At 71.6% G+C, this 54,608-nt stretch carries 48 protein-coding genes; 15 read left to right on the top strand and 33 right to left on the bottom strand.

Annotation, left to right across the window (positions count from 1 at the left end):
- Together G6039_RS14725 and G6039_RS14720 are read right to left on the bottom strand one after the other, a co-directional pair.
- Positions 1–2,123, bottom strand: a 2,123-nt coding sequence (locus tag G6039_RS14725) for an acetyl-CoA carboxylase biotin carboxylase subunit (protein WP_241258795.1), incomplete at its 3' end; no start/stop codon positions are given.
- Positions 2,124–2,134: 11 nt separating this feature from the next.
- A complete protein-coding gene (locus tag G6039_RS14720) occupies positions 2,135–3,667 on the bottom strand; it encodes a carboxyl transferase domain-containing protein (RefSeq protein WP_230304576.1) in 1,533 nt (510 codons plus the stop codon).
- Positions 3,668–3,857: 190 nt separating this feature from the next.
- Here G6039_RS14720 and G6039_RS14715 point away from each other — a divergent pair, with 190 nt between their 5' ends.
- Entirely contained in the window at positions 3,858–4,496 is a 639-nt protein-coding gene (locus tag G6039_RS14715) for an SACE_7040 family transcriptional regulator (protein WP_006947096.1), read from the top strand.
- A 52-nt stretch (positions 4,497–4,548) separates the two neighbouring features.
- Here the strand turns inward: G6039_RS14715 and G6039_RS14710 are convergent, their stop codons facing one another.
- The 6 genes from G6039_RS14710 to G6039_RS14685 all read right to left on the bottom strand — a co-directional run bounded on the left by G6039_RS14710 (position 4,549) and on the right by G6039_RS14685 (position 12,549).
- Positions 4,549–4,815 carry a GlsB/YeaQ/YmgE family stress response membrane protein gene (locus tag G6039_RS14710; RefSeq protein WP_006947094.1) on the bottom strand — a complete coding sequence of 89 codons (267 nt, stop codon included), beginning with the start codon at positions 4,813–4,815 and terminating at the stop codon, positions 4,549–4,551.
- A 155-nt stretch (positions 4,816–4,970) separates the two neighbouring features.
- Positions 4,971–6,083, bottom strand: a complete 1,113-nt coding sequence (locus tag G6039_RS14705) for an NDMA-dependent alcohol dehydrogenase (protein WP_006947092.1) — start codon at positions 6,081–6,083, stop codon at positions 4,971–4,973.
- Between the two features lie 33 nt (positions 6,084–6,116).
- The gene (locus G6039_RS14700; RefSeq protein WP_006947089.1) at positions 6,117–7,616 is read right to left on the bottom strand and encodes an aldehyde dehydrogenase family protein; all 1,500 of its coding nucleotides are present in this window, start codon (positions 7,614–7,616) and stop codon (positions 6,117–6,119) included.
- A 100-nt stretch (positions 7,617–7,716) separates the two neighbouring features.
- Positions 7,717–9,360, bottom strand: a complete 1,644-nt coding sequence (locus tag G6039_RS14695) for a sigma-54-dependent Fis family transcriptional regulator (RefSeq protein ID WP_043800486.1) — start codon at positions 9,358–9,360, stop codon at positions 7,717–7,719.
- Positions 9,357–11,015 carry an AMP-binding protein gene (locus G6039_RS14690; protein WP_043800488.1) on the bottom strand — a complete coding sequence of 553 codons (1,659 nt, stop codon included), beginning with the start codon at positions 11,013–11,015 and terminating at the stop codon, positions 9,357–9,359. The genes G6039_RS14695 and G6039_RS14690 overlap by 4 nt, the downstream gene beginning before the upstream one ends.
- Positions 11,016–11,181: 166 nt before the next feature.
- A complete protein-coding gene (locus G6039_RS14685) occupies positions 11,182–12,549 on the bottom strand; it encodes an MFS transporter (protein ID WP_373867436.1) in 1,368 nt (455 codons plus the stop codon).
- A gap of 245 nt (positions 12,550–12,794) precedes the next feature.
- Here G6039_RS14685 and G6039_RS14680 point away from each other — a divergent pair, with 245 nt between their 5' ends.
- Positions 12,795–13,226, top strand: a complete 432-nt coding sequence (locus tag G6039_RS14680) for a protein-tyrosine phosphatase family protein (RefSeq protein WP_043800613.1) — start codon at positions 12,795–12,797, stop codon at positions 13,224–13,226.
- A 13-nt stretch (positions 13,227–13,239) separates the two neighbouring features.
- On the opposite strand, the gene G6039_RS14675 is transcribed toward G6039_RS14680, so the two are convergent.
- The 12 genes from G6039_RS14675 to G6039_RS14620 all read right to left on the bottom strand — a co-directional run bounded on the left by G6039_RS14675 (position 13,240) and on the right by G6039_RS14620 (position 25,929).
- Complete coding sequence (locus G6039_RS14675; protein WP_043800493.1) at positions 13,240–13,788, bottom strand: hypothetical protein; 549 nt, start codon at positions 13,786–13,788, stop codon at positions 13,240–13,242.
- A gap of 121 nt (positions 13,789–13,909) precedes the next feature.
- The gene (gene eutC / locus G6039_RS14670; RefSeq protein ID WP_043800498.1) at positions 13,910–14,674 is read right to left on the bottom strand and encodes an ethanolamine ammonia-lyase subunit EutC; all 765 of its coding nucleotides are present in this window, start codon (positions 14,672–14,674) and stop codon (positions 13,910–13,912) included.
- The gene (locus G6039_RS14665; RefSeq protein WP_043800501.1) at positions 14,671–16,086 is read right to left on the bottom strand and encodes an ethanolamine ammonia-lyase subunit EutB; all 1,416 of its coding nucleotides are present in this window, start codon (positions 16,084–16,086) and stop codon (positions 14,671–14,673) included. The genes eutC and G6039_RS14665 overlap by 4 nt, the downstream gene beginning before the upstream one ends.
- The gene (eat, locus tag G6039_RS14660; RefSeq protein ID WP_029544952.1) at positions 16,083–17,543 is read right to left on the bottom strand and encodes an ethanolamine permease; all 1,461 of its coding nucleotides are present in this window, start codon (positions 17,541–17,543) and stop codon (positions 16,083–16,085) included. Before eat ends, G6039_RS14665 begins: the two co-directional genes overlap by 4 nt.
- Before the next feature lie 116 nt (positions 17,544–17,659).
- Positions 17,660–18,196 carry a DUF779 domain-containing protein gene (locus G6039_RS14655; RefSeq protein ID WP_006930895.1) on the bottom strand — a complete coding sequence of 179 codons (537 nt, stop codon included), beginning with the start codon at positions 18,194–18,196 and terminating at the stop codon, positions 17,660–17,662.
- Between the two features lie 164 nt (positions 18,197–18,360).
- Positions 18,361–19,884, bottom strand: coding sequence for an acetaldehyde dehydrogenase ExaC (gene exaC / locus G6039_RS14650; protein WP_006930896.1), 1,524 nt, complete (start codon positions 19,882–19,884; stop codon positions 18,361–18,363).
- A gap of 101 nt (positions 19,885–19,985) precedes the next feature.
- Positions 19,986–21,287, bottom strand: a complete 1,302-nt coding sequence (locus G6039_RS14645; RefSeq protein ID WP_006930898.1) for a helix-turn-helix domain-containing protein — start codon at positions 21,285–21,287, stop codon at positions 19,986–19,988.
- A gap of 49 nt (positions 21,288–21,336) precedes the next feature.
- Positions 21,337–22,824, bottom strand: coding sequence for a mycofactocin dehydrogenase MftG (gene mftG / locus G6039_RS14640; RefSeq protein ID WP_006930900.1), 1,488 nt, complete (start codon positions 22,822–22,824; stop codon positions 21,337–21,339).
- Between the two features lie 18 nt (positions 22,825–22,842).
- Positions 22,843–24,231: a mycofactocin biosynthesis glycosyltransferase MftF gene (gene mftF / locus G6039_RS14635; protein ID WP_043800507.1), complete on the bottom strand. Its 1,389-nt coding sequence runs from the start codon at positions 24,229–24,231 to the stop codon at positions 22,843–22,845.
- Entirely contained in the window at positions 24,228–24,914 is a 687-nt protein-coding gene (gene mftE / locus G6039_RS14630) for a mycofactocin biosynthesis peptidyl-dipeptidase MftE (RefSeq protein WP_006930905.1), read from the bottom strand. The genes mftF and mftE overlap by 4 nt, the downstream gene beginning before the upstream one ends.
- Positions 24,911–25,351 carry an SRPBCC family protein gene (locus tag G6039_RS14625; RefSeq protein ID WP_029544963.1) on the bottom strand — a complete coding sequence of 147 codons (441 nt, stop codon included), beginning with the start codon at positions 25,349–25,351 and terminating at the stop codon, positions 24,911–24,913. Before G6039_RS14625 ends, mftE begins: the two co-directional genes overlap by 4 nt.
- Positions 25,351–25,929, bottom strand: coding sequence for a CGNR zinc finger domain-containing protein (locus G6039_RS14620; RefSeq protein WP_200868118.1), 579 nt, complete (start codon positions 25,927–25,929; stop codon positions 25,351–25,353). Before G6039_RS14620 ends, G6039_RS14625 begins: the two co-directional genes overlap by 1 nt.
- A gap of 100 nt (positions 25,930–26,029) precedes the next feature.
- On the opposite strand from G6039_RS14620, the gene G6039_RS14615 reads away from it, so the two are divergent.
- On the top strand, positions 26,030–26,572 hold the full coding sequence (locus G6039_RS14615; protein ID WP_043800512.1) for a dihydrofolate reductase family protein: 543 nt from the start codon (positions 26,030–26,032) through the stop codon (positions 26,570–26,572).
- A 5-nt stretch (positions 26,573–26,577) separates the two neighbouring features.
- Here the strand turns inward: G6039_RS14615 and G6039_RS14610 are convergent, their stop codons facing one another.
- The 3 genes from G6039_RS14610 to G6039_RS14600 all read right to left on the bottom strand — a co-directional run bounded on the left by G6039_RS14610 (position 26,578) and on the right by G6039_RS14600 (position 28,706).
- Positions 26,578–27,588 carry an endonuclease/exonuclease/phosphatase family protein gene (locus tag G6039_RS14610; RefSeq protein WP_043800515.1) on the bottom strand — a complete coding sequence of 337 codons (1,011 nt, stop codon included), beginning with the start codon at positions 27,586–27,588 and terminating at the stop codon, positions 26,578–26,580.
- A 484-nt stretch (positions 27,589–28,072) separates the two neighbouring features.
- Positions 28,073–28,420: a YtxH domain-containing protein gene (locus tag G6039_RS14605; protein WP_043800517.1), complete on the bottom strand. Its 348-nt coding sequence runs from the start codon at positions 28,418–28,420 to the stop codon at positions 28,073–28,075.
- Between the two features lie 58 nt (positions 28,421–28,478).
- Positions 28,479–28,706, bottom strand: coding sequence for a hypothetical protein (locus G6039_RS14600; protein ID WP_051446102.1), 228 nt, complete (start codon positions 28,704–28,706; stop codon positions 28,479–28,481).
- A 583-nt stretch (positions 28,707–29,289) separates the two neighbouring features.
- Here G6039_RS14600 and G6039_RS14595 point away from each other — a divergent pair.
- The 4 genes from G6039_RS14595 (at position 29,290) to mgtA (ending at position 35,038) form a co-directional block, all read left to right on the top strand.
- Complete coding sequence (locus G6039_RS14595; protein WP_043800519.1) at positions 29,290–30,396, top strand: DNA glycosylase AlkZ-like family protein; 1,107 nt, start codon at positions 29,290–29,292, stop codon at positions 30,394–30,396.
- Positions 30,397–30,550: 154 nt separating this feature from the next.
- Complete coding sequence (locus tag G6039_RS14590; protein ID WP_043800623.1) at positions 30,551–30,895, top strand: YciI family protein; 345 nt, start codon at positions 30,551–30,553, stop codon at positions 30,893–30,895.
- The gene (locus G6039_RS14585; protein WP_043800523.1) at positions 30,892–32,163 is read left to right on the top strand and encodes an RNA polymerase sigma factor; all 1,272 of its coding nucleotides are present in this window, start codon (positions 30,892–30,894) and stop codon (positions 32,161–32,163) included. The genes G6039_RS14590 and G6039_RS14585 overlap by 4 nt, the downstream gene beginning before the upstream one ends.
- A gap of 217 nt (positions 32,164–32,380) precedes the next feature.
- Positions 32,381–35,038 (top strand): magnesium-translocating P-type ATPase, encoded by a 2,658-nt coding sequence (gene mgtA, locus G6039_RS14580; protein WP_043800526.1) that lies wholly within the window; start codon positions 32,381–32,383, stop codon positions 35,036–35,038.
- 98 nt (positions 35,039–35,136) lie between these two features.
- Here mgtA and G6039_RS14575 read toward each other — a convergent pair whose 3' ends face one another.
- Positions 35,137–35,565, bottom strand: a complete 429-nt coding sequence (locus G6039_RS14575) for a hypothetical protein (RefSeq protein WP_043800627.1) — start codon at positions 35,563–35,565, stop codon at positions 35,137–35,139.
- Between the two features lie 96 nt (positions 35,566–35,661).
- The gene (locus G6039_RS14570) at positions 35,662–36,459 is read right to left on the bottom strand and encodes a hypothetical protein (RefSeq protein ID WP_043800529.1); all 798 of its coding nucleotides are present in this window, start codon (positions 36,457–36,459) and stop codon (positions 35,662–35,664) included.
- A 41-nt stretch (positions 36,460–36,500) separates the two neighbouring features.
- On the opposite strand from G6039_RS14570, the gene G6039_RS14565 reads away from it, so the two are divergent.
- A complete protein-coding gene (locus G6039_RS14565; protein WP_006930941.1) occupies positions 36,501–37,499 on the top strand; it encodes a GNAT family N-acetyltransferase in 999 nt (332 codons plus the stop codon).
- A gap of 16 nt (positions 37,500–37,515) precedes the next feature.
- Here the strand turns inward: G6039_RS14565 and G6039_RS14560 are convergent, their stop codons facing one another.
- Entirely contained in the window at positions 37,516–38,340 is an 825-nt protein-coding gene (locus tag G6039_RS14560) for an alpha/beta fold hydrolase (RefSeq protein ID WP_043800631.1), read from the bottom strand.
- A 115-nt stretch (positions 38,341–38,455) separates the two neighbouring features.
- Between G6039_RS14560 and G6039_RS14555 the strand changes: the two genes are divergently transcribed.
- The 3 genes from G6039_RS14555 (at position 38,456) to G6039_RS14545 (ending at position 40,515) form a co-directional block, all read left to right on the top strand.
- Positions 38,456–39,094: a TetR-like C-terminal domain-containing protein gene (locus G6039_RS14555; RefSeq protein ID WP_006930946.1), complete on the top strand. Its 639-nt coding sequence runs from the start codon at positions 38,456–38,458 to the stop codon at positions 39,092–39,094.
- A 66-nt stretch (positions 39,095–39,160) separates the two neighbouring features.
- A complete protein-coding gene (locus G6039_RS14550; RefSeq protein ID WP_006930948.1) occupies positions 39,161–39,514 on the top strand; it encodes a GntR family transcriptional regulator in 354 nt (117 codons plus the stop codon).
- Positions 39,511–40,515 carry a DUF1648 domain-containing protein gene (locus G6039_RS14545; RefSeq protein WP_043800532.1) on the top strand — a complete coding sequence of 335 codons (1,005 nt, stop codon included), beginning with the start codon at positions 39,511–39,513 and terminating at the stop codon, positions 40,513–40,515. Before G6039_RS14550 ends, G6039_RS14545 begins: the two co-directional genes overlap by 4 nt.
- A gap of 153 nt (positions 40,516–40,668) precedes the next feature.
- Here G6039_RS14545 and G6039_RS14540 read toward each other — a convergent pair whose 3' ends face one another.
- On the bottom strand, positions 40,669–42,051 hold the full coding sequence (locus G6039_RS14540; protein ID WP_051446103.1) for an aminotransferase-like domain-containing protein: 1,383 nt from the start codon (positions 42,049–42,051) through the stop codon (positions 40,669–40,671).
- Between the two features lie 87 nt (positions 42,052–42,138).
- Between G6039_RS14540 and G6039_RS14535 the strand changes: the two genes are divergently transcribed.
- Both G6039_RS14535 and G6039_RS14530 read left to right on the top strand, forming a co-directional pair.
- On the top strand, positions 42,139–43,365 hold the full coding sequence (locus tag G6039_RS14535) for a benzoate/H(+) symporter BenE family transporter (RefSeq protein WP_051446104.1): 1,227 nt from the start codon (positions 42,139–42,141) through the stop codon (positions 43,363–43,365).
- A gap of 120 nt (positions 43,366–43,485) precedes the next feature.
- Positions 43,486–43,950: a GNAT family N-acetyltransferase gene (locus tag G6039_RS14530; RefSeq protein WP_006930966.1), complete on the top strand. Its 465-nt coding sequence runs from the start codon at positions 43,486–43,488 to the stop codon at positions 43,948–43,950.
- Positions 43,951–44,419: 469 nt separating this feature from the next.
- Here the strand turns inward: G6039_RS14530 and G6039_RS14525 are convergent, their stop codons facing one another.
- Positions 44,420–45,988, bottom strand: a complete 1,569-nt coding sequence (locus G6039_RS14525) for an HD domain-containing phosphohydrolase (RefSeq protein ID WP_043800537.1) — start codon at positions 45,986–45,988, stop codon at positions 44,420–44,422.
- Between the two features lie 137 nt (positions 45,989–46,125).
- Between G6039_RS14525 and G6039_RS14520 the strand changes: the two genes are divergently transcribed.
- Positions 46,126–46,857 carry a hypothetical protein gene (locus G6039_RS14520; RefSeq protein ID WP_043800540.1) on the top strand — a complete coding sequence of 244 codons (732 nt, stop codon included), beginning with the start codon at positions 46,126–46,128 and terminating at the stop codon, positions 46,855–46,857.
- A gap of 75 nt (positions 46,858–46,932) precedes the next feature.
- Positions 46,933–47,340 (top strand): hypothetical protein, encoded by a 408-nt coding sequence (locus G6039_RS14515; protein ID WP_230304501.1) that lies wholly within the window; start codon positions 46,933–46,935, stop codon positions 47,338–47,340.
- Between the two features lie 59 nt (positions 47,341–47,399).
- Here G6039_RS14515 and G6039_RS14510 read toward each other — a convergent pair whose 3' ends face one another.
- From G6039_RS14510 to mftC, 5 genes are read right to left on the bottom strand one after another with little or no spacing between them, the layout of a single operon-like run.
- Positions 47,400–49,370: a mycofactocin system FadH/OYE family oxidoreductase 2 gene (locus G6039_RS14510; RefSeq protein ID WP_043800543.1), complete on the bottom strand. Its 1,971-nt coding sequence runs from the start codon at positions 49,368–49,370 to the stop codon at positions 47,400–47,402.
- Positions 49,367–50,179, bottom strand: coding sequence for a mycofactocin-coupled SDR family oxidoreductase (locus tag G6039_RS14505; protein WP_043800546.1), 813 nt, complete (start codon positions 50,177–50,179; stop codon positions 49,367–49,369). The genes G6039_RS14510 and G6039_RS14505 overlap by 4 nt, the downstream gene beginning before the upstream one ends.
- A 37-nt stretch (positions 50,180–50,216) precedes the next feature.
- The gene (locus tag G6039_RS14500) at positions 50,217–52,115 is read right to left on the bottom strand and encodes a mycofactocin system FadH/OYE family oxidoreductase 1 (protein WP_043800549.1); all 1,899 of its coding nucleotides are present in this window, start codon (positions 52,113–52,115) and stop codon (positions 50,217–50,219) included.
- A gap of 15 nt (positions 52,116–52,130) precedes the next feature.
- Complete coding sequence (gene mftD, locus G6039_RS14495) at positions 52,131–53,306, bottom strand: pre-mycofactocin synthase MftD (RefSeq protein WP_006930976.1); 1,176 nt, start codon at positions 53,304–53,306, stop codon at positions 52,131–52,133.
- A gap of 35 nt (positions 53,307–53,341) precedes the next feature.
- A complete protein-coding gene (mftC, locus tag G6039_RS14490) occupies positions 53,342–54,589 on the bottom strand; it encodes a mycofactocin radical SAM maturase (protein WP_006930977.1) in 1,248 nt (415 codons plus the stop codon).
- Between the last annotated feature and the right edge of the window lie 19 nt (positions 54,590–54,608).

Raw genomic sequence — 54,608 nt, 5'->3', positions numbered from 1 at the left:
CTGCGGAACACCGGCCCGGTGCGGTGCGACGGGGAGGGTATCGACGATGTCCTTCCCGCGGAGGGTGGCACGGGCTTGCTTGCCGGCGGTTTCGGCGCCCGGGTGCCGGGGACGACGCGGGCGAGGAGCTGGTCGACCTTGACCTGGTCGCCGGGGGCGACGAGGAGTTCGACGGTGCCGTCGACGGGCGTGGTCAGGGCGTGTTCCATCTTCATCGCCTCGACGACGACGACGGTGCTGCCGGCGGTGACGGTGGCACCGTTCTCGACGGGGACGGCGATGACGGTGCCGGGCATCGGGCTGGTCAGCTCGGCCTCGCCGGCGTGGGCGTCGGCGTCGCGGATGTTCGGTTCGCGGGCCTCGCGCACCGGCCAGGTGCCGCCGTCACCGGCGAGCCACAGCTGCCCGTCGCCCTCGGCGACGAGGAACTCCGAGCGCACCCCGTCGAGGGTGACGGCGAGGCGGCCGGCGTCGAGCCGGGCGGTGAGTGCCCGCTCGGGGCCGTCCTCGATCCGGGCGGTGGCGGCCTCCGGGGTGCCGGTGAGGTGCACGTGATCGGTGCGGGTGGGGGTCTGCAGCCGCACGGTGGTCGGCGCGGGTCCTCCGACCCGCCAGCCGGTGGGCCGGTCCCACGGGTCCACTGCCGACGTCGTGGACGTCGCGGGCCAGCGGCGCAGCCAGCGGTGCGCGGCCGCGGCGACGAGCACCGCGTCGGGGGTGTCCGGGGCGGTGTAGTCGTCGAGGCGGCGATCGAGCAGCCCGGTGTCGAGGTTGCCGGCCTGCACGTCGGGATCGGCGAGCAGGAAGCGGGCGAAGTCGATGTTGGTGACCACCCCGAGGACCGCGGTCTCGGCCAGGGCCCGGTCGAGCCGGCGCAGCGCGGCGGCGCGGTCGGGTCCGTGCGCGATCACCTTCGACAGCATCGGGTCGTAGTCGCTGCCGACGACCGTGCCCACCTCGAGCCCGGAGTCGACGCGGATGCCCACCCCGGTGCCGGCCTGGTTGGCGGGTTCGTCGAGCCCGACGACGGTGCCGCCGGTGGGCAGGAATCCGCGGGCGGGGTCCTCGGCGTAGACGCGGGCCTCGATCGCGTGCCCGGTCAGGGTGATGTCGTCCTGTTCGAAGCCGAGCGCCTCGCCGGCGGCGACGCGCACCTGCCACTCCACCAGGTCCAGTCCGGTGACCAGTTCGGTGACGGGGTGCTCGACCTGCAGGCGGGTGTTCATCTCCATGAAGAAGAACTCGTCCGGCGCGTCCGCGGAGACGATGAACTCCACCGTGCCGGCGCCGGTGTAGTCGACGCTGCGGGCGGTGTTGCACGCGGCCTGCCCGATCCGGGCGCGAGTGGCCTCGTCGAGCAGCGGCGACGGGGCCTCCTCGATCACCTTCTGGTGGCGGCGCTGCAGGCTGCACTCACGCTCGCCGAGATGGACGACGTTGCCGTGGGTGTCGGCGAGGATCTGCACCTCGATGTGCCGCGGGCGCTGCACGAACCGTTCGAGGAACAGGGTGTCGTCACCGAACGCGGAGGCCGCCTCGCGCCGCGCGGAGGCGAGCGCCTCGGCGAGCTGACCGGATTCGGTGACCAGGCGCATGCCCTTGCCGCCGCCGCCGGCGGACGGCTTGATCAGCACCGGGTACCCGATGTCGCCGGCCGCGGCGATCAGCTCGTCGTCGGTCAGGCCGGGCCGGGAGATGCCCGGCACGACCGGGACGTCGAACGCGGCGACGGCGTTCTTGGCGGTGATCTTGTCGCCCATGACCTCGATGGCCTTGGCGGGCGGGCCGAGGAACACGATCCCGGCGTCGGCGCAGGCCTGCGCGAAGCCCGAGTTCTCGGACAGGAAGCCGTAACCGGGGTGGATCGCCTGCGCACCGGTGCGCCGGGCCGCGTCGATCACCTTGGCGATGTCGAGGTAGCTCTCGCGCGCGGCGGCGGGGCCGAGGCGCACCGCGGTGTCGGCCTCACGCACGTGCCGGGCGCCGGCGTCGGCGTCGCTGTACACGGCGACGGACCGGATGCCCATGCGGCGCAGGGTCCGGATCACCCGGACCGCGATCTCCCCGCGGTTGGCCACCAGTACGGTATGGAACATCCCGGCTCGGCCGGTGGTATCGAACATGTTCATGTGCCTCACATCCGGAAGACGCCGTAGGAGACCGGCTCGAGGGGTGCGTTCGCGCACGCCGACAGGGCCAGGCCGAGAACTTCCCGCGTGTCGGCGGGATCGATGATGCCGTCGTCCCACAGCCGCGCGGTCGAGTAGTAGGGGTTGCCCTGGTGCTCGTACTGCGCGCGGATCGGCGCCTTGAACGCCTCCTCCTGCTCGGCGGTCCACGGGGTGCCGGACGCGTCGAGCTGTTCCGAACGCACCGTCGCCAGGACGGAGGCGGCCTGCTCGCCGCCCATCACCGAGATGCGGGCGTTGGGCCACATCCACAGGAAGCGCGGCGAGTACGCCCGCCCGCACATCGAGTAGTTGCCGGCGCCGTAGGAGCCGCCGACGACGACGGTCAGCTTCGGCACCCGCGCGCACGCGACGGCGGTGACCATCTTGGCGCCGTGCTTGGCGATGCCGCCGGCCTCGTAGTCCCGGCCGACCATGAAGCCGGAGATGTTCTGCAGGAACAGCAGCGGGATCGAGCGCTTGTCGCACAGCTCGATGAAATGGGCGCCCTTCTGGGCGGATTCACCGAACAGCACGCCGTTGTTGGCGACGATGCCGACCGGGTGGCCGTGGATCCGGGCGAAGCCGGTGACCAGGGTCTTGCCGTACTCGGCCTTGAACTCGGAAAAGCTCGAGCCGGGCCCGGCGGGGTCGCCGTCGACGATGCGCTCGATGACCTCGTGCACGTCGTAGGGGGTGCGCGGGTCGGTGGGCACCACGTCGTACAGCTCGGCCGGATCCGCGGCGGGCGCGAAGGTCGGCGCCACGTCCCACGGCCGGGGGTTGCGGGGCCCGAACGTGGCGACGATGTCGCGCACCCTGTTCAGCGCGTCGCGGTCGTCCTCGGCGAGATGGTCGGTGACACCGGAGACCTTCGAGTGCAGGTCGCCGCCGCCGAGTTCCTCCGCGGTGACGACCTCGCCGGTGGCGGCCTTCACCAGCGGCGGGCCGCCGAGGAAGATGGTGCCCTGGTTGCGGACGATGACGGCCTCGTCGCTCATCGCGGGCACGTAGGCGCCGCCGGCGGTGCACGAGCCCAGCACCGCGGCGATCTGCGGGATCCCCTTGGCGCTCATAGTGGCCTGGTTGTAGAAGATGCGGCCGAAGTGCTCGCGGTCGGGGAACACCTCGTCCTGCCGCGGCAGGAACGCCCCGCCGGAGTCGACCAGGTAGAGGCAGGGCAGCTGGTTCTGCAGCGCGATCTCCTGCGCCCGCAGGTGCTTCTTGACCGTGATCGGGTAGTAGGTGCCGCCCTTGACGGTGGCGTCGTTGGCGACGATCACGCACTCGCGGCCGGACACCCGGCCGATGCCGGCGATGATGCCCGCGCCCGGGCACTCGTCGTCGTACATGCCGTTCGCGGCCAGCGGCGCGATCTCGAGAAACGCGCTGCCGGGGTCGAGCAGGGCGTCGACGCGGTCCCGGGGCAGCAGCTTGCCGCGGGCGACGTGCCGATCCCGCGCCTTCTCACTGCCGCCGAGGGCGGCGGTCGCGAGCATGTCGCGCAGCTCGGCGACCAGCTGGACGTGCTGGTCGCGGTAGGTCCGCGGAGCGGTCGTTGGGGGGGTTGTCACAGTACCGTCCTCGCCATGGGGGTGAACGCCTGAGTTAATACTCGATAACTGAAAATAAGGTTAGCTGTGATTAACTGAGTTGTCCAGACCACATCAGGAAGGAAGGGTGCGGCCGATGACCGAGCTGAAGCCGGACACCGACGAGCAGCTGCTCACCGCGCGCGGCCGGGCCAAGGCCGACCGGCGGCGGCAACTGCTGCAGGCCGCGGCACGGCTCGTCGCCGAGCGCGGCTTCAACGGCGTGCGCCTCGAGGATCTCGGCGCGGCGGTGGGCATCAGCGGTCCCGCCGTCTACCGGCACTTCCCCAACAAGGACGCGCTGCTCGTCGAGCTCCTGGTCGACATCAGCCGCCGCCTGCTGGCGGGCGGTACCGACGTGATCGACCACACCGACGAGCCCCGGCGCGCACTCGACCGGCTCGTGGACTTCCACCTCGACTTCGCGCTCGGGGAGCCGGACCTGATCCGCGTCCAGGACCGGGAGCTGCAGTCCCTCCCGGAGGACGCCCGCCGGGAGGTGCGCCAGACCCAGCGGCGGTACGTCGAGCTGTGGGTGGGCGTGCTGCGCCGGCTCGACCCCGCACTGGGGGAGTCCGACGCTCGGACCATGGCCCACGCGGCGTTCGGGCTCATCAACTCGACGCCGCACAGCGCCGACCGGGCCTCTCCCGCGGCGACCCGGGCGGTCCTGCGGCGCATGACCCTGGCCGCGCTCGGCGCCGATCGGCCGGGCACCGCGGCCTCCGGGACCTGAACAGACACGGGACCCCGTCCGGATCTCCGGACGGGGTCCCGTTTCGCCGCTGTTACCGGACCCTGCTCCTCGTCATGGAGGTGTAGGCCAGCGTCAGCACCGCGGCCACGGCGATACTGATGATCCAGCGGATCCAGTCGATACCCTCGGTGTCGCCCTGGTCGCTGATCATGCCCCAGATCCAGTAGCCGAGCAGGGCACCGATGATGCCGATGACGATGGTGATGAGCCATCCCATCGCCTGCTTCCCCGGTATCACCAGGCGTGCGAGCACACCGATGACCGCGCCGAAGATGATCGTGCCGATGATTTCTCCCATCACGGGCTCCTCTCTCGGAACATCGAACCGTGGGGACGGTATGCCACAGGGTGCGCGGAATATGCGCACTTCGGGTGAATTCCGGTGAATCTTCTGCAAAAAGTTGCGCGGTCCCGGAGGTGCGCCCCGCCCGGCGGGCGAGGCGCACCCCACGATCAGGCGTCGTGGACGATGACGCCGCGGATGTTCTTGCCGTCCCGCAGGTCCTGGTAGCCCTGGTTGACCTCCTCCAGGCTGTAGCGGTGGGTGACCAGCTCGTCGAGCTTCAGCTGGCCGGCATCGTAGAGCCGCAGCAGCCGCACGATGTCGTACTGCGGGTTCGCCGAACCGAACAGCGAGCCCTTGATGGTCTTCTGGAACAGAGTCAGTTCCGTTCCGGACACGTGCACGGTCAGCTTCTCGGGATTGGCCAGGCCGGTGATGACGACGGTGCCGCCCTTGCCCACGATCGAGGTGGCCGCCGAGACGACCTCCTCGTCGACGGTGCCGACGAGGATCAGGGCGGCGTCGGCGCCCTGGCCCCAGCTCAGCTCGTTGACCTTCTCGGCCGCCTCGGCGGCACTCGCGAAGGCGTGCGTGGCACCGAACTTCAGGGCGGTCTCGCGCTTGAACTCCACCGGGTCGACGACCACCACGTACTTGGCGCCCGCGTGCACGGCACCCTGGACGGCATTGACACCGAGGCCGCCGATGCCGTAGATCACGACGATGTCCCCGGCACGGACGTCCCCGGCGTACACCGCGGTGCCCCAACCGGACGGCACACCGCAGCCGACGAGCACGGCGGTCTCGAGCGGGAGCCAGTCGTCGACCTTGACCACCGAGTGCTGCGAGATGGTGGCGCGTTCGGCGAACGTGCCGAGCATGCACATCGCGCCGAAGTCGGTGCTGCCGGAATGGAACCGGAACGAGCCGTCCGGCATGCAGCCCTCGAGGATGGTGGCGCCCATGTCGCACAGGTTCTGCCGGCCCGTCGAGCAGTACCGGCAGGTGCCGCAGTTCGGGATGAAGCTGCACACCACGTGGTCACCGGGCTTGACCTTGGTGACGCCAGGGCCGACCTCCTCGATGATGCCGGAACCCTCGTGGCCACCGACGATCGGGAAGCGCGGGGGCAGGTCCCCGTCGGTCAGGTGCAGGTCCGAGTGGCACAGGCCCGCCGCGGTGTACTTGATCAGCACCTCGCCGGGGCCCGGGCCGTCGAGGTCGAGTTCCATGATCTCGAACGGCTTGCCGGTCTCGAGCAGGACTGCGGCTTTGGTCTTCATCGTTGTTCTCCTTGGGGTGGCGGGTGACGGGGGTCAGAGGGCGATGTTCACGGCCTTGGTCTGGGTGTAGAGGTCCAGCGCTCCCGCGCCGAGCTCGCGTCCCCACCCGGACTGCTTGAACCCGCCGAACGGCATCGCGGTGTCGAAGCCGTTGTACTGGTTGATCCACACCGAACCGGCCTTGAGCCGCCGCGCGGTGCGGTGCGCCTTCGACAGGTCCCGGGTCCAGATGCCGGCGGCCAGCCCGTAGATCGAGTCGTTGGCCGCGGCGGTGATGCCCTCGTCGGCGTCGAACGGCATGGCGGCGACGACGGGACCGAAGATCTCCTCGCGCACCACGCTGAAGTCGGGCTGCACGTCCACCAGCACGGTCGGTTCGACGAAGAAGCCCTTGTCGCCCCAGCGCTTTCCGCCGGTGAGGGCGCGTGCCCCGTCGGTCAGGCCCTGGCGCAGGTAGCCGGTGACCCGGTCCAGCTGCTCCTGGGAGACCAGCGGGCCGAGCTGGGTGGCCGGGTCGAGACCGGGGCCGATCTTCACCTTGCTCGCCGCCTCCGCGACGGCCTCGGTGAACTTCTCGAAGATGGGACGCTCGACGAACAACCGGGTGCCGGCGACGCAGCACTGGCCGTGGTTGAACAGCCACGCATCGAGCGATCCGGCGACGGCGGCGTCGAAATCGGCGTCGGCGAAGACGATGTTCGGGCTCTTGCCGCCGAGTTCGAGAGAGACCTTCTTCAGGTTTCCCTTGGCGGCGTCGACGACCTTCTTGCCCACCTCGGTGGACCCGGTGAAGGCGATCTTGTCGACGTCGTCGTGGGCGGCGAGCGCGGCGCCGGCGTCGCCGAAGCCGGGCACGATGTTCACCACGCCGGGCGGGAAGCCGGCCTCCTCGAAGATCTCGGCGAGCAGCAGCGCCGTGAGCGGGGTCTGCTCTGCGGGCTTGAGGATGACCGTGTTGCCGGCGGCCAGGGCCGGCGCGAGCTTGAACGCGGCCATCAGCAGCGGGAAGTTCCAGGGCACGATGAGCCCGCACACGCCCACCGGCTCGCGCAGCGTGTAGGCGTGGAACTCACCGCCGGGCACGAACGGCATCGTGACGTTGACCGTGCTGCCCTCGATCTTGGTGGCCCACCCGGCGTAGTAGCGGAAGATGTCCGCCGACCACGCCGTGTCCACGGCCGCGGCGATCACGGCGGACTTGCCGTTGTCGAGGGCCTCGAGCTGGCCGAACTCCTCGGCACGTTCGGTGAGCAGATCACCGACCCGCCAGATCATGCGCTCGCGCTCGGCGGCCTTCATCGTCGGCCAGGGGCCCTCGTCGAACGCCTTGCGGGCGGCCCGCACGGCCCGGTCGACGTCCTCGGCGGCGCCGTGGGCGACGTCGGTGAGCTTGTCCCCGGTCGCGGGATCGTAGGTCGCGAAGACGCGGCCCGAGGCGGCGTCGACCCATTCGCCGCCGATGTAGAGCTGCCTGGTCCCGGAGAGAAACTCCCGAACCCGCGGAGCGACGGTGTGCTCGGCAACAGCTGTCATGCCCAACCTCCTGAAGTAGTGTGACACGGGTCATACTGCTTCGGGCAGGCCCGCGGGAACTGTTCAAGGATTGGACAGTGCGCACATGCGCATACGACGGTCAGCCGGCGATGCCGAGTGCGCGGATCCTGCTGTAGAGGGTGGTGCGGCTGATGCCGAGCCGCGCCGCGGCGTGCACCTTGTTGCCGCCGCTCTCGCGCAGCGCCTCGATGATGGCCTCCCGCTCGGCGCGCTCGCGCCCGCCCAGACGCGAGACCCGGCTCGTCGCGCGGTACTCGACCGGCAGATCCTCCACCCGCACCGGCAGCGGGGACTCCCGCTCCGGGATGGCGGCCAGCACCGCCCGCAGCTCGGCGAGGTTGCCGGGCCACGAGCGTTCCGACAGCGCCGTCAGGGCACTGGGGCCCAGGCGCAGGTCCGGCCGGTCGAGTTCCCGGGCCAGCGCGGAGGCCAGGTCGCCGAGTTCCCGGATCCGTTGCCGCAGCGCGGGCACCCGGACCTGACCGGGGCAGCGCGCCAACAGTTCTCGCACCGTCGGGCGGACGTCGTCCAGGGGGTCCGCGGTGAGCACGAGGCGGGCCGCGGCCGGGTCGGAGAGCATCGACGAGAGCAGCGCCAGCACCGGATCCGGCGCCAGGTGCACGTGTTCGACGACCACGACGCCGCCGTCCGCCGCAGCGGCGACCGACAGCAGCCCGGCCGCCCACTCGTGTTCGCCCTCGCCGACGATCCGGGCGGCGTCGAGGAAGGTGACGGTGTCACGTACGAGTTCCCTTGCGGCCCAGGTCCGTCCGCTCCCGGGCTCGCCGAGGATCGCCACGCCACCGGTGCGCTCGCGCAGCCGTCCGAGCCGCTGCCGCAGCCGCGTCGTCGCGTCCTGCGCGACGTCGCTGCGGGGCACGGGTTCCCGCGCGGCGGCGGCGTCGAGCAGGAACAGCGCCCCGCTGCCGATGCCCGGGATGCGGTCGATCCGCAACCGGGTGCGCCCGCCGGCGGACAACGCGAAGTCCATCGTGCGGGACTCCCCCGCCGGCAGGTCGACCGCGATCGCGCGCAGCGCCGCGTGGTCGGCGGGCACGAGCAGTTCCACGGCGGCCTTGTTGGTGAGCATGATGTCCTCACCCATGGCCGCGACCGCGACGCCGCGCTGCTGCGCGGCCCGCTGGAACGCATCGACCACCCGCCGGTCCGATTCGCGGGCCCCCTCGAGCAACCGCGCCTCGATGTCGCGGGCCGCGCGGGCGAGGAACGGCACGAACAGCGGATTGGCGATCTTGCCGGCGGCGGTGATGTCGAGGATGCCTTCGATGCGGCGGGTGACGGGATGCACGAGGGGGTGCCCGTAGCAGCTGAAGTCCTTGAGGGACTCGAGGTAGTGCTCCTCGCCGTGCACCACGAGGCTCTGCCGCACCTCGAACGGGGTGCCGAGAGCGTTGGTGCCGTAGGTGTCCTCGCTCAGGGTCGCGCCGGGGACCACGCCGATCTCCTCCATGGCGCGCTGCATGGGTGCCGCGTCGAACAGCCGGGCCACGATCCGGCAGTCCCGGTCCACAAGGAGGATGCAGCAGCCCGTGCCGGCGAGCTGCGTGCGCAGCTCGTCGAGCACCGGCCGGGCGGCTTCGAGCAGCCGCCCGGCCGCGTCCGAGGGGCCCAGCAGGGTCGGCTCGGGGAGCCGTCCCGGGTCGATCCCGCTCAACTGCGAGCGTTTCCAGGACAGCGCGATCTCCGGCCGCAGACCGTTCACCCCCGCTCGGCCTCCCCGAGCAGGGCCGTGGACAGCTCCCGCATCTCGACCTTGCGGATCTTGCCGGTGACCGTCATCGGAAACTCGTCGACGATGTGCACGTAGCGGGGGATCTTGTAGTGCGCGAGCTTGCCCGTGCAGTACTCGCGCAGCGACTGCGCGTCGAGCGGCGCCGCCCCCTCCCGCATCCGGATCCACACCATGAGCTCCTCCCCGTACTTCTCGTCGGGCACGCCGACGACCTGGGCGTCGAGAATGTCCGGGTGGGTGTAGAGGAACTCCTCGATCTCCCGCGGGTAGATGTTCTCGCCACCACGGATGACCATGTCCTTGATGCGGCCGGTGACCGAGACGTACCCGTCGGCGTCCATGACGCCGATGTCGCCGGTGTGCATCCACCGGGCCTTGTCGATGGCCTCGGCGGTCTTGTCGGGCTGGTTCCAGTAGCCGAGCATCACCGAGTAGCCGCGGGTGCACAGCTCGCCCGGTTCACCGCGCGGGACGGTCAGGCCCGTGGCCGGGTCGACGATCTTGACCTCGAGGTGCGGGCCGACGCGGCCGACGGTGGACACGCGCTGGTCGATGGTGTCGTCGCTGCGGGTCTGCAGGGACACCGGCGAGGTCTCGGTCATGCCGTAGCAGATGGAGACCTCGGTCATGCCCATCCGCTCGATGACCTGCTTCATCACCTCGACCGGGCACGGGGAGCCGGCCATGATGCCGGTCCGCAGGCTCGACAGGTCGTGGGTCTCGAAGGAGGGGTCGGCGAGTTCGGCGATGAACATCGTCGGCACCCCGTACAGGGAGGTGCAGCGCTCCTCGGCGACGGCGGCCAGGGTCTGGGCCGGGTCGAAGGCGGGGCCGGGGATGACCATCGTCGCGCCGTGGCTGGTGCAGGCCAGGTTGCCCATGACCATGCCGAAGCAGTGGTAGAAGGGCACCGGGATGCACACCTTGTCGTTCTCGGTGTAGTGGCACAGTTCGCCGACGAAGAATCCGTTGTTGAGGATGTTGTGGTGGCTGAGGGTGGCGCCCTTGGGGAACCCGGTCGTGCCGGACGTGTACTGGATGTTGATCGGATCGTCGGCCGACAGGTCACGCTGCGCGGCGTCGAGCCGGGTGCGGTCGTCGGCGAGTGCGGCGCGCCCGGACTCGCCGAGCTCGTCCCATTCGGGGTATCCGAGCAGCACCACCTGTTCGAGGTCCGGGCAGTCGCCGCGCACCTCGGCGATCATCGCGGCGTAGTCGGACGTCTTGAAACTCGGCGCGGAGATCAGCATCCGGATCCCGGCCTGGGTGAGCACGTACTGCAGTTCGTGCGAACGGTAGGCGGGGTTGATGTTGACCAGGATCGCGCCGATCTTCGCGGTGGCGTACTGGACGAACACCCACTCCGCCCGGTTCGGCGCCCAGATGCCCACCCGGTCGCCCTTGCCGATGCCGGCGCGCAGCAGACCGAGCGCGAGGGCGTCGACCTCCGCGGCGAGTTCGGTGTAGGTCCAGCGCCGGCCGGCGGCGCGGTCGACGAGCGCGTCGCGGTCGCCGTGGCGGGCGACGGTGCGGTCGAAGTTGTCGCCGATCGTGTCCCCCAGCAGCGGGGTGTTCCACGCCCCCGAGGTGTAGCTGGGCAGTTCGGGTGTGGCGAAACCGGTCATGGGTGCTCCTGCAGTGTGCGCGGCCCGGGGCGAGCGAGGGGATCTCGTGGACTCGTCCACCATGCTCGCCGATCCGGCGCCGCAGGTGTTCGGATTCTGGACAGTTGGCGGTGCGGTGGCAGCACGAGGCGCCCTCCCCGGGGTGTCGGGGAGGGCGCCGGTGGGATCAGAGCGCTCGGTCGCGGGTCTCGACGAGAGCCTTGGTGCACACGAAGCTCAGCACGCCGAGCACGGAGAGCATGATGCCGATGGCGATGCCGCCGTAGGACGCCGCGAGGGGCGCGGCCAGCATGGGCGGAATCGCGCCACCCAGGACGCCGGCGAGGTTGTAGCCGAGTCCGGCGCCGGTGTACCGGTACCGGGTGTGGAACATCTCCGGCAGCAGCGCGCCGCACGGTCCGTAGGCGATGCCGAAGATGGCCAGGGTGACCATCATGCCGACGACGAACGCGACCGGCGAGCCGGTGTCGAGCAGCGGGAACAGCGCCAGCGCCCACACGACGGAGAAGCCGCAGGAGATCATGATGACGCGCCGGCGGCCGACCCGGTCGGAGTAGAGGGCGGAGAGCACGATCGCGGCGCCGAAGACGAACGAGGCGGCGATGCCGACGGTGAGGACGAACGGCCGGGAGAAGCCGAGGGTCTTGGTCGCGTAGCTGGTCAGGTACGCGGTGCCCATGTAGAAGAAGGCGAACATGATCGCCAGTGCGCCGGCCGAGAGGAGGATCTCCTTGGTCTGGTAGCGCAGGGCGTCGAGGAACGGCAGGGTGCGCTTCTCGGCCGGGGCGGCGGCGCGGGCCTCGCTCTCGGCCCGGAACACGGGGGTCTCCTCGATGGCGAGGCGCATGTAGAGACCGATGGCCACGAGAACGATGCTGAACAGGAACGGGATTCGCCAGCCGTAGTTGAGGAAGGCCTCGTTGGTGTCGCCGAGGGCCAGGCCGGTGAACAGGAAGGTGGCGCTCGACAGGGCGAAGGCGATGGCGGGGCCGAGCTGCGGGAACATCGCGTACAGGCCGCGTTTGCCCGGTGGCGCGTACTCGGCGGTGAGCAGCGTCGCGCCGGCCCATTCCCCGCCGACGGCGAAGCCCTGCGCGAATCGCAGCAGCACGAGGATGATCGGGGCGGCGACGCCGATCGTCTCGGCGCCCGGCAGCAGCCCGATGAGCAGGGTCGAGATGCCCATCAGCAGCAGCGTGGAGACGAGGGTCTTCTTGCGGCCGATGCGGTCGCCGAAGTGCCCGAACAGCATGGCCCCGACCGGGCGGGCGATGAACGCGACGGCGAAGGTCGCGAACGAGGCGACCGTGCCGGCGGTGGCACCGAGAGCCGGGAAGAACACCGTCGGAAAGACCAGGGCTGCGGCGGTTCCGTATATGAAGAAGTCGTAGAACTCGATGGTGGTGCCGATGCAGCTGGCGATGGCGACGCGTCGGATGCCGGGTCCGCCCGGGGCGGGGGCGGTCGGCGCGGCGGGCTTCTGTCCCGCCGGTACCACGGGGGGTTCGGCCCCCGGTGTCGACACTGTGGTCACGTCTGTCCTCCGTATTTCCGTCCGAGCCGCGGCGGCCCTGCGCCGCGCGATGGAAGGAAAGGTAGTGATCCGTCTCACTCCCCCACTACCCCCGAAAGGGGGGTGGCTGTGAGCCGGATCACGTAGTTCGCCGAACGAAGGACTTGGTCGTCGCGGGGCGTCCACCCCGCACCACGCGCGGTCGTCCGCTCGGATTCCGGGACACCCGGTGGCCGAACAACTTTCACGCCGTCTACGCTCCGTTCATGGCGACGACGACCTGGGACCCGCGCGCCCCGGGGATCCTGGCACTACCGTCGGGCCGGTACGTCCGGGGCCGTGGCGTCCGACGTCCCCTTCCGGCCGGACCGCTACCCGCCCTCGGGGTGTACCTCGCGGGCCGGACGCCGCCGGCGGTCCCGTGGGACGCCCGGTGGATCCGGTGGCCCGACTTCCGCCTCCCCACCGACCCCGGCGCTGCCCGCCGGATACTGCACGAGGCGTGGCAGCGGTGCGCGACCGAACGCGTCGAGGTCGCCTGCGGCGGTGGCCGGGGGCGCACGGGCACCGCCCTGGCCTGCCTCGCGATCCTCGACGGCGTACCGCCCGGCGAGGCCGTCGCCTATGTGCGCGAACACTATTCGCACCGAGCGGTGGAGACGCCGTGGCAGCGGCGCTTCGTCGCTGCGTTCCGGTGACCGGCGGCGCCGGTCACCGGCCGGCGGCGCCGGTGAGTTCGGCGCGCATCTCGCTCCACACGGTCGCGTACGAGTCGATGTTCGGCGCCGTCGCCCACGCCAGCGCGCCGGACTTGATCTTCCCGAGCGCCTCGGCGAACAGGTCCTGATACCGCGACAGGCGCGGAACGAACGCCGACACGTCGTCGAAGAGGTTCTGCGCCTTGCGATCCAGCTCGATCAGTTCGTCGAGGAAGTTGGCGGATTCCGGGTCGGCGAGCAGCGCGGAGAGCTCTTCGTCGAGCGGGCCGAACTGCTCGAACAGCTCCGCGAGAGAATCCTCGTCGATCGAGACGCGCTCCGCGTCGAGCTGATCGGTCAGTTCCGCGACCCCTGCGTCGGTCAGGGTGATGCCGTTGCCGGTCTCCTTCGCCTTGCCCTGCGTGACCAGCGCGTCGTACGCCGCCCGCCCGGACGCGACCGACACCCCCAGATGCGCCGCGATCATCTCGGCGGTGACGGTCTCCTTCAACCGCACCGTCTGCAGCAGAGCCAGCTCGTCGACATTGCCAGCGAACGCCATCGTGTCTTCTCCTCGTCGCCCGGTCGCGGGCGGTACGTGTCACCCGGTCGGGCGGAGTACATGATTTGGCGCTTCCGGTCGCGATGTCAACCGCCCACGCGGGTACGTCACACTCTCGCCCCTACAACTCCCCCACCGTCGTGGAATCGAGCCGGTCCGCCCGCGTCGTGTCCTTCAGGTCCACGCCGGAACGCCCGAGCCGGCGTGCCCCGTCGACCAGCCCCGCGACGACACGCGCGGCCGCGGCGTACCCGAGCCCCTCCGGGGGGTGGATGTTGGACACGCAGTTCCGCTCGGCGTCGGCCCGACCGGGCCGCGGCTCGTGGGTCAGGTACACCCCGAGGCTGTCGGCGACCGACAACCCGGGCCGCTCCCCGATCAGGACCAGCAGCGTGCGCACCCCCAGGGCGGCGCCGATGTGGTCGCCCAGCGCCACCCGTGCCGACGTCGCGATCACCGGCGGTGCCACGGACAGGTGCCGCGGCAGAGCCGCCACGACGGCCTCGAGCAGGGCGACGCCGTGCTCGGCCAGGGCTCGCGGCGAGAGCCCGTCGGCGAGGACCACCCCGACGTCGGCGCCGGTGCCGGGGACCGCGGACAGATCCTCGGGCAGGCGGCCCAGGTCCGGGCGGCGCAGGTACTCGCCGCGATCGCTCACCCGGCTGGTGACGACGATCGGCACGCCGAGTCCGAGGCGTTCGACGTCGGTGGCCAGCGCCGGCACGTCGAGGGGCTGGTGCACCGCGTCGCGGGCCGCGGCGTGCGCGGCCCGGAACTCGAGCACCCGGGCGGTCGGGAGGCCGTCGCCGGCCCGGCCGAGCCCGATGCGGGCCTGGGTCGCCGACCGCAGCGGTGCCCAGAAGTCACGGTCGACGGACCCGCTCACGCCGCACCTCCCGCGAGGGCGCGCAGCGGGGAGGCCGCCGCGTCCACCGGCAGGATGTGCCCGGCTCCGTCCACCATGCCGAGACCGGAGAGCCACCGCTCGAACTCGGGGGCGGCGCGCAGGCCCAGCGCGCGACGCACGTACAGCGCGTCGTGGAACGACAGGCTCTGGTAGCCGAGCATGACGTCGTCGGCTCCGGGCACCGCGATGACGAACGCGGCGCCGGCCACCCCGAGCAGGGTCAGGAGGGTGTCCATGTCGTCCTGGTCGGCCTCGGCGTGGTTGGTGTAGCAGACGTCCACGCCCATCGGCAGGCCCAGCATCTTGCCGCAGAAGTGGTCCTCGAGACCGGCCCGGACGATCTGCTTGCCGTCGTAGAGATATTCGGGGCCGATGAACCCGACCACCGTGTTGATCAGCAGCGGGTCGAGCGCCCGGGCGACGGCGTACGCGCGGGTCTCGAGGGTCTGCTGGTCGACGGGGCGTCCGCCCGTGCCGAGGTGCGCGCCGGCCGACAGCGCCGAGCCCTGCCCCGTCTCGAGGTACATGACGTTGTCGCCGACGGTGCCGCGCCCCAGAGCGCGACCGGCCTCGTTCGCCTCCCGCAGCAGAGCCAGGTTCACGCCGAAGCCGGCGTTCGCCCCCTCGGTGCCGGCAATGGACTGGAACACCAGGTCCACCGGGGCACCGGCCTCGATGAGGCCGAGCGTGGTCGTCACGTGGGACAGGACGCAGGACTGCACCGGGATGTCGAAGCGCAGCCGCATCTCGTCGAGCAGGTGCAGCAGGTCGGCGGTGGCCTGTGGCGAGTCCGTGGCCGGGTTGATGCCGATGACGGCGTCGCCGCAGCCCATCAGCAGCCCGTCGAGGGTCGCGGCGGCGATGCCGCGTGGATCGTCGGTGGGGTGGTTGGGCTGCAGCCGGGTGCCGAGCCGGCCGGGCAGTCCGACGGTGGTGCGGAACGCCGAGGTGACCTCGATCGCGCGGGCCACCGCGATCAGGTCCTGGTTGCGCATGAGCTTGCTGACGGCGGCGACCATCTCGGGGGTCAGGCCGGGCGACATGGCGGCGAACGCCGCGGCCGCATCGGTTTTCGTGACGGTGTCGAGAAGCAGGTCGCGCAGTCCCCCGACCGTCAGGTGCTGCACGGACCGGTAGGCGTCGCGGTCGTGATCGTCGAGGATCAGCCGGGTGACCTCGTCGGTCTCGTACGGCACCACCGGCTCGGCGAGGAACACGTCGAGCGGGATGTCGGCGAGGACCCACTGCGCGGCCGCACGCTCGGCGTCGGATTCGGCCGCGCAGCCGGCGAGTTCGTCGCCGGAGCGGCGCGGGGTGGCCTTGGCGAGCAGGTCGACGAGGCCGTCGAAGGTGTAGGTGGTGCCGGCGAGATGCTGGGTGTAGACGCTCACTTCAGCTCGGCCTCCGCCTCGGCGAGCGCGGCGAACTCCTCGTCGGGCGAGTTCGCCACCAGCCGGTGCCGGCTGTAGAGCCCGAAGTAGGCCATGAACGCGGCGAAGGCGCCGAGGGTCCACAGGGCGGCGACGGGATCGACCAGGAAGGTGGCCACGACGGCGGCCGCGGCCACGACCAGCGCGAAGGAGGTGGTGACGACGCCGCCGGGGGTGCGGTAGGGCCGCGGCATGTGCGGTTCGCGCCGGCGCAGCACGATGTGGCTGACCATCATCAGCACATAGCTCACCGCGGCGCCGAAGACGGCCATGTTGAGCAGCATCGCTCCCTCGCCGGTGAGCGAGAGCGCGAACCCGATCACGCCGGGGACGATCAGCGCCAGCATGGGCGCCTTGCGCTTGTTGGTCAGCGACAGGCTCGTGGGGAGGTACCCGGCGCGCGAGAGCGCGAACGTCTGCCGCGAGTACGCGTACATGATCGAGAAGAAGCTCGCGATCAGGCCGGCGAGCCCGATGTAGTTGACCACCTTCGCGGCGCCGGTGTCGCCGAGGGCCTCGACGAGCGGGTTACCGGATGTGGACAGGGCGTCGGCGCCGAGCGCGCCGGTGGCCAGGAACAGCACGGTCGCACCGGTGACGAGCAGCACCAGCATGGACACGATGATGCCCTTGGGCACGTTCTTCTCCGGCTCGGTCGCCTCCTCGGCGGCCAGGGGCACACCCTCGACGGCGAGGAAGAACCAGATCGCGAACGGCACGGCCGCCCAGATGCCGAACAGGCCGAAGGGAAGGAACGACGACGCTCCGGCGGCGGTCTCGTCGACGGCGATGTCGGTCAGGTTCGCGGTGTCGAACAGCCCGACGGCGGAGACGGCGAACACCACGAGCCCGACGAGAGCGATCGCCGTGATCACGAACATCGCCTTGAGCGCTTCGCCGGCGCCGGTGAGGTGGATGCCGATGAACACCGCGTACACGGCGAGATAGATCCACCATCCGTCGGTGATGCCGAACAGGTTCAGCGACTCGACGTACCCGCCGATGAACGTGGCGATCGCGGCCGGGGCGATCGAGTACTCGATGAGAATTGCTGTGCCGGTGGCGAATCCACCCCACGGCCCGAGGGCGCGGCGCGCGAAGGTGTAGCCGCCGCCGGCGGCGGGCAGCGCGGAGGACAGCTCGGCCATGCCGAGCACCATCGCGAAGTACATGGCCGCGATGACCACCGAGGCGACGAGCAGACCACCGAATCCGCCCTCGGCCAGGCCGTTGTTCCAGCCGGCGTAGTCACCGGAGATCACGTAGCTGACGCCGAGGCCCGCGAGCAGCACCCAGCCCGCCGAACCCTTTCTCAGAGTGCGCTTTTCGAGATACGCACGACTCTCGGCGTGGAAGTCCGCGCCGTCGTGGTGGGCCGGGGTCTCGGCCCCGGTCCTGGGCGGGTCGGTCAACGACATGATCTCTCTTCTCGACGGAGGATGGCGACGTGTCGAGCGGGCACGTCGAGGACACCGCGCGTACTCACGGTACGAGCGGTAGGTACACACCGCGTCAGTACGCGGTCACGGAAGTGTTACGAGGAGGCGCCCCGGGGCGTCGGCACCGGGCACGCGTCGGCGGCCTCGGCCACGACGGTCGGCTCGGCGGCCGGCTCCGGACGGGCGCCGGCGGCCCACCGCTTGCCGAGCAGGGGTGTGTCGCGGGCGAGCGCGTCGTTCTCGTCGGCGGTGAAGGCGCGGCCGCGGCTGAGGAAGCGCAGCCCCTCGGGCGATTCCAGGCTGAACCCGGAGCCGCGGCCGGGCACCACGTCGAGAACGAGCTGCGTGTGCTTCCACGCCTCGAACTGGGACCCGGAGATCCACACCGGGACGGCGTCGGCGCCCGCGGGCAGGTCACCGGCCGTCGCCCCCACCTGCAGCCGCAGGTCCAGCACCCCCAGCAGCACGTCCAGGTCGCCGACGACGAAGTCGCCGTCCGGGTAGCACATCGGCGCCGACCCGTCGCAGCAGCCGCCGGACTGGTGCATCATCAGCGGCCCGTGCCGCTCGGCGAGACGGCGCAGGAGAGCAACCGCGTCGGCGGTGGCGACGAGGCGGAGCGGGACGGACATGAGGTGCCTTCCGGTTGTCGGCTTGCGCCTCCCCCGAGCGAATGTATCGCTCACCTCGACTGATCGAGTGGGCGATACATTCGCTCGACTCGGGGCAGGGCGGAATGGGAACGGCGCCTGCCACGTCGCAGGGGGGATGACGTGACAGGCGCCGGGTCTTCGGATCAGAAGAAGCCCTGGGCCTTCGGCGCGTAGGACACCAGGAGGTTCTTCGTCTGCTGGTAGTGGTCGAGCATCATGTGGTGGTTCTCGCGGCCGATGCCGGACTGCTTGTAGCCACCGAACGCCGCGTGCGCCGGGTACTGGTGGTAGGTGTTGGTCCACACCCGGCCGGCCTGGATGGCGCGGCCGGCCCGGTAGGCGACCCCGCCGTCGCGGGACCAGACGCCGGCTCCGAGGCCGTAGAGGGTGTCGTTGGCGATGGAGATGGCGTCGTCGAAGTCCTGGAAGGACGTCACGGAGACCACCGGTCCGAAGATCTCCTCCTGGAAGATGCGCATCTTGTTGTGGCCGCTGAACACCGTCGGCTGGACGTAGAAGCCGCCGGACAGATCGCCGCCGAGGTCGGCGCGCTCGCCGCCGGTGATCACCTGCGCGCCTTCGCTCTTGCCGATCTCGATGTAGGACAGGATCTTCTCGAGCTGATCGTTCGACGCCTGGGCACCGATCATCGTGTCGGTGTCGAGCGGGTCGCCCTGGCGCACGGCCTTCGTGCGCACCGCGGCCAGCGACAGGAAGTCGTCGAAGATGTCCTGCTGGACCAGGGCGCGCGACGGGCAGGTGCACACCTCGCCCTGGTTGAGGGCGAACATCGTGAAGCCCTCGAGCGCCTTGTCCTGGTAGTCGTCGTTGACCGAGAGCACGTCGGAGAAGAAGATGTTCGGGCTCTTGCCGCCGAGCTCGAGGGTGACCGGGATCAGGTTCTGCGAGGCGTACTGCATGATCAGGCGGCCGGTGGTGGTCTCGCCGGTGAACGCGATCTTGCGGATGCGCGGGCTCGAGGCCAGCGGCTTGCCGGCCTCGACGCCGAAGCCGTTGACGATGTTCACCACGCCCGGGGGCAGCAGGTCGCCGATGACGGAGATCAGGTACAGGATCGAGGCGGGCGTCTGCTCGGCCGGCTTGAGGACGACGGCGTTGCCGGCGGCCAGGGCGGGGGCGAGCTTCCACACGGCCATCAGGATCGGGAAGTTCCACGGGATGATCTGGCCGACGACGCCGAGCGGCTCGTGGAAGTGGTAGGCCACGGTCTCGGCGTCGATCTCGGAGATCGAGCCCTCCTGCGCCCGGATCGCGCCCGCGAAGTAGCGGAAGTGGTCGATCGCCAGCGGGATGTCGGCGTTGAGGGTCTCGCGGATCGGCTTGCCGTTGTCCCAGGTCTCGGCGAGGGCGATCGACTCGAGGTTCTCCTCGAGGCGGTCGGCGATCTTGTTGAGCAGGATGGAACGCTCGGCGACGGACGTCTTGCCCCAGGCCGGCGCGGCGGCGTGGGCGGCGTCGAGGGCCAGCTCGATGTCTTCCTCGGTGGACCGGGCCACCTCGGTGAACGGCTGACCGGTGACCGGGGTGACGTTCTCGAAGTACTGACCCTTCACAGGCGGTACCCACTGGCCGCCGATCCAGTTGTCGTAGCGGGACTGGAAGGACATCAGGGCGTCGGGCGAGCCGGGACGGGCGTACACGGTCATCGGTGTTCACTCCTCGGATGGTCTGGCACCCCCCATGCGGGGCGTGTGATCCGGAACACTACGAACGTGTGGGTTGCAACTACGTTGCGTAGCTCCGAACCTCAGATCCCGAGCTGACGGTCCAGCAGCTCGATCCGGGCCTTGACCTGGGCGAACAGCGTCGAATGCGGATCGAGGGTGGTCAGGTACGCCTCCCACGCGGCGATGTCGTCGCGCCCGTGCACCGACGCGGTCCACCGCGCGAGCAACTGGGCGTCGCCGGCCCGGAGCAGCGCGGCCTGCACCCGGGCGCGCAGCTCGTCCCGGATCTCCTCGATGCCGGGCGCGGCCGATCCGGGCAGCACCGGTCCGGCATACAGACGCACCGCCGTCGCCACATCGCCGCGGTCGAGTGCGCCGCGGACCTCCGCGACGTCGGTGACGAGTTCGCCAAGGAGCCGGTATGGGCGCGAGCCGAGCCCCTCGGGTCCGAAAACCTTTCGCAGGCGCGACATCTCGGCACGGATGGTGACGGAGTCGAGCTCGGCCTCGTCGAGCAGCACCGCAAGCCGGTCCGAGCTCAGGCCCTCGGGGTGTTCGGCGAGCAGCAGCAGGATCTCGGCGTGGCGCTGGGAGAGCGGGATCCGTTCGCCGTCGCGGTGCAGAGTGGGCCGGCCCGACCCGAACGTGTCGAGGCTCGTCCGGGCAGCCGACAACAGCCGCGGCGAGCTGAGCAGGTGCAGTCGCAGTTCCGACTCCGCGGCGGCGACCGTGGCCCGCACGAGCTGCAACACCTCCGGCGCGGCGACGCGGAGCCCACCGGTGATGTCGATGGCGCCGAGGATCCGGCCGGTGCTCGGGTCGTGCACCGGCGCGGCCGAGCAGCTCCATTCGTGCACGGTGCGGTTGAAGTGCTCGGCGGCGACGATCTGGACCGAGTGGTCGACAGCGAGAGCGGTGCCGGGCGCGTTGGTGCCCACCCGCTCCTCACTCCAGTCGGCGCCCTCGACGAAGCTCATCGACAGCGCCCGGTCACGGGCGGCGTGATCACCCTCGACCCACAGCAGCCGGCCCTGTTCGTCGCTGATCGCGACGAGCAGCCCGCTGTCGGCGGCGTCCTCCACCAGCAGCTTGCGCACGACGGGGCGGATCAGCGCCATCGGGTGCCCGGCCCGGTACCGCTCGAGGTCCAGGCCCGTGAGCAGGCTCGGCTGTTCGACGGCGTCGGGACTGATGCCGTTCCTGCGGCTGCGCAGCCAGGATTCGCGGACCACCGAGCGCACGGAGGCAGGTACGACCGACGTGTCGGCCGCGTCGAGGAACGAACTGTGCGCCGAGGACGCGCGTTGCGCCAGCTGCGACGGGTCGTCGCCGGGCCGCAGCGCCACCCAGGGGTTGGCCGAGCCGGATCGTTCGTCGGTCATGCGCTGCTGCTCATCTGCCGGTTCCTCCTCCGAACAACTGTAACCCGAGTCACAAGCACGTCCGGGTGCCCACCCGTTCGGCCAGCATCACGGCCGTCGCGTGCGGCCCACGGCTGGGCACCTGCGGGAACACGGACGTGTCCACGACGCTCAGCCCCTCGGCGGCGTGCACCCGGCACCGCTCGTCGACGACGGCCGAGGCGTCGCCGCCCATCCGGCAGCTTCCGGACAGGTGCAGCGACGTCCCGAGGTGCCGCTCGAGCCACGCGTCGCCGGGGTCGAACGCGTCCGGGTCGAGGCCGGTGCGGTCGACGACGTCCGGCATCGCCGCGAGCAGGTGCGCGGCGCGCGCCACCCCCTCGCGCAGGTCGGCACGGTCGGCCGGGTCGTCGAGATAGCGGTAGTCCAGCAGCGGCGGCCGGAACGGGTCGGCCGGGTCGAGCCGGATCGCGCCGCGGCTGCGGGGCCTCGTGAGCACCACCCCCAGGACCGGGTCGGCGACGCCGCTACCGGGGACGGACGCGGCGAACGGTGCGGTGTAGGGGCGCAGCTCGAGGTTGCCGGCGTGCAGGACGACCTGCAGCACGGGGGCCGGCCCGGGCAGCGGCACGCGGTACCGGTAGGGGACGGCGACCTCCGGATGGTCGGTGTAACCCGTACCCACACCGGGGATCTCGATCCGGGGGGTGATGCCGTGACGGGTGAGCTCGGCGCCGTCGCCGATTCCGGAGAGCATGAGCAGCTGCGGGGAGCCGATCGCACCGGCGGCGAGCACGACGTGGCCGGCACCGACGGTCTCGCCGTCCTCGGTCTCGACGCCGACTGCGCGCGCGCCCGAGAGCACGACCCGTCGCACGCGCGTTCCCGTGCGCACGGTCAGGTTCGGCCGGGCCAGCGCCGGCAACAGGTACGCGTGGGCAGGACCGACGCGCATCCCGTCGCGGATGTTGAGCGGGACGGGGCCCACCCCGTCCGGGCCGGGCGCGTTGAGGTCGTCCACACGGCGATGGCCGGCGGCGAGCGCCGCGTCGTGGAACGCGGCGCTGGCCGGGTGCAGCCGCTCCCGGGGCGTGCGGGCGACGGGCACGGGGCCTGCCGCGCCGTGCCATCGCCGGCTCACTCCGGTCTCCGCGGCGTCCGCCGCGTCGGCGTCGGTCTCGGTGGCGCGGAAGTGCGGCACCACCCGATCGAACGACCAGGACGGCGGCCAGGCCTCGAAGTCGTCCGGGCGGGCCCGCACGAAATACGCGCCGTTCACTGCGCCGGAGCCGCCCAGCAACCGGCCGCGGGCGACGACGGAGCGACGACGTCCGGTCAGCCGGGCCGGGTAGGCGCAGGTCCACGGGCTGTCCGGACCGACCGGCAGGACGGTCGCGTCGAGCACCGCGGGCGGGGTGTCGGCGGTCGTGCGGTAGCCGGGGCCGGCCTCGAGTAGCAGGACCGTCCGGTCGGGGTCCTCGCTGAGCCGGGCGGCCAGCACGCAGCCGCAGCTGCCGCCGCCGACCACGACCACGTCGGCGTGCACCGGATCGGCCATGGATGCGGGTGCCCCGGCTCAGCCCCGGATGCGGGGCGCGAGCGCCGCCGGATCCCGGGCCTCGACCGCGCCCCACCACAGTCCGGCGCCGTAGGCGATGTCGTCGAGGCGCTTGTAGAACACGTAGCGCAGGGGGTCGAGGCCGCCCTCCTCGCGGTGGCCGTACCAGTCCCACAGCCCCTCGGCGACGGCGAAGCCGAGGACCGCGCGCCGCACCTTCGGCGAGACCACGGCGGCGACGAGCGTGACCGGCCAGTAGTGCCGGCACAGCGCGGAGGCGACCTGCCACATCCCGCCGACGAACCCCTGCGCGGTGAGCACCGCCGCGATGCGGGTCGGCTGGTCGAGTTCGGTGAACATCCGCCGCAGCCGGAGCATCGTCACCGACAGCGACGCGACCGAACCGACGACGCCGAGGCGGGTGCGGCTCGCGGCGGCCACACACGCGAACAGCATCGACCCCGACATCGACATGGGGGGCACCGAGCCGGGGTGCCGGCTCGCGAGGGGCGCCGCACCCGTGCCGTAGAAGGCCTTGCGGGTGAACCACTTCCGGAATCCGACGCGATGGTCGTGGGCCACGTGCGCCACCGGTTCGTAGCGCAGCCGCCAGCCGGCCTCCTGCAGCCGCCAGCACAGGTCCACGTCCTCGGCGACGTGCATGGCCTCGTCGAAGCCGCCGGTCGCGGTGAGCACGTCGCGGCGGACGATGATCGCGGCGCTCGGTACGTACGAGACCGGGCTGCCGGACTTGACGGCGGCCTCGCGGCGGCCGAGGTCCAGCGACGAGCGCGCGTGTTCGTAGCGCCCCAGAGCGCCCTTGTCGGGCTCGAGTGCGACGACGCGCGGGGCCACCAGGGCCACCGCAGGGTCGGAGAAGTGCCCGAGCATCACCTCGAGCCATCCCTTCCGCGGCACCACGTCCGAGTCGAGGAATGCGACGAACGGCGTTGTGGCGGCGCGCAGTCCGGTGTTGCGTGCCGCGGCCGGACCACGGGATCGCTCGTGCCGCAGTACCCGGACCGACGCCCTGGCCGGGGTGGGCACCGGGACGTCGGAGCCGTCGTCGACGACGATCACCGTCAGTCCCTCGACGGCCGCCAGCAACCGCTCTAGCCCGGCCGTGTTGTTCTTGACGGGAATCACGACGGTGACGTCGGACGTGGCAGGCAGGGCCGTGGGACGGGGGTTCCCGACGCCGGAGTCGAGCAGCCGCCGCGCCACGACGGCGGTCTGCGAGTCGACGACCTTCACGTAGCCGTCGCCGATCATCGCCGCGGCCGCCGGGGCGAGCTTGAGCATGCGGGTGGGCGAGCCGCCGATGAGCACGCGGCCTTCGGAGTAGGCGCGCACCCGCGGGTCGATACGGACGCCGAATCCGTCGGGCAGTCGGGCCGTGCTCGTCAACGGAGTCTTCCTTTCCCATCCGGCTCCCACCGGGTTACCTGTGCCGTTGCTCGATCGACGAGTTCGGCGAACCATCGTGCCCCCTGCGCCGCGCTCGCGGGCGTCGGATCCCCCAGCACGCCGTTCGCGGACACGGCGACGATACCGCCCTCGCGCATCCGTGGCATCAAGTCGGCGAGGGTGCCGGTGTTGCCCATCTCGGCGCGGGCGGTGTCCACCACGCGCGGATCGAGGTGCAGCAGCAGGCTGGTCTCGGTGACCCCGGCGTGGGCGTCGCCGCCGGGCACGGCGAACGGCAGCCACGCCACGTCGCGGCCCTCGTAGCGCAGCAGGGACACCGCCCTGGTCAGCGGGTGCACGTTGCCGCCGTGCCAGTTGACGAACAGCAGGCGCGCGGCCCACCGGCACACCGAACGACCGTATTCGACGAGGACGGTCTCCATCGCCTCCGCGCCGAGCGAGACGGTGCCGGGGAAGCCCTCGTGCTCGCCGCTGGACCCGTACTCGAGGGCCGGCGCGACGAGCACGCCCGGTAGGGCGGCCGTCAACGCGCGGGCGATGCGGGTGTCGGTGTCGAGCGGCAGGTGCGGCCCGTGCTGCTCGAGCGCGCCGACGGGAACCGCGACCGTGGCCCGGCCCGGTTCGAGGTCGGGCCAGTAGGCGGTGGCGAGTTCGCGGGTCACCGGTCCGATGGTAGGGGTGCACCCTCCGGGTCGCCGTCGGCGGTGGCGAGGGCGCGCTCGACCCGGGCCAGCGCCCCCTGCCAGTGGGCGCGCTGAGCAGCGCGTTCGCCCGGGCCGGCGAGGCGCTCCTGATGGAAGCGGAGCACGGTGCCGCGGGGCGCGGCCGAGACGGCCACCTGCACGGTACTGTCGTGGTTCCAGCCCGCGGGCCGCCAGGTCAGGCGCACCCGGTCCCCCTCGTGGCGGCTGCGCAGCTCCCCCGTGACACCGTCGTCGCTGCGCCACTCGGCACCCGGGGCGCGCGGGACCGTCGCGCCGCGGCCGAGCCACAGCTCGGGTGTGCCGACGAGCAGCCGCCACACCGCGTCGATCGGATGCGGCAGGGTCTTCGACACCCCGATCTGCCATCCGGCGTCCTTCGTCTGTCCGACCGGCATCACTTCTCCTTCTTCCGATGGGCACGAACCTTGTCACGGTTGCCGCACCGCGCCATCGAGCACCAGCGCCGCGTTCCCGCGCGGGAGGTGTCGGCGAAGACGATGGCGCAGTCGTCGGCGGCGCACCGCTTGATGCGCTCGGCGTACGGACCGGTCAGCAGGCCGATCGCGTCGCGGGCCAGCGTCGACAGCACCTGACTGCCGGTGACGGGAGTGACCACGCCGGGCGGGCGCAGCTGTGGGGCGATGTCCGGCCGGGCGGCGGCCGCGTCGAGGGCGGCGCTGTCGGCGGCCGCCGGCCCGTCTCCGTCCGCAGACCGGTTCGCGGTGCGCCACAACACCTCGCGTAGTTCCTTGGCGCGGATCAGATCCTCGGCGGTGACGTCGACCGCTGCCGCGGCGACGGCCCGCCCGAGCAGGTGCGTCGCGACCCAGCGCGCGAGGTCGCCCGCGGCGTGCAGCGTCTCCCACCGGGCCCGATCCCCCTCGCCGCCGGTGTAGAGCAGATCCAGGCACGGCGCTCCGGTGTCGACGACGAACTCGATGCCCTCGGCGGAGCGCATGTCGACCCGACTCACGTAACCACATTAACCAGTTACACATCCATTGCGACGAGTTTCCGTCCGTCCGGCAGTCGGTACGGACAGAATCGAGACACCGCGAGCGGAAGGCAGGCCGATGAGCAAGCTGCTGTACTCGGCGACGACGTCGGTCGACGGATTCATCGCCGGTCCCGGCGGCGACATGTCGTGGCTGGTGCCGTACCTCGGACCGGATCCGGCGATCGACGACCTCGTCGGCGAGATCGGCGCGCTCCTCGTCGGCAACCGCACCTTCCGCGGCGACGACCCGCACAAGGGCACACCCGCCGAGGGCGAGGCGTGCGGTGGCGGCTGGAGCGGACCGCAGTTCGTGCTCACCCACCACCCTCCGGCCGAGCCGGTCCCGGGCGTGACGTTCGTCGGTGACCTCCACGCGGCCGTGGCCGCGGCCACCACGGCCGCGGGCGGGAAATACGTCAACGTGCTCGGCGCCGACGTCGCCCGGCAGTGCCTCGAGGCCGGCCTGCTCGACGAGATCTTCGTCTGCATCGCGCCGGTCCTGCTCGGCGACGGCGTCCGACTGTTCGACCGCCCGGGCGGAACCCCGCTCGCGCTGGAACGTCTCGTCGCGACCCAGGGGCCCGTTGCGACCGACATCCGGCTGCGGGTCGTGCGGTGAGGCCGCTATCCACCTTCGACAGGACTCTCGTCGCCGGACGGCGGAGGGAGCCGGATCCCGGCGACGAGGCCGTGATGATCGGAGCCGGGCAGCTCGATCCGTTCGAGGGCGGTCGCCGTGGCGCCCCGCGTGAGGATGTGATCGATCCCGACGAGGGCCGGGTAGCGGCGGTCCGCCGGATACGTCGGCACGAGCCCGCCGCCGACCCGGTCCGCGGCGTGCACGTACCCGTCGTCGAGCAGGTCGCGGAAGCGGGTGTGCGAGTACGTCGCGTTGAAGTCCCCGCTGACCACGACCGGGGCCGTGCCGGACACCGACTCGAGCTCCGCGTCCAGTCGTTCCAGCTCGGCCGCCCACGCCGGAGCGGGTGTCAGGTACGGCGGCGCGGGATGCACCGCGTACAGGATCAGCGGGCGTCCGGGACCGGTGTCCAGAGTCGCGGTCAGGTTCGTCGGCCCGAACCCGTCGAGCTTCCGGCCGGCCGAGACGGGAAACCTGCTGTAGATCCCGGCGCCCGCACCGCCGGTCGGCGTCGGGGCCAGGAAGCGATGCGGTAGCAGGTCGTCGAGCCCCGCGACCTGCAGCGCGGCCACCGCGCCGTCGGTCAGCTCCTGCACGGTGAGGACGTCGATCTGTCGCTCGCGCACCGTCCGGACCAGCGCATCGGAGTCGGCCTGCCCGACCATGAGATTGGCCTGCATCACGCGGATGGTGGGACCGGATGCGGCGTCCGGCCCGTCGCCCGGGACGCCGGGCAGGTACAGCGGTCCCAGGGTCCATGCGCCGGCCGCGACGACGACGAGTGCCGACGCCAGCAGTACCGGTCGCCGGGCGAGCGCGGCGGCGATCGCGCCCGCCACCGTCCCGAGCAGCAGGTACGGACCCAGCGACGCCCATGCGATCACGGCGTTGTTCTCCACGTCCGACGCGAAGGCCATGAGCGCGGTGAGCCCTGACGCCGTCGTGACGACCGCGAAGAGGACGGCGATCCGTCGCGCCGGCGGCGGCCTCACCATCCGGCGTGACGGTTGGGCCGGATTCTGCGGCGGGGCCGTACCCGCAGCAGGTGCCGCCGCCACAAGGCTCGGCGACCCTGCACCACCACCGCGGGCGGCGGCTCCGAGGCAGGGACCGATTCCGAGTCAGGGACCGCACGCGCACGATCTATCGCCTCGAGCGCGGTGGCCAACGCCTCCGCGTCCCCACCGACGTCCGGATGCAGCCGTTCGGCCGCGGTCCGGCGCGCCCGGCGGCGTTCGCGATCTGCTTCGCTCACCATCATCACAACCTCGCATGCCGCAACCGCGCCGAGTTGCCGACCCCGATCCGGGACACCCGCCGGCACCGTGACCGGGCAAAGCCGGCGTTCCGCCGGAGATCCTCAGTATCGCGGGCCTCCCTCCGGGGCGGGAGTGCGCAGCGACGTCCGCGCCCCGAACACACCCGCGTCCGTGATTCCGGCGCGCGGGGGCCGCGTCGCCGAGGGCCTCATCGGCGGGCTCAGTTGTTCGGACCGAGGCTCGGCCGGTCGTCCGTCGTCGGAGGAACAGTCGGTTCCATGGCCGCCGGAGCGGATGCCGCAGCCTCGGTCAGCGGTACACCGGTGGCAGTGTCCGTGCCCGAACCGCGGTGGGCCGCCTTCTTCGCCAGCGCCTCGACCCTGTGCTGCACCTGTGGCACCTTGTCTTTCGCGGTCTGCGTCGCACCGCTCACCTTCTCGTGCACCGCGGGGTTGTGCCAGAGGCCGAGGGACTGATCCCTCATCTTCTCGTAGGTCTGCCGCCCGGCACGGGTACCGAGGACGAAGCCTACGGCCGTCCCGGCGGCGAAGATCACTGCTCGGACCATGCTTTCTCTCCCTTGTTCGACGAGTGCCGAGATTCGATTCGGAGGCCGCGACGAATTCCTACGGACCGGTCGCCTCTACCCTGTCGGCGCCGCCACCGCCGCGGGTACGGCAACCGACGGCGTGTGTGCCGGCGCAGACCAGCACTACGACCACCGTCCACAGCAGTGATCCGAACACCCATATGCCGACGGTGATCCCGCTGCCCACCCACAGGCCGTCGAGCACCGCGATCGACAACGGCTGCAGCACCAGCGCGTCCTCGTCACCGACAGCTTTCCCCTGCATTCGACCGCTCCTCGCCCTGTCCCCCTGTGAACCGCGAGCCCCCGCCCCTTCTCAGCGCCGTCGCCTCACCCCGCAACCGCGATCGATCCCCCTGTCCCGGGAAGCCGATCCGAGGTAAGCCGGCCACCCCGTTGCCACCCGGAAACTGCTGGGGCAAGACCGAGTTCAAGACCGGAGAGGTGGCGGTACCGATGTCGCCGCACACGTGGATCGGCGGAGGCCGCCCGATTCGTCGATCCACCGCCGTATCGAACTGCTCGTGCGCGAATACAGCAGCACCATCGCAACCCTCCGGTCCCGGTCCCCTGCCAGGAACGGCCTGGCACATAGCCCTGCAACACATCCCGGAGTCGGCGACCGCCCGCCCTGTCACCCGTCACAACGATAGAGCAGGCAGCGGGGCTGTCGCAGAGGAACGGAGCCCGCATGTTCTGGGCGGACCCTGGACACGCCGGTAGTCCGCGCGGCAGCACGGGCGGGCCGATGTCGCCGACAATGTCGTTGTCGGGATCGTCGTTGCCGGGATCGCCCGCACCGGCGCGTCCGGGGACACCACGGCGACGACAGGATCGGAGGGCCGGAAGTGGTTGTCACGACACTCGGCCGACGTCGGATCCTCGGCTACCGGGCCGCGGCCCAGGGACTCGACCGGACCTCCGCCGGGCGAGATCGGGTGCTTGCGCTCGGGGTCCAGGACACCCCGTACGGATCGGCCCGCGACGCGCTCGCCGCACGATCGGACGACGCCGCGGCAGAACATGATTCACTCGTCCTCGTATGGTCGTGGCGCGGGGCGCCGCACCTGCATCGGCCCGGGGATCTCGCGTTTCTCGCCGCGGCCCTCTGGCCGGTGAACGACACCGACGCCACGACACGTATCGGGACCGGGCAGATCCGCGAGGGCGCCCAGCGCGGCCTGCGCGCATTCACCGAGGCGGCCGAGGCCATGGGCGCCGCGCTCACCGGCCCGATGACCAAGGGAGAGCTGAGTGCGGCGGTCAGCGCGGCGGTTCCCGCCGACCTCACCTATCACTGCCCCTCGTGCAGAACCCGCCACATCTCCGGTGCGCTGTTCCAGCAGGTCGGTCTCGCGGCGCGCGTGCGGGTCTGCCCACAGGGCCGCAGCACCCACCTCGACGTCCTGCCCGCAGGGATCGGACCGGATGCGGTGCCCGACCGCGCCGAGGGCACCGCTGCCGCCCTGCACCGGTACGCCGACGTGCTGGCGCCGGTCACACCGGCCGGGCTGGCGGCCTTCCTGGGCACCGACATCGCAACGATTCGCGCGGTCCTGCCCGACGATCTGGTTCCGGTGAAGGGCCCGGCCGGGACGGGCCTGGTGCCGGCCTCGGCGGTCGCTGACCTCGACGGGGCCGCCGACGTGCGAGCGACCCGCCTGCTGCCGCCCGGCGATCCGTGGCTGCAGGCCCGGGACAGGGAGTTCCTGGTGCCGGACCGAGCGCGCCGAAAGGCGATCTGGCGCCCGATCGGCAGCCCCGGTGTCGTCCTCGTCGACGGGGAGATACGAGGGATCTGGCGGGCGAGGGCCACGCCACGGGACACGCTCGCGGTGTCGGTCGAGCCGTTCGAGCCGCTGTCCGTGCGGACGCGGGACGAACTCGAGGCCGAGGCGCAGCGACTGGCCCGCGCCCGGGAGCGCACCGGCGCGACGGTGGGGTATGCCGGCTGACGATCCGGCGACCGCGCCCGGACGTGCCACCGGATGTCGGGGTCGCCGTCGACAATGAACCGGTACCCCTGTCGATCCGACGCCGTCCCGTTCGTCGTCATGTCGTACGGCAACCCTGCCGCACAGGACACTCACCCAACGAGAGGTGCTCACCATGAAGTACATGCTGCTGATCAACGCCGCATCGGCCGACGCAGGCGACCAGTGCAGCGTCGAGGAGTGGATGGTCTACGACAAGCAGATCCAGGAGACCGGAATCGTCGTCGCCTCGGAGTCGCTCGCGGACCTGACCACCGCGACGACCGTGCGGGTCGGCCCCGACGGTGCGCGTGCCGTCACCACCGACGGGCCGTTCGCCGAGACGCGCGAGGTCCTCGGGGGCTTCTACGTCGTCGACGTGCCCGACCTCGACGTCGCGCTGGACTGGGCGGCCCGCTGTCCCGGGGCGCGCGGCGGCGGATCCGTGGTGGTGCGGCCGATCGCCGACTTCGGGCAGTGACCGCGACGGACGGGCCGGGTGCCGGCGCCCGGGTCGACGCCGCCGTGGAAGCGGTGTTCCGGGAGGAGCGCGGTCGGCTGCTCGCCGCGCTCGTCCACCGCTTCGGCGACCTCGACCTGGCCGAGGACGTCGCCGCCGAGGCGATCGAGGCGGCGCTGGTGCACTGGCCCGTCCGGGGCGTACCGGCCAAGCCGGGGGCCTGGCTGCTGACGACGGCGCGGCGCAAGGCCGTGGACCGGCTCCGGCGGGATCAGGTGTACGCCGCCCGGCTCGCCGTTCTGCAGGTGGATTCGGAACGGGCCGCCCCCTCCCACACCCCGGACGCCGGCAGTGAGATGCCCGACGAACGCCTGCAGTTGTTCTTCACCTGTGCCCACCCGGCGCTGCCGGCCGAGGACCGGGTGGCACTGACCCTGCGGTGCCTGGCCGGGCTCGAGACACCCGAGGTGGCGCGTGCCTTTCTCGTCCCGACCGCGACGATGGCCCAGCGGATCGTACGGGCGAAGAAGAAGATCCGGCAGGCCCGTATCCCGTTCCGGGTGCCGGATCCGGACGAGCTGCCGGCGCGACTGCCGGGCGTGCTACAGGTGCTCTACTCGGTCTTCACCGAGGGATACGTAGCCAGCTCGGGGCCGGACCTGCAGCGTCTCGACCTCGCCGAGGAGTCGATCCGATTGGTCCGGATCCTGCGCCGACTGCTGCCCGGCGAGCGGGAGGTGACCGGACTGCTCGCTTTGATGCTGCTGATCCATGCGCGACGCGACGCCCGGACCGGCCCGGACGGCGACATCGTTCTGCTCGCGGATCAGGATCGCGCACGGTGGGACCACGCCCTGATCGCCGAGGGCACCGCCCTCGTGCCCGTGGCGCTGACCGGCGGCCTGCCGGGCCCGTACGGAGTGCAGGCCGCGATCGCGGCGCTGCACGACGAGGCCCCCGGCGCCGCATCCACCGACTGGCCGCAGATCGTCGCGCTCTACGACGTCCTGTCCGCCCTGGCACCGTCGCCGGTCGTCGCGGTGAACCGCGCCGTGGCGGTGGCGATGCGCGACGGTCCCGAGGCCGGCCTGGCGCTGCTCGACGCACTCGCCGACGAGCCCCGGCTGCGCGGCTACCACCCGTATTCCACCGCGCGCGGCGAACTGCTGCACCGGCTCGGCCGCGACGACGAGGCCGCCGTCGCCTACCGGCGGGCGCTCGAGCGGGCCGGAACCGAACCCGAACGGGAGCACCTGCGCCGGCGGCTGGACGAGACCGGCAGGTCGTGACCGGGACGAACCCGTGGTTGCCCGCGTCTGTACGCGGACCGCTCCGAACGTAGCCGGGACCGGTTAAGTTTGCGGCCATGCAGGCAGCGGCGAGGCGGATGCTGTGCCGGACAGGGTGCGGCGGTGCGGGTGACGTGCCTGCGCGGTTGAGCAGGGGCAGGATGTCCGTTGTCGTCGCACTGCACGGGCGAGTCGCGGCACCGATCGGTATGGCCGGATGACCGGCCTCCCGGTCCTGCACATCGCCGCGGCCGACGCCGCGGCCGGTGAGAGCACCGACGTGCTGTCCCGTCTGCAGAGTTCGTCCACCGGTCTGAGCAGCGCCGACGCGGCCGCCCGGCTGGCGGTGGCCGGACCGAACGCGGTGCGCAGCCACGGCGTGAGTGCCCTGGCGGTGTTGGGGCGGCAACTGCGCAGCGCGCTGTTGCTGCTGCTGTCCGCGACCGCGGTCGCATCGTTCTTTCTCGGCGACCGCAACGACGCCGTCATCATCGGGGTCATCCTGCTGGCGAGCATCGGGTTGGGCTTCGTCAACGAGTACCGCGCCGAACGCGCCAGCGCCGCACTGCACTCGAGGCAACGGCACACCGTGGTGGTGCTGCGCGACGGCGCCGCTGCCACGATCGACGTCACCGAACTGGTGCCCGGCGATGTGGTGCACCTCGTCCTGGGCGAGCTCGTGCCAGCCGACCTGCGCCTGCTCAGCGCGACCGGGCTCGAATGCGACGAGAGTGTCCTGACCGGCGAATCGGAGCCGGCCGCCAAGTCCGTGGACCCGGTGCCGCCGGGAACGGCCCTGGCAGATCTGGCCGGGTGCGCATTCATGGGCACCGTCGTCCATGCCGGCACCGGGACGGGGGTGGTCGTCGCCACCGGCGCGGACGCCGAGTTCGGGCGCATCGCGGTCGGGCTCGGTGAACGCGAGCCGGAGACCGAGTTCCAGATCGGGCTGCGGCGCTTCTCGGTGCTGCTGCTGCAGGTCGCCGTCGCTCTGACCGCGACGATCGTGGTCACCAACCTGGTGCTGCAGCGCCCGCTGATCGAGTCGCTGCTGTTCGCCTTCGCCATCGCGGTGGGCATCACTCCGCAGCTGCTGCCGGCGGTGGTGAGCACCTCCCTCGCCGAAGGTTCCCGACGCCTGGCCCGCCGCAAGGTTCTGGTCAAACGTCTGGTGTGCATCGAGGACCTCGGTGACATCGACATCCTCCTCACCGACAAGACCGGCACCCTCACCGACGGACGGATCGGTTTCCGCGAGGCGCTGGCCCCCTCCGGTGCTCCCAGCTCGGCGGCGCTGTTGCACGGCCTGCTCGCCACCGAGACGGACACCGACACCGCCGGCGGTGTCCGTCTCGGTTCGAACGCGCTGGACACCGCCCTGTGGGCGGCGGCAGGTCCCACCGGCCCGGTCGCGGACGGGTACACCCGGCTGGCCACCCTGCCGTTCGACCACGAGCGACGCATGTCCTCGACGCTGGTGCGCGGTCCCGACGGCGAGTCCTTGATCGTGGTCAAGGGCGCGCCCGAGACCGTGCTCGATCGCTGCGCCGACGTCGGTACCGCCGCGCACACGGTGCTGAACGGCCTGTTCGCCCAAGGCAGCCGCGTCGTCGCCGTGGCGTCCAAACCCGCGCCCGGCCACGCCGATCGGCTCGTCCCCGACGACGAACACGGCCTGATCCTGACCGGCTTCCTCGTTTTCCTCGACCGGCCGAAGACCTCCGCGGCCGCTTCGCTGACCCGGCTCGCCGCCCTCGGCATCACCGTCAAGGTGGCCACCGGCGACAACCCGCAGGTCGCCGAGAAGGTCTGCGCCGACCTCGGGCTCGTCTCCGGCGGCAGCCTGACCGGCTCCGACCTCGCAGGTCTCGACGACGCGCAGTTCAGCGAGGCAGCATTGCGGGCCACCATCTTTGCCCGGGTCTCCCCGGAGCAGAAGGCGCGACTGGTCGAGACCCTGCGCACCCACGGCCGGTCTGTCGGATTTCTCGGCGACGGCGTCAACGACGCGCTGGCCCTGCACACCGCGGACGTCGGCATCTCCGTCGATTCCGCCACCGATGTGGCCAAGGACGCCGCGGATGTGGTGCTGCTCGAGAAGGATCTCGGAGTGTTGGCGGACGGCGTCACGGAAGGGCGGCGTACCTTCACCAACACGATCAAGTACGTGCTGATGAGCACGTCGAGCAATTTCGGCAACATGTTCAGCGCCGCGGCGGCCTCGGCGGTGCTGGATTTCCTGCCGATGCTGCCGAGCCAGATCCTGCTCAACAACCTGCTCTACGACACCAGCCAGCTCGCGATTCCCGGTGATCGCGTCGACGAGGAACAACTGCACGCACCCTCGCATTGGGACATCGCGTTCATCCGCCGGTTCATGCTGTTCTTCGGCCCGATCAGCTCGCTGTTCGACTTCATCACCTTCGGGATCATGCTCGGGGTGTTCGCTGCCGGGCCGGAGCTGTTCCACACCGGTTGGTTCGTCGAATCCCTGGCCACCCAGACCCTGATCGTGTTCGCGATCCGCACCCGCCGCGTCCCGTTCCTGCGCAGCCGGCCCAGCCTGGGACTGGTGCTCACCGTCGCCGGGGTGCTTGCGGTCGGTATCGCGATCACGGTCTCCCCGCTCGGCGCGGACCTGGGGTTCACGCCCCTGCCGATCGGGTTCTTCCTCACCCTGGTCGTGCTGGTGATCGGCTACCTGGTGCTGATCGAGTATGCCAAGCGCGTGTTCTACGCCGAACCGATGCGGTATCTGCCGGCAGTGCGGTGGCGCGGTCACGAACACCGGATCCACCGGCGCGCAGCCCGGTTCAGCACCCCCACCCACCTTCGGGCGCCGACACCGCCCACACCGGCACCGCCGGTGCGGTGACTTCGGCCCGCTGCCGGCCGAACATCACAGCCCGAGCATCGAACCGGCGCTGGTGCCGGCGGTCGGCCCCCGATCGCCTCGGGGGCCGGGGAGGACGATCAGTGGGGGGCGGCGGTCGACCCACCGGATCGATTGCCGAACGGATGGCGCCAATCGGGTGAGTTGGACGGCGAGCCCCCGGGCGGCGGCGGGGCGGCGCTGCCGGGCTGCGGTGCGGAGGACCGGTCGTACTCGTGCCTCGCAGCGGTGGTCTCGAGGCGGGATTCTTTCAGTTCGCGGCGAGCGAGCCGACCTCGACGCGAGGTCCGCTGCGCACCGGCGAGCAGGAGACTCAGCCCGACCGCTCCGATCGCACCGACGACGATGCCGTAGAGGAACAGTGCACCGGTCGAACCGGTGACGTGGTACCCGAAGACGACGAAGCTGTCGTCGGTCAGTGCATGGGCGGCGCCGGTGTTGCCCAACACCCCGGCCACACCGATGATCACGGCGGCGAGGAGAACGACGAGTCCGAAGATGATGAGCATGACGGCCTCCATGGCCAGGGGAGTGTGTATCTCTCCAGTCAACGCCGGGTTCGCACCGTTGTCGACCGGCTGTCGTGGAAGTCGTTGCTCCTGCCGCTAGCCGTCGAAGCCGCTGCGGGCGGCCCAGCCCGACGCGGCGAACGACTGTCGCAGGGCGGCGCGCAGGTCCGCTTCACCCGCAAGGGCTTTCATCGCGGACCGGTACTCGTGCGGGCGCCGGCCGACGAGCGCGGCAAACCCGGCACAGTGGCGCAGGAGCGCGGCGAACAGCGCCTCCTGGGACCGCAGCCGCAGCGGCGGCGCCCCCGGCGGCGCGAGGGCGCCCCACTTCGAGACGTACACGCCGAAGGACGCCGGCCGCTGTCCGCCGTCGATCTCCAGCCGGCACTCGTCGGCGGTCACGGTACGTCGCGTGTAGTTCGGCTCCGTCGCATCGAGGCACGCGAGCTGGTCTCGGTCGAGCAGCGACGCGAACACCGGGGTGCGGGTCCCCGGCCGCCGGAACGCAGTCGCCGCGACGTAGCCGGGCACGCTGACGTGGGCGCTGTGCCCGACGGCGATGCCCACGACCGTCGCGCGCAGGAACGGCACGGTGGTGTCGACGTTTCCGGCCGTGAACTTGCGCCGCACGACCGCCGGGCACGCGTTCGAGCCCACCGCGACGACGAGGTGCCGGTCGCCGACGCCGGCGACGCCGGCCCGGCACAGCGCCTCGTCGAGCGTCGAGTCCTCGCGCCCGTCCAGCCGTGCCGCACCGAGGCCGGCTCCCGGCCGGGGACGTGCCCGGTGATAGCCGTCCCCCCGGAGCAGACCACTGCCCGGCGCGGCCGTCCCGGGATAGAGCCAGGGGGCGGCCGCGAAATCACCACAGTCCGTTCCGGCGACAGAACCCACCTTCCCAGTATGGCGCCGCGAACGCGCGGTACCCTCCGGCCGTGCAGATCGAACCGCGTCCCATCGACGACGCCGAGGTGCAGTCCCTGATCGACGAGGTGCAGCTCGAGTACGTCCGTCGCTACGGCGGACCGGACCACACGTCGCTGCATCCGGAGGAGTTCACCCCGCCGCACGGCGTCTTCCTGCTCGCCCGCGGCGGCGGCTCGCCGGCGGGGATCGGTGGCTGGCGGGCCCGCGACTCGGCGCATCCGGGGCTGCGCGACGGTGACGCCGAGATCAAGCGCATGTACGTGCGGGAAGGCGCCCGCCGCCGGGGCGTGGCCCGACGGATCCTGGCCGAACTCGAACGCACCGCCGTCGAGGCGGGCCGGCGGCGGATGGTGCTCGAGACCGGCACCGAGCAGCCCGAGGCTCTCGCCATGTATGCCGCCGCCGGATACGAGCCGCTGCCCGAACGGTTCGGCAAGTACGCGTACTCCGCATCGTCGCTGTACTTCTTCAAGGACCTCGCGCTGCCCGGCGACGACGCGCCCCGCGTCCGTCCCGCACTCGCGGCGGAGCTGCCGGTTCTTCAGGACATCGAGCGCGCGGCCGGCCGCGCGTTCGCGGACCTCGGAATGGACGCCGTCGCCGCCGACCCGCCGCCCACGCTCGAGGAGCTGCACGAGTATGTGACCGGCGGGCGCGCCTGGGTGTGCCTCGACGGCCACGACCGCCCGGTGGCATACCTGCTCGCCGATGTCGTCGACGGCACCGCCCACATCGAGCAGGTGTCGGTGCATCCGGACCATGCGCGCCGCGGGCTCGGCCGGGCCCTGATCGACCATCTCGCCGGCTGGGCGCGTGTCCGCGAACTGCCCGCCCTGACGCTGACCACCTTCGCCGACGTCCCGTGGAACGGGCCGTACTACCGGCGGCTCGGCTTCCGGTACCTGCGCGACGACGAACTCGGCCCGGGGCTGCGGCAGATCCGGCGCGACGAGGCCGCCGGGGGTATGGACCGGTGGCCCCGCGCGGCCATGCGACGCGAACTCTGAAGTTCTGCAAGACGTCTCACGTGCGACGCGGTACCGCGGCGGCCCAGAATCGCCGCACCAGGTCCGTCGTCTCGGCCGGCGCCTCGAGCGGTACGAGGTACGCGGCGCCGTCGACGACGGCGCAGGACCCGTCGGGTAGCAGCAGGCTCGCCGCGCGTGCCTGCTCGGGCGTCCAGCCCTTGTGATCGCTGCCGGTGACGAACAGGGTCGGGACCGACACCCGTGGGAGCCGCTCGGTGAGGTCGGGCCGGTGCAGCGAGATGGAGACGACGGCGTTGCGCAGCGCGGCCCGGTCCGCGCGGACGAAACAGTCCTCGACGAGTGCGACCGCCTCCGGGTCGCGCTCCCTCGTTGCGGCGGAGAGCAATACGTTCGTCACGCCGGACCGGATGAACCCGGCGGCGCCGAGCGTCCGGTAGGCGGCGAGGAGGAACAGCGTGCGCGCGCGCTCCGGCCGGTTCAGCGCCTGGACGGGCGTCCCCAGCGTCACCAGCGTCCGGCACCTCGACGCCGCGTCGGTCGCGAAGACGATGCCGACGTGGCCGCCCCAGGCGTTGCCGACCCAGTCGACGGGTTCGTCGACACCGAGGGCGTCGAGCACGGTGACGGCCGCCGCGGCGCATTCCCCGGTGGTGTAGCGCCGGCCGGGGTCACCGCTCGCCCCGTGCCCGGGACCGGTGACCACGACGAGGCGCCGGTCGACTCCCAGCGCGTCTTCGACTCTGCTCCAGGATCTTTCGTCGACGAACAGGCTGTGCCAGAGCACCACGGGCCGGCCCTCCCCGTGCACGCGGACGGCGAGTGGACCCACCTCGGTCGAGATCTTCTGCATCCGTGTCATGACCGCCACCACCTCCGGTGCGACTCGGGTTGACACTGTCAATTGCTATGGTCCCGCGGTAGGTTGACACTGTCAATGGGCGGTGCCGCGCACGCCGGGAAGGGCTGGTGGACGGATGACCGACACGCTCGACGAACGGCTGCTCCGAGCCGCGCTCGAACTGCTGAGGGAGCAGCCGGCCGAACGCCTCAGCCTCCGCCGGGTGGCGCAGCAGCTGGACGTGAGCCACCAGGCGCCCTACGTGCACTTCGGGAACAAGCGCCGGTTCCTCGCGGCCGTGGCGGGCACCGGGCTGCAGGGCGCCGCGGCAGAGGCGGCCGCCGCCGTCGAGGCAGCCGGATCCGATCCACGGTGCCGGCTGCACGCGCTCACCGACGCCTACCTGCGGTTCGTCCGGGAGCGCCCGCACGTGCACGACCTGGCCTACGGGCCCACGGTCGACAAGGCCGATCACCCGCGCCTGCAACAGGCGGCCGCCGACTACTGGCGTCTGTTGCGCGGCACCGTGGCGGCCTGCCAGCCCGAGGGTGTGGAGGAGGCCGAGGTGCTGCGGCGGTGCGCTGCCACGTGGGGCACCGTCTACGGCATCGCCCGGCTGACCACACTGCACCAGATCCCCGCGTCGGTCCCCGGCGACCGCGACGGCCTGTTGCACGAGGCCGTCGACGTGCTCCACCGGGGCTGGCAGGCCGGCGACTCGGCCGGGATCCCGGGACAGGACCCGTCTTCCCCGTCGCCGCCGGGTCGCCGGTGACCGCACCGGCCCGATGCCGCCGTTAGCCGACTTGTTCTATTTCAAATAGAACAATATGCTTGCCCCGTGCTCATCAGACTGGACCCGAACTCGCCGGACCCGTTGTTCGTGCAACTGGCCGCGGCCGTGCGCGGCGCGGTGGCCCGGGGCGAGGTCCGGGCGGGCGAGCGCCTCCCCGGCGCGCGCGACCTCGCCGCATCGCTCGGCCTCAACGTCCACACCGTGTTGCGGGGGTACCAGCAACTGCGCGACGAAGGCCTGGTGGAGCTGCGCCGCGGACGCGGCGCGGTCGTCACCGACCGCGCCGAAACCGGGCATGCCGCTTTGCATTCCGCCGTCGCTCAGGCCGTCGCGCACGCCAAACGCGTCGGCCTGAGCGCCGACGATCTCGTCGACCTGATCAGAACGGAGTACCGATGACAGACGATCCCGGCACCGACCGGCGCCCCACCGGCCGCATCCTCCTCAGCTCCACGGCCGCACCCCTGGCCGTCGCCGCCGCGGGCGCACTCGTGCTCCGGAGCTGGCATGCGCAGCTACCGAATCCGATCGCAACACATTGGAACCTCGACGGCACCGCGGACGGATTCGCCGGCCTCCCGGCGACGATCGCACTGTTGCTCGGGTTCGGTGTCCTGTTCGCCGCCCTCGGTTTCGGTCTCGCCCGGGTCGCCGACACCGACCCTGCCCTCACCCGCGCGGTCGCCGCGACCGTCACGGGAACGGTCGCTTTCGTGACCGCCCTGATCGTGCTGGTCACCGGCTCTCAGCGGGGACTCGCGGACGCCGCCGCAGCCTCGCCGCCGGGGGCGTCTCTCCTCGCAGCACTCGGCATCGGCGTCGCCCTCGGGGCCGTTGCCGCCGCGGCGGTGCCCCGGTGGTCGCGCGGACCTGCCTCTCCCCCGGCCGCCGATGCACCGCGAATTCCCCTCGGCGCAGACGAACTCGTCGCGTGGACCCGATCGGTGGCCACCGGCAACGTCACAACGATCGTGCTCGTCGCGGCGATCGGTATCGTCGCCGCCCTCGGCGTGCTCACACGCCTGTGGATCCTGCTGGGCCTGGCCGTGCTGCTCGCCGTGCTGGTCGCGCTGACCTGCTCGATCCGCGTCACCGTCGACGTCCGCGGGGTCACCGTCGCGGGCCTGTTCGGGTGGCCGCACCTGCACACCCCGCTCGGTGCCATCGCCTCCGCCTCCGTCACCGACGTGGCACCGCTGAAGCACTTCGGGGGCTACGGATACCGCGTGGCGGTACTGGGCCCGCTGCGCGGCGCCCGAGGGTTCGTCCTGCGCGGCGGCCCCGCGCTGGTGCTGCACCGGCGCGACGGCGCACGCACCCTGGTCGTGGTCGACGATGCCGCGACCGCCGCCGGCCTCGTCAACGCCCTCGTCGAGACAGGACCGAGGCACCCCCAGTAGATTCCCGTGGAACATCTCACCTGCGGGCGGCGGAGAGTCCGGCACCGTCGATCATCCGCCGGCCACCACGTTGAGCGATCCGAGCTGCACAACACATCAACAACCAACCGGGCGCAATTCCCGGCGCGGGACGCTGCTTCGCACCACCGAACCTCACCGCTGGAGGATTTCGGAGAGCCGCCTGATGCCTTCGGCGATCTGGGCTTCGGTTGCGGCCCCGTAGGAGAAGCGCAGGAACGGTGCGGGTGGTTCGTCCACGAAGAAGTGACTCCCGTCTCCGATGAGTACCCCGGCCGCGTACGCGGCGGTGCAGATCTCGCGGGTATCTGCGCCCTGGGGCAGCCTGGCCCACAGGTGAAGGCCACCGCGCGGGACGCACGGGATGCGGATGCCGGGCGTCGTGGCGTGGATCGCGGAGGCAAGTGCGTCGCGTCGCGTCGCGAGCTCTGCGCGCAGGCGTTTCAGGTGCCGGGGCCACGCATTCGAGGTCAGGAGACCGCAGGCGATTTCCTGCACCAGCGGCGCGACGCAGAGGTCGTCGGCGGTGCGAGAGGCCCGGAGCCGTTCACCTGCCGGGCCGCGCGCGATGACCGCGCCGAGCCTGAGACCTGGGGAGGCAGGCTTCGAAAGGGTGAGGATCGATACGACGTGTCCGTGGGGGTCTTCGGTGAAGAGGGAGGGTGGGGCCTGTCCGTCGATTCCGAGGTGTCTGGCCCAGTCGTCCTCGATGATGAACGCGCCGTGTCGGGCGGCGAGTTCGAGCACCTGCTTCCGGCGCTCTGCACCGAGGACCGCGCCGGTGGGGTTCGCGCAGTTCGGCTGGAGGTAGACCACTCGCGCTCGCGTGCGTTCGAGTTCGTCGGCGAGACGGTCGACCAGGATCCCGTCGGCGTCGGCGGGCACCGACGAGAGGTTCAGGCCCGCGCTCTGCGCAGCGAGGATCGCGCCCGGATAGCTCGGGCTCTCGGTGATGACCGCCGACCCCGGCTCGGCGAGTGTGCGCATCGTGAAGACGAGGCCCTGCTGCCCGCCGGAGACCACAAGCACGTCGTTCGGGTCGGCGCGGTATTCGGAGGCGAGGATCCGCCGCAGTTCCGGCGATCCCGCTGGCGGCGTCATCATCCAGGCACGACCGCTCTTCGCCGCACGCGAGCCGATGCGATGCAGTTCCTCGTTCGGCTGTAGTTCGGGGGCGAGGTATCCCCAGGAGAGCGGGATGTGGTCGGGAGTACCGTAGCCGCCCAGGCGAGCGGCCCGGTCGGCGTCCACTCTGGCGCGGCCGAGCGCCTGAGACTGCCAGGAGAAGTCCGGTTCCGGTAGTCGTTCGCGGCCCGCCACGAACGTTCCCCGTCCGGGCTCAGCCCGGACCAGCCCGAATGCGCTCAGTTCCGAGAGAGCTGCCGAGACGGTGGCTGCACTCGCCGCGAACTCTCCGGAGAGTTCGCGGACACCCGGCAGTTTCTCCCCGATATGCATCGTCGCGATCCGCTGGCGGAGGCGTGCCGCGATTTCCGACGCTCTGTTATCATTCGACATGACGCTAGTGAATAACGTTACTCAAGTTTCTGCAAGATTGTTACGCCATCGAGCGGGCGTGACGTCGGCAGTCTCGGCGGCGCACCGATGAGCCGGGGTTCCTCTGTGCTGCGGGATGTCTCAGTCTCCGCGGTCGTCGCGGGCTTCCTCTCGGCGCTCATCAACTTCGCAGGCCCGTTCCTGATCGTGCTCGAAGCCACTCGCGCAGCGGGTCTGAACGAGGCGCAGACCGCGTCGTGGGTCTGGGCGGTGGCGATCGGCAACGGCGTGTGCAGCATCGCGCTGAGCCTGTTCACCCGTATCCCGGTGATCGTCGCTTGGTCGACGCCCGGAGCGGCGCTGCTGATCGCCTCGCTCGGCGGCTTCTCGTTCACCGAGGCCGTCGGCGCGTTCCTCGTCGCCTCGGTCGCCGCCGCAGTGGTCGGGTACACGGGCTGGTTCGGCCGGCTACTCGCCAGGGTGCCCGGCCCGGTGCTACAGGCTCTGCTCGCCGGGATCCTGCTGCCCTTCGTCGTGACCGCAGCGGGCGCCTTCACGAGCGCGCCGCTGATCGCGGGGAGCATCGTCGTCGCCTTCTTCCTCGGCAAGCGCGTCTTCGACCGATACGCAGTGCTCGCCGGACTCGTCGCCGGGCTCGCGGCGACCGGGGCGACCGGATCCTTCCGCGAGGTCGCGCCGTCGCTCGCGCTCGGCGGCCCTGTGTTCACGATGCCGGCATTCACCCCGGCCGCGCTCGTGAGCATCGCGCTGCCGCTGTTCATTGTCACGATGGCCTCGCAGAACGCACCCGGGCTCGCACTGCTCCACTCGCAGGGGTACGAGCCGAACGACCGCCTGCTCGTCGGTGCCATCTCGACGGTCTCGGCGATCCTCGCGCCCTTCGGCTGCCACGGCATCAACCTCGGCGCGATCACGGCGGCGATCGCGCTCGGCCCCGAGTCGCATCCGGATCGCGCACAGCGTTACATCGCGGGCCTCTCGGGCGGCCTCACCTATCTGCTCGTCGGCTCGTTCGGGGGCGTGCTCGTGGCCGGGTTCCGGGCGATCCCGAGCGAAACGGTTTCGGTTCTTGCTGCCGTCGCCCTGCTGGGCTCTGCCCTCACCGCACTGAAGGGGGCGATGGGCGGCGATACCCGCACCGGGATCGCGGCCCTGACCACGCTCGCGGTCACCATGTCGGGCGTCGTGTTCTTCAGCGTCGGTGCCGCGTTCTGGGGCCTCGTCGCGGGCAGCGCCGTGTACCTCCTGCTGGCCCCACGCCAGCCGGGAACCCGAACAGGCAAGGAAAGAAAGGAGAACGCAGTGATGACGTGACCGAAGCCTGAGCGCGCCGCATCCCGCATCGGATATTCGATCCTCGCGGGCGGAGAACGCTCGGACAGTACCTGGCAGTACCGCTCTGCCGAGACCTTCAACCACCGATAGGAGCCACCCATGGCAACGACCACCATTCCGACGATCCGGCCGCTCGCCCCTGCCGACGAGTGCCGCTGGCGTGTCCTCTTCCGCGAGTACCGCGAGTTCTACAAGCTGCCCGAGTCCGAGGACATCGTCTCCCGCGCATGGGGATGGTTCATGGATCCCCGACACGAATGCAAGGCTCTCGTCGCGGAAGCGGACGGCGAGATCCTCGGGTTTGCACACCATCGCCGGTTCTCCTCGCCCTACACCGGCACCACCGGTCTCTTCCTCGACGACCTGTTCACCGACCCCGCAGCCCGAGGCCGGGGCGTCGGACGTGCACTGATCGGCCGTCTCACCGAGATGGCCACCGCCGAGGGTCGCGCCGTGGTGCAGTGGGTGACCGCCGAAGACAACCACCAAGCCCAGGCGCTCTACAACACCCTCGCCACGCGAACGAGCTGGGTCACCTACGAGGCCGAACCTTCTGCGAAGTGAGCACTGCACCATGAAACCGCTGCCGCCGGAGACCCTCCGAGTGGTAGCACAGGGCGGCGGAAATGCGAGTTGATCCATTCGCCTGTCCTCGACGGTATTGGGGCCGGCCCGGAGCCGGCCCCAATACCGTCCAGCCGTGCCCTGCCTGCGGATCCCCGACCGGTAGATCGCCGACGATGATCAGTGCGTCGACCCGTCTCCGCGACAGACTCGAAAACCGTTGCTGCAGCACCACATCAGGCAATCTGACGGGGTGGCGGATCATCACAAGCAGTGGCGTCCACCAATCCACCTGCCGGTGTTGGTGACCGAGTTGCCGGGTGAACGGCGCGTACCGGCCCGCCCGACCCGCTGAACCGTGCGCAGAGGCTACGGGCCGGCCGGGAAAACCTCGACGAGCGAACCGGGTTCGATGACGACCGGTCCGGCCGCGGTGCGGTGCTCCCGTCGCCCGCCGCGGGCCGGCGGGTCACCAGGCCAGCCCGAGATCGACGGCGGCCAGGCCGGCCCGCGTGCGGTTGTCCACCCCGAGCTTGGCGTAGACGCGCTCGACGTGGTTGCGGGCCGTCTTCTCCGCGATGCACAGCTCGTCGGCGATCTGCCGGTTGGACCGGCCCCGGGCGACGAGCCGCAGCACCTCCACCTCGCGGGCGGTCAGCCCGGCCGGCCATGGCGCGCGCCGCACCCGCCGGTGTCCGGCCGCCGTCAGCACCGCCTCGACCGCCTCGGCGTCGAGGCGCCCGCGGTGGGCCTCCTGCCGCAGGCGGCCCGCCGCGTGTTCGGGGGTGAGCGCACCGCGATGCGGCCGGGGTTCCCCGAAGCGCTGGTACGTCTCCGCCGCGGCGAGGAGACGATCGGCGACACTCAGGTCGCGTCCGCGCACGCCGTTGGGATACCCGGAGCCGTCGAGGCGTTCGCGGTGCGTGGTTGCGACGGCGACGACGTCCTCCATGCCGGTGACGCGGCTGAGGATCCGCCCGGTCAGGTAGGGGTACAGCCGGACCCGCTCCCATTCGGCGCCGGTGAGCGGACCGGGCTTCTCCCAGATCCGGTTGGACACCCCCATCCGGCCGAGACCGTGCACGAGCCCGGCCCGGTAGAGCACCTCGACGTCCGTCGCCGGCAGGCCGCGCAGGCGGCCCGCGGCCGCGGTCAGCTCGGCCACCGCCCGCGAATGCCCGAGCAGGCAGGGAACTTTCAGGTCGACGAAGTCTGCCATCGCACGAAGCAGCGTGTCGAGTTCGTCGCCGGCGAGGACGCGCGCACGGTCGGGCGCCCGATCCAGCGCCGCCGCCCACGCGTCCTGCTCGAGCAGACCGTCGGTGAGTTCGCCCGCGGCCTCCTGGAACACCCGCGCCACCCGCGGACAGAACTGGGTCCCGCTGCGCGCCCGCGCGACCTCGACGGCCCGCCCCGGTCCGCCGGCCCGCAGATGGACCTCGGAGACCTCCGCGAGGTGCACGATGTGCATCTCGAGGGGGATGTCGTCGCCGCGCACACCCGCGGGCAGCCCGGCACCGTCCCACCGTTCGAACGCGTAGGCCAGGGCCGCGCCGATCTGCCGGTCGAGCCCGACCCGGTCGGACAGCGTCCCCGCCGAGGCGCAGTGCGAACCGATCAGCTCGGCCATGCGACGGCGGGCGGTCAGCAGGAACGCGACGACCTCGACCCCGCGACGCGCGCCGTCGAGCCCGCGCCCGACGTGGCTGGTCAGCATCCGCAGGAACGGCAGCCCCCTCATGTCGACCCCGTAGGTATCGGCGCGGAGTGCGATGTCGTCGCCGAACAGCTGCGCCAACTCGTGCGAGTCCGCGTGGCAACCGATCCAGGCGACGAGGTTCGCGTAGTAGACGACGGCCTGCTGCCGTGCGTCCAGGCCCATGCGCTCGGCGATCCGTCCGGCCAGCACGGCGGACCGCAGCATGTGCTCCATCGGCTGCCCCAGGCCCAGGTCGATCGCCAGGGACAGCGCCGCGAGCAGCTCGGCGCGCCGCGGCCCGTCCCGCGGGCCCGGAGACGACTCGCTCCTGCGCTGCACGGCCCCATTGTCCTCCGCCGCCTGAGCCGGGGCGCAGGGCCGGACGGATGCCGAAGATGAGGCATCGGCCCCATGCTTCCGGTCACGACGCGGCGCACGATCGGGAGGACCGTATTCGTACGCCGAGGGAGGACGAGATGAAGACCACACCGCAGGAAGCCGCCGAGGAGCCCCGCGCCCTGCCCCAGGTCGCCGGCGAGCGGTTCACCGGGTATGCCGTGATCGGGGCGCCGTTCGCCAGCGGGCACTGTCTGGCGCTGCGCCGGTTCACCGCCGGGTCGGTGGGCCCCGCCTTCACCGCGGTCTGGCACCGCGACCCGCAGGGCCACTGGACCGTCTACAGCGATGCCGCGCCGGAGCACGGATGCGCCCGCTACCTCGGCGCCGCCCTCACCCGGACGGTGCGCACCGACGTCGCCGCCGAGTGGACCGGCCCGTCCCGGTTGCACATCACGGCGGGCGACGACGTCGTCTGGGACGTGCGGGTGTCCTCGTCGCCGGCCACCACCCTGGCGACCCTGGCCGGCCGGCTGCTGCCGGGTGGGGCGCGGCACAACCCCGCGGTCCTGGCCGCCGTGGCGCGCGTCGCCGGCCCGGTCCTGGGCGCCGGCCGGATCCGGCTCACCGGCGACGTGCCGAACGGACAGTGGTTCCGCGCCGCACCGCGCCGGTTGTGGTCCGCCCGCACCCTCGCCGCGGTGGTGGGCGGCGTCGACCTCGGCGCCGACGGGCCGCTGCCCGAACAGGAGCGGCTCGGCGATTTCCGGATTCCTCAGCGCGCCCTGTTCGCGACCGTCGATGCCTGGTTCGAGCCGTTCGATCCGCTGCGGCACGCGCCGGCGTCCCCGGGCGGTGCGCTCACCTGCTGACCCGTGCCGGCACTTGCGCGTGCGATGATCTTGTGGACCATCGAGGGGGTGCCATTGTCTGAAAGCATCGTGCCGGTGACGGGTAGACGAACCACGCGGGGGGCGTCCGAGGACCCTGTGTACGTTCCGCTGCGCAGCATCTCCGAGGCGGCGGCGACGCTGCAGGAGTCGGTGGCGCGGCAGAACGCCACGGACTACTACGAGGTCCGCGCGGCGATGGATGCGGAGTACTACTGGCGCGCCGTGGTGCAGACCTTTCAGATCGCCGACGAGTCGTTCCTGCACGCCTCGCGCGGCACCCAGGACGGTGCCGACATCTCGGCCCACGTCATGGCCCGCGCCGCGGACTGGGTGGCGAAGACGGAACTGGCCGTCGAGGGCTCCCGGATGTACGGGGCGCTGGTCGCATTCACCCAGGGTGTGGGCGACGGGTACGCGGCGGTGGAGTCGTGGGCCGACGCCACCAAGCGAGCGAGCCGATAGGCCGCTGCGCGGCCGGTGCGTCCTTTGGGTTGCTCCTGCCGCCCAAAGGACGCACCGGGCTACAGCCCCACCGCCGCCCGCTCCCCCTCGACGATTGCGGCGTGTGCCCGTCGCGGCGTGACCGCGTCGCCGATCCGCACGACGTGGAAGGCGCTGTCGCGCAGCGCTACCCAAAGATCGTCCACGGGGTCCTGATGGGTGGCCACGACCACCGCGTCCACCGTGCGGGTGTGCGCGACGGCGGTCGGGTGGTGCCACAGCGCGACATCGAGCCTCCCGCCGGTCTCGGTGACGGCGGTGACGAGCGTGTCGGTGAGCTGCGCGATGCCCTCGGCGTGTGCCCGGCGGGTCCAGCTCTCCATGTCGAGGGTCAGGCCGAGGTCCTGTCCGACGATCATCCCGGCCGTGCAGACCGTGACCGCGGCGCCGCGGCCGGCGAGCAGTGCGGCCACCGACGTCGCCTGGTGGAAGCCGAGGTCGTCGACGACGAGGACGTCGCCCTGCGGGGACACGCGGCCGTCGAGCACGTCGCGGACGTCGACGACGAGCGCGGTGTCGCCGGCCCAGTCCGGGCGCCGCGGGCGCGCCCCGGTGGCGACGACGACCGCGTCCGGTCGGTGCTCCTGCACGAAGGCGGCGTCGACGTGCACGCCGATACGCACATCGACGCCCGCGCGGCGGCATTCGACCTCGAGGCTGTCCACCATGCCGGCGAGTTCGCCACGGCCCGGAGCGGTGGCGGCCGTGCGGATCTGACCACCCAGGGCGGGGGTGCGCTCGCACAGGGTGACCCGGTGCCCGCGCTGCGCGGCGGTCGCGGCGGCGCGCAGGCCGGCCGGTCCGCCACCGACGACCAGCACGCGCCGGCCGGGGACCGCCGGATCGGGTAGCAGCTGCGCCTCGCGGCCGGCGCGGGGGTTCTCCACGCAACCGATCCACCGGCCGAGCCCTACCCGGCCGATGCACTCCTGGTTGCAGGCCAGGCACGGACGCACGGCCTCGTCGTCGCCGGCGAGAGCCTTGGCGGCGAAGTCGGGGTCGGCGATCTGGCCGCGGACGACGCCGACGAGGTCGCAGCGCCCCTCGGCGAGGGCCGCCTCGGCCTGGGTGGGGGTGGTGAAGCGTCCGACGCCGACGACCGGCAGCCGCACCCGCCGCCGGATCGCGTCGGGCACGAACAACGCGTAGCCGTGGGGCGTGGCCATGGACGCCTCGATCAGGTGCAGCGTCTCGGTGGCCACGCCGATCGAGGTGTTCAGGTAGTCGACGTGCCCGCTGTCTTCGATCATGGCGGCGACGGCGACGGCGTCGTCGAGGGTGATCCCGCCGTCGGTGCCGTCGTGCCCGCTGAGGCGGACCCCCACGACCAGGTCGGACCCGACCGCCGCGCGCAGTGCCCCGACGACCTCGAGCAGGAACCGCGCCCTGTTCCGGAGCGGTCCGCCGTACCGGTCGGTGCGCAGGTTGGTGCCCGGGGACAGGAACTGCCGCACGATCGACGCCTGCGAGCACTGCAGTTCGACCCCGTCGAATCCGCCGGCACGGCAGTGCTCGGCGACGCGGGCGTACCCCTCGACGAGGTCGCGGATCTCGTGCTCCTCGAGCGCCTTGGGCACCTCCCGGAACAGCGGGTCGGGCACGGCGCTGGGCGCCCACAGCGGCAGGCCGGTGTACATGCCGCAGCCCTGGGCGCCGTTGTGGTTGAGCTGGGCGAAGATTCGCCCGCCGCGGGCGTGCACGGCGTCGGTGATCCGCCGGTACCCGGGCACCACCGCGGGGTCGTACCCGCGGATCAGCTTCTCGTAGGGCCGGTCCGTCGGGTGCACGGTGTGCTCCTCCGAGACGATCAGCCCGGCTCCACCGCCGGCCCGCGCCGCGTAGTACGCGGCGTGCTGCGCGGTGGGCAGCCCGTCCTCGGCGAAGTTGGTCAGGTGCGCGGAGAACACCACCCGGTTGCGCAGCGTGACCGGGCCGAGCCGCAGCGGGGCGGCCAGCCGTGGGTGCGGTCCGGCGGAGCAGGTTTCGCTCACACCTTCGAGTTCCCCTGGTCGAGGGCCATCTGGCTGCCGGTGACGGTCCGGGCGCGGTCGCTCGCGAGATACAGCACGGCCTCGGTGATGTCGTCGACGTCGGCGATCGGCTTCTCGGTGAGGATCGGGGCGAAGCTCGGCAGCCAGTGCGGGTACTTCTCGAACAGCGTCAGCGCGCCCTGGTCGGTGCCCATCGGGGTGTTCACGCCGTAGGGGTGGATGGAGTTGACCCGGATGCGGTACTCGCCGAGCTCCTTGGCGGCGCTCTGGGTCAGGCCGACGAGGCCGAACTTCGCGGCGGCGTAGTTGGCCTGGCCGGGCATGGCCTTCAGCCCGGCGACGGAACTCACGACGATGATCGACCCTCCGTTGCCGGCCTCGATCATGGCGGGCGTGGCGGCCTTGAGGGTCTTGAAGACGCCGGTGAGGTTGATGTCGATCAGTTCCTCGAACTGATCGTCGGGCATCTCCCAGAAGCGGTTCCAGTTGCAGATGCCCGCGTTGGCGACGACGACGTCGAGGCGGCCGAACTGGGCGACGCCGTCGTCGACGACGGACTTCAGGGCGGCGCTGTCGCGCACGTCGGCGATGCGCGCGTGGATCTTCGCCCCCTCGGCCTCGACGAGCTGGACGGTCTCGTGGAAGTCGGCTTCGGTGACCGGTGCGTAGGAGTTGTACTCCGAGACGGGACCGGCAATGTCGACGCCGATGATCGACGCGCCCTCCCGCGCGAACCGGATCGCGTGGTTGCGTCCCTGACCGCGCGCAATGCCGGTGATGAACACGACCTTGCCGTCGAACTCGCCCATTCGTCGATCCTTCCGATCCGTAGCAGTCTGCAACAGGTTACAGTTCGGATCCGAGCGTGTGACCCTCCCGTACCGCCTGGTGGACACTTCGCGGCGCCAGGCAGTCGCCGATCCGTGTCAGCCCGGTGCGGTACAGGGTGTCCTCCGGCAGCCCCGGGGCGCAGTCGACGAGCAGCGCGCCGGCGACGTCGGTGCGCCGTCCGGTCAGCCGGTGCTCGAGTTCGACCGCGTCGGCGCCGACCCGTCGCACCGTGACCCCGAGGTGCCGGGCGACCCCGGCCCGCTGCAGCCGGGTGTTCGCCGCGACCAGGTCGCCCGTCGGCGCGAGCCGCGACCCGGCGATCGGGTCCGTCGTGGCGTACGAGACGGTATAGCCCTGGGCGGCAAGCTGTTCCGCGATGCCCACCGCGACGGGACCCCCGACGGGATCCCACACCACGACCGGCCGCACGGCGATCGGGCCACCGGCCAGCAGGCCGGCTGCGGTGACGTAGTGGCCCTCCTCGGCCGGGTACTCGGGGGGCCGGTCCCGGCTGCCGGTGGCGAGCACGACGGCCTCGCCCGCGGCCACGGCGTCCTCGAGTTCGCCGGCGGTGACGGCACGACGGGTGTCGATCCGCACGCCGAGCGCGCGGCAGCGGGCCTCGAGCCAGTCGACGAGCGCGGAGAGCGTGTCGCGTCCCGTGCCCACCGCCGCGGTGCGCAGCATCCCGCCGACGCGTCCGGCGCGCTCGACGAGGCGGACCCGGTGACCGCGCTCCGCGAGGACCCGGGCGGCCTCGAGCCCGGCCGGACCCCCACCGACCACGAGGACGTCCCGCGCGGCGGCGGCCGGAGGCTGCGGCGCGCGCGTCTCGTGCCCGGCCTCCGCGTTGCCGATGCAGCCGACCCGGGGATTGCGGAAGTCGCGCACCAGGCAGGCCTGGTTGCACAGCACGCACGGCCGGGGCGAGCGGCCCTCGCGCACGGCGGTGACGAGGTCCGGATCGGCGATCTGCGCGCGGGTCATCTCGACGAGGTCGCCCACCCCCTCGGCGAGGGCGCGCTGCGCGGCGGCGGGGTCGACGACGCTGCCCTGCAGGACGACGGGGACGGCGCCCGCCACCGCGTCGCGGACGGCGCGGCACAGTCCGGCGTTGAACCCGGCCGGCGTGTGCGCGTCGGGCCGGTACGCGCCGGGGGCGTAGAGGCCGCCTCGCACGACGGTGAGCAGATCCAGGTCCGGCGCGAGGTCGCGGGCGTGGGCGGCGGCGTGCTCCGGGGTGATGCCGGCCCAGGGCGCCTCCTCGTCGCAGCTCAGGCGCAGCGCAAGGATCCGCCCGGGGCCGAGTTCGGCGCGCACGGCCGCGACCACCCGCCGCAACAGCAACGACCGGTCGGCGCCGTAGCGGTCGGTGCGCCGGTTGGTCAGGCCCGAGAGGAACTGGCGCAGCAGCGCGGTCGGCCCGGCGTCCAGTTCGATCCCGTCGACATCGGCGGCGACCGCGACCGCGGCGGCGGCGCGGAATCCCTCGATCACCGCATCGATCTCGTCGTCGCCGAGTTCCATGGGCAGTTCCCGGACCGCGGGGTCCGCCACCCGCGACGGGGCCCACAGCGGTGCCTGGGTCCACGCGCTCGAGCCCTGCAGCCCGGCGTGGCCGAGGCCGGCCAGCACCAGGGTGCCGTGCGGCCGGCAGGCGGTTACGACGGCGGCCCATCCGGGACCGCACTCCGCGGCCAGGGGTGCCCGCTCGTAGGGCTGGTCGTGCGGGTGCACGGAGGCGACCTCGGTCACGAGCACCCCCGCGCCACCGCGCGCGCGGCGCTCGTAGTACGCCACGTGTTCGGACGAAAAGGTCCTCCCCACACCGAGATTGGTTTCGTGCGGCCCGAAGAGCACCCTGGCCGGCGCGTGGCGTCCGGCCAGGGTGATCGGTTCGGTGAGGGTGCCCATCGGCAGGTGGACCGCTCAGATTCCGAGGTCGCGCCGGAAGCCCGGCGGGACGACGATGTCGTCGGGGGTCAGCTCGTGGATCGACGTCTTGCCGAGGCCGATGAGCGCGGACCCGATGCCGCCGGCGAAGATATCGAGGACGTTCTCCACGCCCGCCTGCCCGTTCGCGGCGAGGCCCCACAGGTAGGCGCGGCCGATCATCACGGCCTTGGCGCCGAGGGCGAGGGCCTTGACGACGTCGCTGCCGCGGCGGATGCCGCCGTCGAGCAGCACCTCGATGTCCTTGCCGACCGCCTCGGCGATCGCCGGCAGCGCCCGGATCGGGGCCGGCGTGCCGTCGAGGTTGTTGCCGCCGTGGTTGGACACCGAGATCGCGGTGACGCCCGCGTCGACGGCGCGCTTGGCGTCGTCGACCCGCATGACGCCCTTGAGCATGAACGGCGCGTCGCCCCACTGCTCCCGCAGCCACGCCACGTCCTCCCAGGTAGGCAGCGGGGTGCCCATCCACTCGCCGTAGGCGCCGAAGAACGTCGGGGCGCTGCCGCCGGGCGGGGTCAGGTTCGGGGTGGTCAGGTCCGGCACCTTGCCGGTCTTCGCCCAGTCGAGCAGCCAGCTCGGCCGCAGGATGCCCTCGGGGGCGAACCGGAACATGGCCTTGAGGTCCATCTTCTCCGGAATGGCGGGGCTGCCCCAGTCGCGGCCGCTGGAGAACGACCAGTCCAGGGTCATGATCAGGCCCTTCGCGCCGGCGGCGCGGGCCCGCTCCATCCGCTGGACCAGCACGTCGCGGCTGCCCACCCAGTACATCTGGAAGAAGGTCTTGTCGTTGGCCGCGGCGACCTCCTCGATGGACTTGCTCGCGAACGAGCTCAGCCCCATCGCGGTACCGCGGGCCGCGGCGGCACGGGCGACGGCGACCTCGCCGTCCGGATGCACCGCCTGCACGCCGGTCGGGGAGATCACCACCGGCAGGGCGATGTCCTGACCCATCACGTGGGTGCCCATCTCCCGCTTGTCGGACAACCCCGCCACGTGCGGGGCGAAGCCGAGCTCGCCGAATGCCGTCAGGTTGTCCTCGACGGTGATGCCCTTCTCGGAGCCGGCCACGAGGGCGCCGTAGACGGACCTGGGGAGCTTCTTCTTCGCCCGTTGCTGCGCGACCGCAACGGTTTCGAACCATTCCTTGGACATGGATCTGCCTCTCCTACTTGCACGAACGGGGCCGGCTATTGCATTCCGGCGAGCGGGTTTTCGTCGCAGGCCCGCGACGGCGGGCGCACCATCAGCTGCAACGGGACGGGCGCGCGCGGGGTGCGGCGCTCACCGGTGCGCGAGTGGTCGACGCTGGACTTGGGGACGGTGCGGTCGGCGCTGAGCGCGGATTCGCCGTAGCCCTGGACGCATTCGGGATCCGGCCCGTCCATCGGCAGACCGGTGAAGAACTTCGCGGCCATGCAGCCGCCGCGGCACGAATCGTAGAAGGTGCACTTGCTGCAGGCCCCGCCGGTCTGCGGCGACCGGAGTTCGGTGAAAAGCTCGGAGTGCTGCCACACCTGCTGGAAACCGCCGTCGGACAGGATGTTCCCGGCAAGGAACTTGTCGTGGATGGCGAAGGGGCAGGCGTACACGTCGCCCACGGGGTCGATCAGGCACACCACCCGGCCCGCGCCGCACAGGTTCAGCCCCGGCAGCGCACCGGCGCCGTCGCTGCCACCGAAGGCGGACAGGTGGAAGAACGAATCGCCGGTCAGCACACCCTCGCCGTGTGCGACGAGCCAGTTGTAGAGCTGCCGCTGCTGCTCGTGGGTGGGGTGCAGGTCGTCCCACACGTCGACGGCACGGCCGGAGGGACGCAGGCGGGTGATGCGCAGCGTCGCGCCGTACTGGTCGGCCAGGGCCTTGAACTCGTCGAGCTGGTCGACGTTGTGCCGGGTCACGACGACGGAGATCTTCGCGTCGCGGAATCCGGCCTCGGCGAGGTTCTCGAGGGCACGCACGGCCATCGCGAACGAGCCGGGGCCGCGCACGGCGTCGTTGACCTCGGCGGTGGCGCCGTCGAGGGAGATCTGCACGTCGACGTAGTCGGAGGCCGCGAGACGCGCGGCGACCTTCTTGTCGATCTTGACGCCGTTGGTGGAGAACTTCACGCCCACCTGGTGCTCGGTGGCGTAGTCGACCAGCTCCCAGAAGTCCGAGCGCACGGTCGGCTCTCCGCCGCCGATGTTGACGTAGAACACCTGCATACGCTGCAGTTCGTCGATGATCGCCTTGCACTGTTCGGTGGTCAGCTCGCGCGGATCACGCCGGCCGGACGAGGACAGACAGTGCACGCACGACAGGTTGCAGGCGTAGGTCAGCTCCCAGGTCAGGCAGATCGGGGCGTCGAGACCCTTCTCGAACTGGTCGACCAGGCGGCCGACCTTGGGCGGGCCGGAAGCTTCTCGTACTGCGGCGGATTCGAGCACAGAGGTCATGGGCTGCGTCCTCGTCGGT

This window comes from Rhodococcus aetherivorans (assembly GCF_011058165.1).
Lineage (GTDB): Bacteria > Actinomycetota > Actinomycetes > Mycobacteriales > Mycobacteriaceae > Rhodococcus > Rhodococcus aetherivorans.
This window is presented reverse-complemented; position numbering and strand designations above follow the sequence as displayed.

Excerpts from the sequence above, each read along its gene's own strand:
- G6039_RS14720 (WP_230304576.1), bottom strand. The coding sequence starts at position 3,667 with ATGCTCGCGACCGCCGCCCTCGGCGGCAGTGAGAAGGCGCGGGATCGG.
- G6039_RS14715 (WP_006947096.1), top strand. The coding sequence starts at position 3,858 with ATGACCGAGCTGAAGCCGGACACCGACGAGCAGCTGCTCACCGCGCGC.
- G6039_RS14710 (WP_006947094.1), bottom strand. The coding sequence starts at position 4,815 with ATGGGAGAAATCATCGGCACGATCATCTTCGGCGCGGTCATCGGTGTG.
- G6039_RS14705 (WP_006947092.1), bottom strand. The coding sequence starts at position 6,083 with ATGAAGACCAAAGCCGCAGTCCTGCTCGAGACCGGCAAGCCGTTCGAG.
- G6039_RS14700 (WP_006947089.1), bottom strand. The coding sequence starts at position 7,616 with ATGACAGCTGTTGCCGAGCACACCGTCGCTCCGCGGGTTCGGGAGTTT.
- G6039_RS14690 (WP_043800488.1), bottom strand. The coding sequence starts at position 11,015 with ATGACCGGTTTCGCCACACCCGAACTGCCCAGCTACACCTCGGGGGCG.
- G6039_RS14680 (WP_043800613.1), top strand. The coding sequence starts at position 12,795 with ATGGCGACGACGACCTGGGACCCGCGCGCCCCGGGGATCCTGGCACTA.
- G6039_RS14675 (WP_043800493.1), bottom strand. The coding sequence starts at position 13,788 with ATGGCGTTCGCTGGCAATGTCGACGAGCTGGCTCTGCTGCAGACGGTG.
- eat (WP_029544952.1), bottom strand. The coding sequence starts at position 17,543 with ATGTCGTTGACCGACCCGCCCAGGACCGGGGCCGAGACCCCGGCCCAC.
- G6039_RS14655 (WP_006930895.1), bottom strand. The coding sequence starts at position 18,196 with ATGTCCGTCCCGCTCCGCCTCGTCGCCACCGCCGACGCGGTTGCTCTC.
- exaC (WP_006930896.1), bottom strand. The coding sequence starts at position 19,884 with ATGACCGTGTACGCCCGTCCCGGCTCGCCCGACGCCCTGATGTCCTTC.
- G6039_RS14645 (WP_006930898.1), bottom strand. The coding sequence starts at position 21,287 with ATGACCGACGAACGATCCGGCTCGGCCAACCCCTGGGTGGCGCTGCGG.
- mftG (WP_006930900.1), bottom strand. The coding sequence starts at position 22,824 with ATGGCCGATCCGGTGCACGCCGACGTGGTCGTGGTCGGCGGCGGCAGC.
- G6039_RS14625 (WP_029544963.1), bottom strand. The coding sequence starts at position 25,351 with ATGCCGGTCGGACAGACGAAGGACGCCGGATGGCAGATCGGGGTGTCG.
- G6039_RS14615 (WP_043800512.1), top strand. The coding sequence starts at position 26,030 with ATGAGCAAGCTGCTGTACTCGGCGACGACGTCGGTCGACGGATTCATC.
- G6039_RS14610 (WP_043800515.1), bottom strand. The coding sequence starts at position 27,588 with ATGGTGAGGCCGCCGCCGGCGCGACGGATCGCCGTCCTCTTCGCGGTC.
- G6039_RS14605 (WP_043800517.1), bottom strand. The coding sequence starts at position 28,420 with ATGGTCCGAGCAGTGATCTTCGCCGCCGGGACGGCCGTAGGCTTCGTC.
- G6039_RS14600 (WP_051446102.1), bottom strand. The coding sequence starts at position 28,706 with ATGCAGGGGAAAGCTGTCGGTGACGAGGACGCGCTGGTGCTGCAGCCG.
- G6039_RS14590 (WP_043800623.1), top strand. The coding sequence starts at position 30,551 with ATGAAGTACATGCTGCTGATCAACGCCGCATCGGCCGACGCAGGCGAC.
- mgtA (WP_043800526.1), top strand. The coding sequence starts at position 32,381 with ATGACCGGCCTCCCGGTCCTGCACATCGCCGCGGCCGACGCCGCGGCC.
- G6039_RS14575 (WP_043800627.1), bottom strand. The coding sequence starts at position 35,565 with ATGCTCATCATCTTCGGACTCGTCGTTCTCCTCGCCGCCGTGATCATC.
- G6039_RS14560 (WP_043800631.1), bottom strand. The coding sequence starts at position 38,340 with ATGACACGGATGCAGAAGATCTCGACCGAGGTGGGTCCACTCGCCGTC.
- G6039_RS14555 (WP_006930946.1), top strand. The coding sequence starts at position 38,456 with ATGACCGACACGCTCGACGAACGGCTGCTCCGAGCCGCGCTCGAACTG.
- G6039_RS14545 (WP_043800532.1), top strand. The coding sequence starts at position 39,511 with ATGACAGACGATCCCGGCACCGACCGGCGCCCCACCGGCCGCATCCTC.
- G6039_RS14540 (WP_051446103.1), bottom strand. The coding sequence starts at position 42,051 with ATGTCGAATGATAACAGAGCGTCGGAAATCGCGGCACGCCTCCGCCAG.
- G6039_RS14535 (WP_051446104.1), top strand. The coding sequence starts at position 42,139 with ATGAGCCGGGGTTCCTCTGTGCTGCGGGATGTCTCAGTCTCCGCGGTC.
- G6039_RS14530 (WP_006930966.1), top strand. The coding sequence starts at position 43,486 with ATGGCAACGACCACCATTCCGACGATCCGGCCGCTCGCCCCTGCCGAC.
- G6039_RS14520 (WP_043800540.1), top strand. The coding sequence starts at position 46,126 with ATGAAGACCACACCGCAGGAAGCCGCCGAGGAGCCCCGCGCCCTGCCC.
- G6039_RS14505 (WP_043800546.1), bottom strand. The coding sequence starts at position 50,179 with ATGGGCGAGTTCGACGGCAAGGTCGTGTTCATCACCGGCATTGCGCGC.
- G6039_RS14500 (WP_043800549.1), bottom strand. The coding sequence starts at position 52,115 with ATGGGCACCCTCACCGAACCGATCACCCTGGCCGGACGCCACGCGCCG.
- mftD (WP_006930976.1), bottom strand. The coding sequence starts at position 53,306 with ATGTCCAAGGAATGGTTCGAAACCGTTGCGGTCGCGCAGCAACGGGCG.
- mftC (WP_006930977.1), bottom strand. The coding sequence starts at position 54,589 with ATGACCTCTGTGCTCGAATCCGCCGCAGTACGAGAAGCTTCCGGCCCG.